Annotated in this window: 45 protein-coding genes, 2 tRNA genes and 1 other RNA gene; 20 read left to right on the top strand and 28 right to left on the bottom strand. The window is 73.5% G+C overall.

Annotation, left to right across the window (positions count from 1 at the left end; genetic code table 11):
• The 3 genes from H6X67_RS10325 to H6X67_RS11920 form a co-directional block, all read right to left on the bottom strand.
• Positions 1–660: helicase-related protein (locus H6X67_RS10325; protein WP_349305319.1), on the bottom strand; the 660-nt coding region annotated here is incomplete at its 3' end.
• A gap of 493 nt (positions 661–1153) precedes the next feature.
• The gene (locus H6X67_RS10320; RefSeq protein WP_249369240.1) at positions 1154–1402 is read right to left on the bottom strand and encodes an AAA family ATPase; all 249 of its coding nucleotides are present in this window, start codon (positions 1400–1402) and stop codon (positions 1154–1156) included.
• A gap of 31 nt (positions 1403–1433) precedes the next feature.
• On the bottom strand, positions 1434–1811 hold the full coding sequence (locus H6X67_RS11920; protein ID WP_249369242.1) for a hypothetical protein: 378 nt from the start codon (positions 1809–1811) through the stop codon (positions 1434–1436).
• A gap of 185 nt (positions 1812–1996) precedes the next feature.
• Here H6X67_RS11920 and H6X67_RS10310 point away from each other — a divergent pair, with 185 nt between their 5' ends.
• From H6X67_RS10310 to H6X67_RS10300, 3 genes are all read left to right on the top strand, one after another.
• Positions 1997–2185 (top strand): helix-turn-helix transcriptional regulator, encoded by a 189-nt coding sequence (locus tag H6X67_RS10310; protein WP_249369268.1) that lies wholly within the window; start codon positions 1997–1999, stop codon positions 2183–2185.
• Positions 2178–2414, top strand: coding sequence for a hypothetical protein (locus H6X67_RS10305; RefSeq protein ID WP_249369244.1), 237 nt, complete (start codon positions 2178–2180; stop codon positions 2412–2414). Before H6X67_RS10310 ends, H6X67_RS10305 begins: the two co-directional genes overlap by 8 nt.
• Before the next feature lie 114 nt (positions 2415–2528).
• On the top strand, positions 2529–3353 hold the full coding sequence (locus tag H6X67_RS10300) for a phosphorylase family protein (RefSeq protein ID WP_249369246.1): 825 nt from the start codon (positions 2529–2531) through the stop codon (positions 3351–3353).
• A 49-nt stretch (positions 3354–3402) separates the two neighbouring features.
• On the opposite strand, the gene H6X67_RS10295 is transcribed toward H6X67_RS10300, so the two are convergent.
• Both H6X67_RS10295 and H6X67_RS10290 read right to left on the bottom strand, forming a co-directional pair.
• Positions 3403–4143: a glutamine amidotransferase-related protein gene (locus tag H6X67_RS10295; RefSeq protein WP_249369248.1), complete on the bottom strand. Its 741-nt coding sequence runs from the start codon at positions 4141–4143 to the stop codon at positions 3403–3405.
• A 44-nt stretch (positions 4144–4187) separates the two neighbouring features.
• On the bottom strand, positions 4188–4571 hold the full coding sequence (locus tag H6X67_RS10290) for a DUF4190 domain-containing protein (RefSeq protein WP_249369250.1): 384 nt from the start codon (positions 4569–4571) through the stop codon (positions 4188–4190).
• A gap of 205 nt (positions 4572–4776) precedes the next feature.
• Between H6X67_RS10290 and H6X67_RS10285 the strand changes: the two genes are divergently transcribed.
• Positions 4777–6171, top strand: a complete 1395-nt coding sequence (locus H6X67_RS10285; RefSeq protein WP_249369252.1) for a uracil-xanthine permease family protein — start codon at positions 4777–4779, stop codon at positions 6169–6171.
• Between the two features lie 89 nt (positions 6172–6260).
• On the opposite strand, the gene H6X67_RS10280 is transcribed toward H6X67_RS10285, so the two are convergent.
• From H6X67_RS10280 to H6X67_RS10255, 6 genes are all read right to left on the bottom strand, one after another.
• Entirely contained in the window at positions 6261–6890 is a 630-nt protein-coding gene (locus tag H6X67_RS10280; protein WP_249369254.1) for a LytR C-terminal domain-containing protein, read from the bottom strand.
• A 43-nt stretch (positions 6891–6933) separates the two neighbouring features.
• On the bottom strand, positions 6934–7272 hold the full coding sequence (locus H6X67_RS10275; RefSeq protein WP_249369257.1) for a type II toxin-antitoxin system VapB family antitoxin: 339 nt from the start codon (positions 7270–7272) through the stop codon (positions 6934–6936).
• Between the two features lie 167 nt (positions 7273–7439).
• On the bottom strand, positions 7440–7973 hold the full coding sequence (locus H6X67_RS10270) for a septum formation family protein (protein ID WP_249369259.1): 534 nt from the start codon (positions 7971–7973) through the stop codon (positions 7440–7442).
• A gap of 93 nt (positions 7974–8066) precedes the next feature.
• Complete coding sequence (locus H6X67_RS10265) at positions 8067–8438, bottom strand: GntR family transcriptional regulator (RefSeq protein WP_249369263.1); 372 nt, start codon at positions 8436–8438, stop codon at positions 8067–8069.
• Positions 8435–9526, bottom strand: a complete 1092-nt coding sequence (locus H6X67_RS10260; protein WP_249435522.1) for a hypothetical protein — start codon at positions 9524–9526, stop codon at positions 8435–8437. Before H6X67_RS10260 ends, H6X67_RS10265 begins: the two co-directional genes overlap by 4 nt.
• Positions 9527–9711: 185 nt before the next feature.
• Positions 9712–9799, bottom strand: a tRNA-Ser gene (locus tag H6X67_RS10255).
• Positions 9800–9966: 167 nt separating this feature from the next.
• Between H6X67_RS10255 and ffs the strand changes: the two genes are divergently transcribed.
• The 8 genes from ffs to H6X67_RS10215 all read left to right on the top strand — a co-directional run bounded on the left by ffs (position 9967) and on the right by H6X67_RS10215 (position 20345).
• Positions 9967–10062: signal recognition particle sRNA small type (gene ffs / locus H6X67_RS10250), an RNA gene on the top strand.
• Between the two features lie 101 nt (positions 10063–10163).
• Positions 10164–13160 (top strand): DNA polymerase III subunit gamma and tau, encoded by a 2997-nt coding sequence (locus H6X67_RS10245; protein ID WP_249435521.1) that lies wholly within the window; start codon positions 10164–10166, stop codon positions 13158–13160.
• A 3-nt stretch (positions 13161–13163) separates the two neighbouring features.
• Complete coding sequence (gene recR, locus H6X67_RS10240) at positions 13164–13769, top strand: recombination mediator RecR (protein WP_249369011.1); 606 nt, start codon at positions 13164–13166, stop codon at positions 13767–13769.
• A 111-nt stretch (positions 13770–13880) separates the two neighbouring features.
• Positions 13881–15770: a glycoside hydrolase family 2 TIM barrel-domain containing protein gene (locus tag H6X67_RS10235; RefSeq protein ID WP_249369012.1), complete on the top strand. Its 1890-nt coding sequence runs from the start codon at positions 13881–13883 to the stop codon at positions 15768–15770.
• 8 nt (positions 15771–15778) lie between these two features.
• Positions 15779–16858: a carbohydrate ABC transporter permease gene (locus H6X67_RS10230; protein WP_249369013.1), complete on the top strand. Its 1080-nt coding sequence runs from the start codon at positions 15779–15781 to the stop codon at positions 16856–16858.
• Position 16859: 1 nt separating this feature from the next.
• Positions 16860–17744, top strand: coding sequence for a carbohydrate ABC transporter permease (locus tag H6X67_RS10225; protein WP_249369014.1), 885 nt, complete (start codon positions 16860–16862; stop codon positions 17742–17744).
• A 60-nt stretch (positions 17745–17804) separates the two neighbouring features.
• Entirely contained in the window at positions 17805–19199 is a 1395-nt protein-coding gene (locus tag H6X67_RS10220) for an extracellular solute-binding protein (RefSeq protein ID WP_249369015.1), read from the top strand.
• A gap of 99 nt (positions 19200–19298) precedes the next feature.
• Positions 19299–20345: a LacI family DNA-binding transcriptional regulator gene (locus tag H6X67_RS10215; protein ID WP_249369016.1), complete on the top strand. Its 1047-nt coding sequence runs from the start codon at positions 19299–19301 to the stop codon at positions 20343–20345.
• 92 nt (positions 20346–20437) lie between these two features.
• On the opposite strand, the gene H6X67_RS10210 is transcribed toward H6X67_RS10215, so the two are convergent.
• Entirely contained in the window at positions 20438–20962 is a 525-nt protein-coding gene (locus H6X67_RS10210; protein WP_249369017.1) for a hypothetical protein, read from the bottom strand.
• Between the two features lie 608 nt (positions 20963–21570).
• On the opposite strand from H6X67_RS10210, the gene H6X67_RS10205 reads away from it, so the two are divergent.
• From H6X67_RS10205 to H6X67_RS10190, 4 genes are all read left to right on the top strand, one after another.
• Complete coding sequence (locus H6X67_RS10205) at positions 21571–23097, top strand: aspartate kinase (RefSeq protein ID WP_249369018.1); 1527 nt, start codon at positions 21571–21573, stop codon at positions 23095–23097.
• A 43-nt stretch (positions 23098–23140) separates the two neighbouring features.
• Positions 23141–24223: an aspartate-semialdehyde dehydrogenase gene (locus H6X67_RS10200; protein ID WP_249369019.1), complete on the top strand. Its 1083-nt coding sequence runs from the start codon at positions 23141–23143 to the stop codon at positions 24221–24223.
• A gap of 110 nt (positions 24224–24333) precedes the next feature.
• Positions 24334–24705, top strand: a complete 372-nt coding sequence (trxA, locus tag H6X67_RS10195) for a thioredoxin (RefSeq protein WP_249369020.1) — start codon at positions 24334–24336, stop codon at positions 24703–24705.
• A gap of 63 nt (positions 24706–24768) precedes the next feature.
• The gene (locus H6X67_RS10190; RefSeq protein WP_249369023.1) at positions 24769–25251 is read left to right on the top strand and encodes a Dps family protein; all 483 of its coding nucleotides are present in this window, start codon (positions 24769–24771) and stop codon (positions 25249–25251) included.
• A gap of 86 nt (positions 25252–25337) precedes the next feature.
• On the opposite strand, the gene H6X67_RS10185 is transcribed toward H6X67_RS10190, so the two are convergent.
• The gene (locus H6X67_RS10185) at positions 25338–25571 is read right to left on the bottom strand and encodes a PspC domain-containing protein (protein WP_249369021.1); all 234 of its coding nucleotides are present in this window, start codon (positions 25569–25571) and stop codon (positions 25338–25340) included.
• A gap of 190 nt (positions 25572–25761) precedes the next feature.
• Between H6X67_RS10185 and H6X67_RS10180 the strand changes: the two genes are divergently transcribed.
• A complete protein-coding gene (locus tag H6X67_RS10180) occupies positions 25762–26319 on the top strand; it encodes a chlorite dismutase family protein (RefSeq protein ID WP_249376306.1) in 558 nt (185 codons plus the stop codon).
• Positions 26320–26386: 67 nt separating this feature from the next.
• Here H6X67_RS10180 and H6X67_RS10175 read toward each other — a convergent pair whose 3' ends face one another.
• The 9 genes from H6X67_RS10175 to H6X67_RS10135 form a co-directional block, all read right to left on the bottom strand.
• Positions 26387–26881 (bottom strand): NUDIX hydrolase, encoded by a 495-nt coding sequence (locus H6X67_RS10175; RefSeq protein ID WP_249368463.1) that lies wholly within the window; start codon positions 26879–26881, stop codon positions 26387–26389.
• Between the two features lie 28 nt (positions 26882–26909).
• Positions 26910–27674, bottom strand: a complete 765-nt coding sequence (locus H6X67_RS10170) for a type 1 glutamine amidotransferase (RefSeq protein ID WP_249368462.1) — start codon at positions 27672–27674, stop codon at positions 26910–26912.
• Positions 27671–29032 (bottom strand): Mur ligase family protein, encoded by a 1362-nt coding sequence (locus H6X67_RS10165; protein ID WP_249368461.1) that lies wholly within the window; start codon positions 29030–29032, stop codon positions 27671–27673. The genes H6X67_RS10170 and H6X67_RS10165 overlap by 4 nt, the downstream gene beginning before the upstream one ends.
• An 87-nt stretch (positions 29033–29119) precedes the next feature.
• Positions 29120–30718, bottom strand: coding sequence for a bifunctional phosphatase PAP2/diacylglycerol kinase family protein (locus tag H6X67_RS10160; RefSeq protein ID WP_249368460.1), 1599 nt, complete (start codon positions 30716–30718; stop codon positions 29120–29122).
• A 132-nt stretch (positions 30719–30850) separates the two neighbouring features.
• Entirely contained in the window at positions 30851–31090 is a 240-nt protein-coding gene (locus tag H6X67_RS10155) for a toxin (protein ID WP_249368459.1), read from the bottom strand.
• Entirely contained in the window at positions 31087–31335 is a 249-nt protein-coding gene (locus H6X67_RS10150; RefSeq protein WP_249368458.1) for a ribbon-helix-helix domain-containing protein, read from the bottom strand. The genes H6X67_RS10155 and H6X67_RS10150 overlap by 4 nt, the downstream gene beginning before the upstream one ends.
• A gap of 202 nt (positions 31336–31537) precedes the next feature.
• Positions 31538–31611: transfer RNA gene (locus H6X67_RS10145), tRNA-Pro, on the bottom strand.
• Between the two features lie 97 nt (positions 31612–31708).
• Positions 31709–32704, bottom strand: a complete 996-nt coding sequence (locus H6X67_RS10140) for a metallophosphoesterase (protein WP_249368457.1) — start codon at positions 32702–32704, stop codon at positions 31709–31711.
• A 12-nt stretch (positions 32705–32716) separates the two neighbouring features.
• Complete coding sequence (locus H6X67_RS10135; RefSeq protein ID WP_249368456.1) at positions 32717–34969, bottom strand: transglycosylase domain-containing protein; 2253 nt, start codon at positions 34967–34969, stop codon at positions 32717–32719.
• Positions 34970–35218: 249 nt separating this feature from the next.
• Here H6X67_RS10135 and H6X67_RS10130 point away from each other — a divergent pair, with 249 nt between their 5' ends.
• Together H6X67_RS10130 and sp36 are read left to right on the top strand one after the other, a co-directional pair.
• Positions 35219–35542, top strand: a complete 324-nt coding sequence (locus tag H6X67_RS10130; protein WP_249368455.1) for a WhiB family transcriptional regulator — start codon at positions 35219–35221, stop codon at positions 35540–35542.
• 107 nt (positions 35543–35649) lie between these two features.
• Positions 35650–35811: a Sp36 family protein gene (sp36, locus tag H6X67_RS10125; protein WP_249368454.1), complete on the top strand. Its 162-nt coding sequence runs from the start codon at positions 35650–35652 to the stop codon at positions 35809–35811.
• 115 nt (positions 35812–35926) lie between these two features.
• On the opposite strand, the gene H6X67_RS10120 is transcribed toward sp36, so the two are convergent.
• Positions 35927–36604 carry a Crp/Fnr family transcriptional regulator gene (locus H6X67_RS10120; protein ID WP_166858269.1) on the bottom strand — a complete coding sequence of 226 codons (678 nt, stop codon included), beginning with the start codon at positions 36602–36604 and terminating at the stop codon, positions 35927–35929.
• A 194-nt stretch (positions 36605–36798) separates the two neighbouring features.
• On the opposite strand from H6X67_RS10120, the gene nth reads away from it, so the two are divergent.
• Entirely contained in the window at positions 36799–37464 is a 666-nt protein-coding gene (gene nth / locus H6X67_RS10115; protein ID WP_306468468.1) for an endonuclease III, read from the top strand.
• Between the two features lie 46 nt (positions 37465–37510).
• Here nth and H6X67_RS10110 read toward each other — a convergent pair whose 3' ends face one another.
• The 5 genes from H6X67_RS10110 to H6X67_RS10090 form a co-directional block, all read right to left on the bottom strand.
• Complete coding sequence (locus H6X67_RS10110) at positions 37511–38413, bottom strand: alpha/beta fold hydrolase (protein WP_249368452.1); 903 nt, start codon at positions 38411–38413, stop codon at positions 37511–37513.
• 83 nt (positions 38414–38496) lie between these two features.
• Positions 38497–38817, bottom strand: a complete 321-nt coding sequence (locus tag H6X67_RS10105; protein WP_249368451.1) for a branched-chain amino acid transporter permease — start codon at positions 38815–38817, stop codon at positions 38497–38499.
• Entirely contained in the window at positions 38817–39533 is a 717-nt protein-coding gene (locus tag H6X67_RS10100; protein WP_396121328.1) for an AzlC family ABC transporter permease, read from the bottom strand. The genes H6X67_RS10105 and H6X67_RS10100 overlap by 1 nt, the downstream gene beginning before the upstream one ends.
• Before the next feature lie 133 nt (positions 39534–39666).
• Positions 39667–40827, bottom strand: a complete 1161-nt coding sequence (locus H6X67_RS10095) for a sulfite exporter TauE/SafE family protein (RefSeq protein WP_249368449.1) — start codon at positions 40825–40827, stop codon at positions 39667–39669.
• Positions 40828–40923: 96 nt separating this feature from the next.
• Positions 40924–41892, bottom strand: coding sequence for a hypothetical protein (locus H6X67_RS10090; RefSeq protein ID WP_249368448.1), 969 nt, complete (start codon positions 41890–41892; stop codon positions 40924–40926).
• Positions 41893–42023 lie beyond the last annotated feature (131 nt).

Here is a 42023-nt window from a genome sequence, read left to right as displayed (position 1 = left end):
GAGCAGGGCGGTCGCCTCCGCGGCTCGGCGCGCCCCGAGCCCGGGGGCGGCGGCCAGCAGGGCCCGGGCCTCGCGCACGGGTGCGGGCAGGCCGACGACGGCCCGTCCCAGTGCGGTGACCGCGCCGTCCGGGCCCGTGAGCCCCAGCCGCTCGAGGGTCGCCGTCGCCGCGGCGAGGGCGGGCGCCGGGGGAGGGTCGATCCAGGCGAGGCCGGTGCCGCCGGGCGCGCCCCAGCCGGCGAGCTCGAGCGCGGCGCCGGTGAGGTCCGCGGACAGGATCTCGGGCGTGGGGGCCTGCGGGGCGCGCGCCCAGTCCACGGGCGAGCAGCAGCGCACGACGACGCCGGGCCCCTCGCGCCCGGCCCTGCCGGCCCGCTGCACGCCGCTGGCGCGCGCGGCCCCGACAGTGACGAGCCCGCTCATCCCGGTGGCCACGTCCAGGCGCGGCTCGCGGGTGAGCATGGCGTCGACGACGACGCGCACCCCCGGCACGGTGAGCGAGGACTCGGCGATGTTGGTGGAGACGACGACGCGCCGCCGCCCGGGGGCGCAGGGCGCCAGGGCGGCGTCCTGCGCGGCGGCGCCCAGGCGCCCGTGCAGGGCCAGGACGTCGACGCCACCGGGCACCGAGGCGCGCAGCCGGGTGACGACCTCGTCCACTCCCGGGCTCCCGGAAGGAACACGAGGAGGTCGCCGCTCTCCCGGGCGAGGGCGTCGAGGGCGGTGGCGGTGACGTGGGCGAGGAGGTCTCGCGGGACCCCGCCCGGGGCGAGCCGGGCGACGCCCGGGGGAGGGGGAGCCCACTGCTCCCGGACGGGGTGCAGGGCGGAGGGGATGTCGAGGACGGGGGCGTCGCCGTCGGCTCCCAGGAGGCGGGGCAGGAGGGTGAGGTCGAGGGTGGCGGACATGGCGACGACGACGAGGTCCTCGCGCAGGGCGCGCGCGTCGAGCAGGAGGGTGAGGAGGAGGTCGGAGTCGAGGGAGCGCTCGTGGACCTCGTCGAGGACGACGGCGGCGGTACCGGGCAGGTCCGGCTCGGCCTGGAGGCGCCGCAGGAGGAGCCCGGCGGTGACGACCTCGACGCGGGTGGTGCGGCCGGAGCGCCGCTCGCCGCGCACGGCGTAGCCGACGGTGCCTCCGACCTCCTCGCCGATCAGGCCCGCGAGGCGGCGGCGCGGGCGGCGACGCGGCGCGGCTGGGTGACCACCACGCGTCCCTCGTGGCCCCGCCCGCGCAGGACGTCGGCGACGAGCGGCGGGACGAGGGTGGTCTTGCCGGTGCCGGGCGGGGCGGTGACGACGGCGCAGGTGTGGGTGTCCAGGAGGGCGCGCAGGTCGTCGAGCCCGGCGGCCACCGGCAGGTCGGGCGGGGCGGCGAGCAGGCGCGCGATCGGGTCGGTCATCGCTGCTCGGGGGTCCTGGGGCGACGACGGCTCAGGCGAGGCCGGCCACGACGCCGGCCTCGCGCAGGGCGGTGGTGATCCGCTGGGAGAACTCGTCGTGCAGGCGCATCTCTCGGTCGGCGCCGTAGGGGCCGCCGCGGGTGATGGCGGCGCTGGAGGTGGGGTAGGTGATGGCGGTGGTGGGCCCGCCGTCGTGCTCGCCGGGCTCGAGGGTGAGCGTCTGGCGCAGGTAGAAGTCCTCCCCGGCGGCGCCGCCGAGCAGGAGGGTCTTGCCGCGTGAGCCGCGCTCGACGACGAGGGTGCCGGCGCCCTCGGTGACGCGCCAGCCGCCCTCGGTGAAGACCCGGGCCAGGAGGGCGCGGACCTGCGGCTCGGGGGCGTGGGCGATGAGGGCGGTGATGGTGGGCACGGGTCGAGGCTACGCGGCCGTGGCGCTCGTGCGGGTGACGTGCGGCGCACGGCCTCGTGGGCGCGGCAGCGGGACCCGCCATGGAAAGCGTGCTTGACATCGTCGTAGATGTCAAGCACGCTAGACATGTCGTCGGGGTTCGAAAGGACTCCCGGCGTCACCGTCACCTGACCGAGGAGGAACGGATGGACAACGACGTGCGCGCCCTGCGCGAGGCCCAGGGCCTCACCCAGGCGCAGCTCGGTGAGGCCCTGGGGGTCTCGCGCCAGAGCGTCAACTCCATCGAGAAGGGCAAGTACGACCCCTCTCTCCCGCTCGCCATCGCCATCGCCCGATACTTCGGGACCACAGTGGAGGAGATCTTCCATGCCTGACCGCACCATCCCCAGCCGCCCACGCGTCATCCGCAGCGCAGGCCTCAGCTTCCTGCTCTGCCTCGCGCTCGCCGTCGCCTCCGCCGTCGGCGCCGGCCTCGTCCCCGTCGACAGGCCGGTGCACGACTACCTGCTGGGCCTCGCCGGCTCCTCCGTCCTACCGGTCATCTCGGTGCTCATGACCCTGACCCTCATCGCCGCCAGCGTCTACTACGACCGCACGACCTGAGTGGCGCCGCCCAGCGGGGCGCACACCGGAGGCGCTGAACCCCGGACTCGTTCGGTACGCTCGGTCAGGCAGACCTTAGTCGAGCCGACGACGAGCCGGCAGTGAGGAGGAGCCGTGACCGTGCAGCCCGCAGGCACCTGGGACGAGGACCCCGGCGGCGTCTCCATCCTCCTGTCCACCGGCCGGGCCCGCCACGACCTCCTCGTCGTCGCCGAGCCCGCCCTCCTGACCGAGATCGACCGGGCCTGGGGCGAGCCCGACGTTCGCGTGCGACTGTCCTACCTGCCCGGCGTCAGCGCCCCCGGCGGCACCGGCCAGGAGGACGCCCTGGACTCCTACGACCGCGGCGGCCTCGGCGTCCTCGTCGCCCGCGGCCGCACCGCCGCCTACGAGGGCGGGCCGGCGCACCGCACGACCGCCCTCGCGAGGATCGCCGCGGGCACGGGGGCGCGCGCCGCCCTCCTCGTCACGCGCGCCTGCGCCCTCACCGAGGCCGGGGACCTCCTCGCCGTCGGGGACCACCTCAACCTCACCGGCGGGCCCCTGTTCACCGCCACCGACCCGCTCGACGCCGCCTGGGACCCGGACCTCTTCGTCCGCCTCACCCAGGTCGACGGCGTGAGCGCCGCGGGCGTCGTCGCCCTCGTCCCCGGACCCACCCGGCCCACCCCGGCCGAGTCCTTCATCATGCGCGGGCTCGGCGTGGACGCCGTCGTCATGGACTCCGTCGCCGAGGCCATGGCCCTGTCCTCGCGCGGGGTGCGCGTGGCCGGACTCGCCTGCGTCGACCACACGAGTGCGGGCACCGCCCCCGGCCCCGCGGGCCGCCGCGCGGCCGGGCACCGCGCCGCCGCCAGCCGGGCGGGCACCGGGCCGTCCCGCCCCGCCGCGCAGGTCGTGCACGAGGCCGTCGAGGCCGTTCTGGCCGAGATCGGCTGAGACGGGACCGGCGCGCTCGTGGGCCCTGTTGGCTCTGGGCCGGCCCCGGTCAGTCCTGGGAGAAGTGCTCGACGAAGGAGCGGATGAGGCGCCCCGCCTCGTGGCCGGACTCGCTCGTACGCGCCTGGCTCAGGAGGTCGTCGATGAGGCCCGGGTCCCCGTAGCCGGCGTCCTTGTAGATCGACAGGCGCGACAGGAACAGGTCGACGTCGAGCTCCGGGTTGAACTGCGTGCCGTAGACGCTCGCACCCACCCGGACCATCTGCACCGGGCAGTCCGGGGAGGTGGCCAGCAGGGTCGCCCCCTCGGGCACCTGGCCGACGCCCTCGTGGTGGCCGACGAAGGCCGTGAAGACCTCCGGCATGCCCTCCAGGAGCGGGTCCCGGCGGCCCTCGGCCGTCAGGTAGATCTCCGCGGAGCCCAGCGCCTCGGCGAAGCGCGTCGAGGTCCCGGCGCCCAGGTAGCCGGCCAGCACCTCGAGGCCGAAGCCGGTCGCGAGCACCGGCACGCCCTCCCTGAGGGCGACCGACAGCAGCTCGCGCACCTGCTCCTCCACGCGCAGCTGGGTGCGCGTCTTGGAGGTCTCGGGAGTCGGGGCGTCATAGGGGCTGCCGCCGATGAGGACGCCGGAGACGTCCCCCGCCTGGAAGCCGCTGAGGAAGTCGACCTCCTCCAGGCGCACGTGGTGCAGGTCGCCAGGCTCCAGGCCGCCCTGGACGCGGAAGGACTCGTACTCCTGCTCGGCGGCCTCGATCTCGGGACGCGTCGACACCATGATGAAAGGCTTCACGCCCGGCAGTGTAACGACTCGGCCCGAGCGGGGTCAGGTGAGCCTCAGCCCCTGAGCGCGTCGTAGAGCCACCACGCCCACAGCCACACGACCGTGGTCGCGCAGCCCATGACGACGGCGAACCAGGCCATGCCCAGGCCGCTCGCCCACCGGCCGCGCAGGCGGCGCAGCGCCCAGCCTCCCGCCGCAGCTGCCAGCAGGCCCACGCCCGGCACCACGGACAGCACCCCCAGCACGAGGGCGACGACGGCGACCGGGTCGGTGGCCGAGCGCGGCGCCTGGTAGCCGGGTCCGGAGAAGACCTCCACCGGGCTCAGGTGCTCCGTGCCGGGGAAGGGCGGTCGCTGCGCGGTCCAGGCCCCCTGGTCCTCCCGGTCCTGCCAGGAGGGCGACGTCGGGCCTGAGGGCGGGGTCGGCGGGGAGCTCACGGCCCCATGATGGCGGCGCGTGTGGCGGACGGCATCCTGCGCCAGGAGGATCCCGGACCGACACCCGGGGCCCGGGCTCCTAGACTGGAGACCCGGCAGGGCTCTGCCGGGCCCTGCCGCTCCGGCGCCCCGATGACCCGTTCACTGACTCATTCACTGACTCGTCCGCGGTGCCGGTCCCCGTTCCCACGCGACAGGAGCCCACGTGTCCTCCTCCACCAGCAGCCGCCGCCCGCGCGGCTGGACCCTCCACGGCGACGGCCGCTCGATCGCCCCCGGTGAGGTCGTCGCTCCCCATGAGCGCCTCACCTGGCCCCGCACCATCGGCATCGGCGTGCAGCACGTCGTCGCCATGTTCGGGGCGACCTTCCTCGTGCCGCTGCTCACCGGCTTCGACCCCTCGACGACCCTGTTCTTCACCGGCTTCGGCACGCTCCTGTTCCTCGCCGTCACGAGCGGGCGCCTGCCCTCCTACCTGGGCTCGTCCTTCGCCCTCATCGCCCCCATCGGGGCGGTCACCGGCTACGTGGCCGACGGCGGCGGCCCCATCGACGACGCCAGGGCCTCCCTGGCGCAGGGCGGCGTCATCGCCGCGGGCCTGTCGCTGGCCCTCATCGGCGTCGTCGTCCACTTCGCCGGCACCGCCTGGATCGACCGGCTCATGCCGCCGATCGTCACCGGCGCCATCGTCTCCCTCATCGGCTTCAACCTCGCCCCGAGCGCCTGGAACAACGTCAGGACGGCGCCCGTGACGGCGATGGTCACCATCGTGTCGATCCTGCTCATCACCGTCCTGTTCAAGGGCATCATCGGCCGCCTGAGCATCCTCATCGGCGTCCTCATCGGCTACGCCACCGCCTGCGTGCGCGGCGAGGTCAACTTCGACGCCATCGCCGGCGCGGACTGGGTGGGCGTGCCCGCCTTCCGGGCCCCGTCCTTCGACCTCAGCCTCCTGGGACTGTTCGTCCCCGTCGTCCTCGTGCTCGTGGCCGAGAACATCGGCCACGTGAAGTCCGTGGCCGCCATGACCGGGGAGAACCTCGACGGCGTCACCGGGCGCGCCCTGTTCGCCGACGGCGTCTCGACGGCGCTCGCCGGCGTCGGCGGCGGCTCCGGCACCACCACCTACGCGGAGAACATCGGCGTCATGGCGGCCACGCGCGTGTACTCCACCGCCGCCTACGTCGTCGCGGCCGTCACGGCCCTGGGCCTGTCCATGCTGCCGAAGTTCGGCGAGATCATCGCGACGATCCCCGCGGGAGTCCTCGGCGGCGCCGCCACGATCCTCTACGGCATGATCGGCATGCTCGGCGTGCGCATCTGGGTGCAGAACCGCGTCGACTTCGCCGACCCCGTCAACCTCAACACGGCGGCCGTCGCCATGGTCGTGGCCATCGCCGACTACACCTGGCACTGGGGCGACATGACCTTCACCGGTATCGCCCTGGGCTCCATCGCGGCCATCGCCGTCTACCACACCATGCGCTGGGTCTCGAGGGCGCGCGGCACCAACCTGGAGCAGGCCTCCCCGGCCTCCGCCCCGGCCGGCGCGGACCTCGAGGGCCCGGCCTACTCCAGCCGAGCCCGTCAGCAGCGTTGACGCGCCGGGCGAGCCCGCACGCACGTCCACACGCAGGCGGCCCGCACCCGAGCAGGGTGCGGGCCGCCTCTGCGTGCGTGCGAGGACCCTTACTCCGACGGCGTGGCCCCGCCTGTCCCGGACGCCTCGGTGGGGGCCAGGCACCCCTCGGGCGCGGTGATGGGCTGGTCCGCCTGGATCTGGCCGATCTCCGCGGCGGCCCGCACCCCCTGCTGGTACTGGGAGCCCAGGACGACGTTGACGGTGGTGTCGGCCGGGTCCTGCACCTCGTCCAGGGTGATGGACACGTCCCCGGTGAAGGCCTGCGCGAGGGTGTAGGCGTTGGCCAGGCCGGCCTCGGAGGTGGTGAGCAGGACGTTGCCGCTGTAGGAGCCCAGGTGCCAGTCCGCCACCATGCCGACCGCCAGGCCGGCCTGCGCCAGGGCGTCCGCGACGCCCTTGGCCAGGCCCGGTGTCTCGGTGCCGTTGAAGACGTTGACCGGGACCGCGGTGACCTGCGCGGTGACGGCCTCGGCGGGCGGGCACACCCGGACCAGGGGGGCGGTCTCCTCGGGGGCGGAGGAGAAGCCGGGCTCGTAGGGGGCGGGGACCATCCCGGTCCACACCGCCAGGCACACCGCCGTCGTGAGGACCATGGCGACGATGAGGCCGCCGATGACGGTGGTCTGCCGGTGCTGCAGACGACGACGGTACTCGGACAGGGGGCTCGCGGGGCTCACGCGCTCACAGTAGTGGACTCGCCGTCCGGGCGGGCAGGAGACCTCAGGCGCCGGGCGGCGGCGGGGCCAGCAGCGGGCGGCCGGCGGGGTCGAGCGTGAGGACGCGTGCGTGGATGAGCGTGCGGCCCTGGAGCGCCGCGCGCAGGGCCCGGTGCAGGCCGGTCTCGAGGTACAGCTCACCGTTCCAGGACACGACGTGCGCGAACAGGTCGCCGAAGAAGGTGGAGTCGTCGTCGAGGAGGTTGCGCAGGTCGAGGGTGGCGCGGGTGGTCGTCAGGAGGTCCAGGCGGATCTGCCGGGGGGCGATCGTCGACCAGACGCGCTGCTGCGTCACCCCGTGCTCGGGGTAGGGCGCACGGTCACCGACGGCCTTGAAGATCACCCGCCCATCGTAACGGCAGGTGGTGCGCGACAGGGCCCGTGTGTCGCCGTCGGGGCGCCGCCGGAGCAGCCGGGTGACGCCCCGGGCACGCGGACGCCGCCGGCCCGTGTCCCCCGAGGGGGTGGGCCGACGGCGTCGGTGGGATCAGTGGTGGGGTGCTGGCGCGGTCACTTGCTGGTGCCGCGGGCGGAGCCGACCAGCTCGGTGCCGTCCTGGCTGGTGATGAGGCAGTTGATGGTGCGGTCGCCGTGGGCCCAGGAGGAGACGGTCGGCTGCAGGGACTGGACGTCGTAGGAGGAGTCGGAGAGGGGGATGCCGACGTACATCTCGAAGGCGTCGAAGCAGGCGTTGTAGATCTCCTCGTCCAGGGCGTCACCGACGGGGACGGTGGAGTGGACGGAGTCGTCGATGTCGGAGTTGTTGTAGACCTCGAACTGGTGCGGGTCGTCGCAGGAGACGAAGTCGACCTCGGAGACGGTGGACTCGGAGTCGTCGTAGTTGAAGCAGTCGCCGACCTGGAGCTTCATGACGGAGTCGGTCTCCGACTCCACCTCGCGGTCGGCGGCCGGGGTCTCCTCGGCGGCGGTGGTCACGGCGGTGTCGTCCGAGGACGAGACGGGAACCTGGTCACCACAGGCGGTGAGGCCGACGGCGAGAAGGAGGGCGAAGGGAACAGCAAGAGCGTGGGTGATCTTTCGCATGGTGCAAGAGTCTCAAAGGAACCCGGGATGCGCCATGGGGCGCGGTACCCATGAGATGTGCGGTCCACCATGGGAGATACGGTCACAAGGCGGTCACAGCGCGGTCTCGACGGCGCCGCGCAGCGCCGCGTCGTCGGCCCCCAGGCGGCGGGCGGCCGTGACGTACTGGCGGGCCAGCTCCTCAAGGCGCTCACGGCGCCGCTCCGGCGGCAGCGTCCGTCCGGACGCGACGCAGGTCCCCGCGCCCCGGCGCGTGACGACGAGCCCCGCGGACTCGAGCTCCTTGTAGGCGCGCGCCACCGTGCCTGGGGCGACGCGCAGGTCACCCGCCAGCTGGCGCACCGTCGGCAGGCGCGAGCCCTCCTCCAGCGCTCCGGAGGAGATGAGGGCGGCGACCTGGCGGCGGACCTGCTCGAAGGGCGGGGTCGGGTCCGCCGTGTCCAGGGTGATCGACGTCGGGCTCATGACTGCTCGCCGCCCTCGGGCGCCGTAGCGGCGGGCGCGGAGCTGTGCGGTGCGGTGACGAGCGGTGCGTCGAGGGCCAGGCGCTCGCGGATGACGGCCGGGCGCCGCAGCATGAGGGCGGTCCCGGCTCCCAGGGCGAGCAGCGCCAGGCCGGCGCAGGCCAGGGCCCACACCCCCAGGGCCAGGTACTCGCGGCCGAGCATCGGGTAGGAGCCCAGGGCGTCGCCCGCGATGGGCGCCATGGTCAGACCCGCCGCGATGGTCGGCAGGGACACGGCGATGATGAGGAGCCCGACGACGGCGTCCGCGCTGCGGCGGCGCAGGGCGGCGTCGAGGTCGGTGTCGGGGGCGTCGTCGGCCCAGGAGGTCAGCTGGCCGCGGGCGGCGGTGTCGCGCAGGGCGGTGGTGGCCAGGACGAGCTGGGCAACGGTGAGCAGCAGGATGGGCACGGAGTAGACCCAGCCGGGCCAGGGGGTGCGGGTGCTGGTGGCCTGGACGGGGCCGCTGGCGCTGTGCCACGTCCCCTCCCAGGTGTGGGCCGTGCCGGTGGCGTCGGCCGTGAGGGTGCCGATGACGAGGAGGGAGGTGAGCAGGACCAGGGCGAGGACGGCGACGACGGCGAAGGGGAGCGAGACATAGTCGCGGGGACGTCGAGGTGTCAGTGAGGCGGTGCGCGTCGGCGTCGTCACGAGGGGGCTGCGGCGCTCGCGCAGGAGGAGGACCAGGAGGCCGACGACGCCCATGACGCTGGGGGCGAGGACGAGACCGAGGTCGAGCAGGGGCGGGAGCTGGCCGATGATGAGCTCGCCGTCGTCGGGCCTGGTGGCGGCGTCGGTGATCGTGTGCGCGAGGGCGGTGTACATGTAGGCCCGCTCGGCCAGGGCCCAGACGAGGGCGACGGCGACGGCGGCGCCGAGCCCGGTGAGGACGGCCAGGGCGGTGCTGCGCCGCGAGTAGCGGTCGGCGTCGGCGAGGGCGGGCGGCGTGCTGGGGGCGTGGGCGGCGCGGGCGGCGCGGGTGAGGGCGATGGGCAGGAAGGTGAGCAGGAACAGGACGGTGAGGACGACGGCGAGCATCGGCAGGAACATGGCAACCACCTCTTGTACTGAGTTGATGGTACAAGAGTGGGGGCGATGCGGTCTTGTGTCAAGGGGGCGGTACAAGGGGTGGTGGGGCGCAGCTGGGGCTGGCAGGGTCTTAGGTGGGGTCCAACCCTGGTGACGAAAAAAGAAGACCCGCAGGATTCTGGGGAAAACTGCGGGCCTTGAACCGGTGGCGGAGGATGGGGGATTCGAACCCCCGAGGGCTTGCACCCAACACGCTTTCCAAGCGTGCGCCATAGGCCACTAGGCGAATCCTCCAGGCGCTGACGTGACCGCGACGGATCCCGTGCAACGGGAATGGACTATATGCGACCCGCGCCCCGTGGTGCCAGCCGGTGGGGAGCCGAGGCCGGTGGCATCGGTCACGGCCGCGCCGACCCGCGGGGCCGGGCGCCGGGGCGGGCCGGACGTCGGGTACACTCGCTCGCGGCCCCTCGTGCGGCGTCATCCAGTGAATCCCCCCAGGACCGGAAGGTAGCAAGGGTAAGCGGGCTCTGGCGGGTGCACGGGGGGTCCTCACGTGACCGGGGGGTGCTGGCGAGGGCGCCGCCGCGGGGCCGCTCCCGCCGCGGGCCCGCTTCGGCCGTCGCATCGTGTCGGTGCTCCCGTTTAGAGTCGGACCGTGACCACCGCTCTGTACCGCCGCTACCGCCCGGACACCTTTCAGGACGTCATCGGGCAGGAGCACGTGACCGCCCCCCTCATGGCGGCACTGTGCGGTGACCGCGTCACCCACGCCTACCTCTTCTCCGGCCCGCGCGGCTGCGGCAAGACGACGAGCGCCCGCATCCTCGCCCGCTGCCTCAACTGCGAGCAGTTCCCCACGGACACCCCCTGCGGGGTGTGCCCCTCCTGCCGGGACCTGGCCACCGGCGGCCCCGGCAGCCTCGACGTCGTCGAGATCGACGCCGCCAGCCACAACGGCGTCGACGACGCCCGCGACCTGCGCGAGCGCGCGGTCTTCGCCCCCGCCCGGGACCGCTTCAAGATCTTCATCCTCGACGAGGCCCACATGGTCACGCCGCAGGGCTTCAACGCCCTGCTCAAGCTCGTCGAGGAGCCCCCGGCGCACGTGAAGTTCATCTTCGCCACCACCGAGCCGGAGAAGGTCATCGGCACCATCCGCTCGCGCACCCACCACTACCCCTTCCGCCTCGTCCCACCGGACACCCTGGAGACCTACCTCGGCCAGCTCTGCCACTCGGAGGGCGTCGCGGTGGGGCCGGGGGTGTTCCCGCTCGTCACCCGGGCAGGCGGCGGGAGCGTGCGCGACACGCTCTCGGTCATGGACCAGCTCATCGGCGGCGCCGTCGACGGCGAGGTCGACTACCAGAGGGCCGTCGCCCTGCTGGGCTACACGGACACGACGATGCTCGACCAGTGCGTGGACTCCATCGCGGCCGCCTCCGGCGCGGGCGTCTTCCGCGTGGTGGACCGTGTCATCGCCTCCGGGCACGACCCCCGTCGCTTCGTCGAGGACCTTCTCCAGCGGCTGCGGGACCTGCTCGTCATCGCGCTCGCCGGGGCGGAGGCCGGGCCCGCTCTCGGGTCCCTGCCCTCGGACGAGCTCGAGCGCATGGAGGTCCAGGCGCGCACGATCGGCTCCGCCACGCTCTCGCGCTACGCGGACCTCACCGCCCAGGCCCTGACCCAGATGGTGGGGGCCACCTCCCCGCGCCTCCAGCTCGAGCTGCTCATGGCGCGCCTGCTGGTGCCCCAGCGCTCACAGCCGGGGCCCGTGCCCCAGGGCGCTGCCGGTGCCCCGGCGGCGGTGCAGCCCGGGGTCGCGCCGCAGGCCGTGCCTGCGGCGCAGGACCCGCGCGCCCTGGCCGCCGCCATCGCCCGTCGCGCCTCCGGTGGTGACGACGGTGCGGCGACGCAGCCGACGGGCTCCGGCCAACCCGCTCCGGCCGCGTCCCCGGCGCCCTCAGGGCCCGACGCGCCTGTCGCGCCTGAGGCGGCGCCCCCGGCCCAGCCGGGCACGACGGCGCCCTCTGCGCCCTCTGAGTATCCCGACGCCCCCCCGGCGCGCGCCCTGGGCGCGCCCGAGACGGCCGTGCCCCACCCGGCCGGCGAGGCCTCCGCCGCGGCGGCCCCGCCTACCGCGACGCCGCAGTCCGCACCCGGTGCCGACGAGGAGATCCAGCCGGGGACGGCGCAGCAGGCCTCCGGCACCGCCGGAGCCGACGGGGAGATGATCCGCACCCGGTGGGGCGAGGTCCTCGAGGCCATCAAGCGCGAGCGGCGCGCCACCTGGGCCCTCGTCGAGCCGCACGCCCAGCCCGGTGACGTCGAGGCGGGCGTCTTCCGCGTCCTGTTCAGGTCGCCGGGGCTCGTCAACGCCTTCAGCCACGGACACGCCCCCGTCGTCGCCCAGGCGCTCCACCAGGCACTCGGCCTCCAGGTCCAGGTCGAGGCCGTCCTCCTCGGAGGCCCAGGAGGGCCAGGAGGTCCCGGCGGGCCGGATGGTCCCGGCGGGCCGGTCCCCGCGGGAGGCCCCGGCGCCCCCGGGGGGGTGGGAGCCTCACGCGCCCCGCGAGCGCCCGCGGGACCCGCGCCTCAGGTGATCGCGCCCTCCTCCGCGGCGGTCCAGGCGGCTGCGTCCGGGCCGACCCCGACGGCGGCTCCGGCCGCCGCACCCGCGCCCACCCCGACGACGTCCCCCGCCTCCTCCTCGCCGGGGCGGGCGCCCGCCCCCGAGGCGGCACCCTCCTCCGCACCTGAACCTGAGCCCGTCGGCTGGGGCGAGGTCGCCCCCATCGGCCAGGCCCGCAGGCCGCACCCCTCCCCGGTCCCCGACGAGCAGGACCGGGCTGTGGGCGCGCCCTCAGGGGCCCCGCCCCAGGCCGGCCCCGCCCGGCCCGCGCCCGGCGCCGGGGCGCCCGCCGAGGTGGACGACGCTCCCCTGGCCACCGTCCACCGCCTCCACGCCCTGCCGGAGATCCCCGGCAGGGCCTCGTCGTCCGCTCCGCAGCGCCAGACGGCCCCCGGGCCCACCAGCGCCCCCTCGCCCTCGGAGCCGGCCGAACGCGCCCACGGCCCTGTCGGGCCGGCCCCTGGCGAGCCCGACGGCTCCACCCCTGTCGGACCTGCGGGCGCCCTCGGCCCGGACCCCTCGAGCCGTACCCTCACCGGCTCCGCGGGCCCCGGCACCGGCCCGGCAGCCCCTGCCCCCTCGGCCTCGAGCACTGCGGCTCCCGACGCCGTGACCCCCGACGCGGAGACCTCTGGCGCCGTGGAGCCGGCTCCGGCGGCCCCCGGTCCGGCCGGCCCGGTCCCGCAGCGCCCCGCAGCCGACGACGGCTACTTCTCCGACGGCATCCCCCTGCCCGATGAGCCCGCCCCCTTCGAGGCCTCCACCGAGGACTCATGGGCCCCGCCCAGCGCCTCGGTCAGCGCCGCCATGGCCGCCGCCCGCGCCGCCGCCCGGGGCGAGGCACCACCCCCCGGCGCCGCCCAGGTGCGCCCGGTCGTCAGGCTCGAGGACGACGTCATCAGTGAGGACGACGAGGACGCCGAGGAGGCCGGCGTCGTCGGCCTCGAGGTCGTCAAGCGCCTGCTCGGCGCCACCGTCCTGGAGGAGGTCGTCATCACCGACCGCGGACCGGAAGGATCCTGACCCATGCCCGCCGTCTACGAAGGTGCCGTCCAGGACCTCATCGACGAGCTCGGGGAGCTCCCCGGCATCGGCCCCAAGTCCGCCCAGCGGATGGCCTTCCACATCCTCGCCTCCGACACCGCCAGCGTCGAGCGCCTCATCGACGCCCTGCGCGCCGTCAAGGCGCGGGTGCGCTTCTGCACCACCTGCGGCAACATCGCCGAGGCCGAGCAGTGCACCATCTGCGCCGACCCGCGCCGCGACCAGCGCGTCATCTGCGTGGTCGAGGAGCCCAAGGACGTCGTCGCCATCGAGCGCACTCGCGAGTACCGGGGCCTCTACCACGTCCTCGGCGGGGCCATCGACCCCATCAACGGCGTCGGCCCCGACGACCTGCGCGTGCGCGAGCTCTTCGCCCGCCTGGGCGGGGAGGTCGGCGAGGTCATCCTGGCCACGGACCCCGACGTCGTCGGGGAGGCCACGGCCGCCTACCTCACCCGCGTGCTGCGCACCATGGACGTTCCCGTCTCCCGCCTCGCCTCCGGCCTGCCGGTGGGCAGCGACCTCGAGTACGCCGACGAGGTCACCCTCGGCCGCGCCTTCGAGGGACGCCGCCGCGTCGACGAGTAGTGCCGCTCTCGACCCGCCCACCCGGGCCGTCGGGAGTCCGGGATCCCCGGCGATGGCACCACAACGATTGCTACGTTTGCAAAATGTGAGGCAGGTCGCCATACTGTGGGCATGCGAATCAACGGCGACTCCGCAGCGTGGCTCACGGCCGGCTACCCGCGCCCGCTCATCTGCCGCGAGAGCTGGCTCAGCCTCGCCGGTCCCTGGGGCTTCTGCGCTGACCCCCACCGCGTCGGCACACGCGAGTCCTGGCACGCCCCCGGCACCCTCTTCCCCGACACCATCACCGTCCCCTTCCCGCCCGGCACCGAGAGGTCCGGGCTCCCCGGACCCGGCTACGACACCGAGGTCGTCTGGTACCGGCGCACCGTCACCCCCGACGAGCTCGCCTCCCTTCCCGAGGCCGACGGCGAGCGCCTCGTCCTCACCTTCGAGGGCGTGGACCACACCGCCGACGTCTGGGGCAACGGCCAGCACCTCGCCCACCACGTCGGCGGGTACTCCCGCTTCGAGGTCGACGTCACCGAGGCCCTCACCCCCGAGGGGCTGGAGCTCGTCGTCCGTGCCGAGGACCCGCGCAGCGACGTCGAGCAGCCACGTGGCAAGCAGGAGTGGCGCGAGAGCCCCCACGGCATCTGGTACCAGCGCTCCACCGGCATCTGGCGCGAGGTCTGGATGGAGCGCCGCCCGGCCCTCGCCGTCACCGCCCTGACCTGGCAGACCGACCTCGGGCAGGCACAGGTCTCCGCCCGGCTGGCCCTCACCCGCGCCCCCCGTCCCGGCACCAGCGTGACCGTCACCCTCAGTCACGACGGCGAGCCCCTCGGCACCGCCACCACCGCCTGCCTCGCCCAGGAGGCCACCGTCACCATCCACGTCCCGGCGCTGCTCAACCGCATGGAGTGGCCGGGCCTGCTGTGGACCCCCTCCCAGCCCCACCTCGTCGAGGCCCGCATCAGCCTCACCGAGACCGACGGCGACCGTACCCGCAGTGACGAGGTCGTCTCCTACACCGGACTGCGGGAGGTCACCACCTCCAACGGCTACCTCTGCCTCAATCACGAGCCGGTCTACGTGCGGGCGGTCCTCGACCAGGGCTACTGGGAGGACAGCGCCTTCACCCCGCCCAGCAACGAGGCGCTGCGCGAGGACATCGCCCTGGCCAGAAGGCTCGGCCTCAACACCCTGCGCGCCCACCAGCGCACCCCCGACCTGCGCTACCTCGCCTGGGCGGACCGCCTCGGCATGATGGTCTGGGCCGAGTACCCGGCCGCCTACGCCTTCTCCCACCGCGCCGTCGCCATGCTCACCGCCGAGTGGGCCCGCACCGTCGAGGACTGCGCCGGCCACCCCAGCGTCGTCGTGTGGGTCCCCTTCAACGAGAGCTGGGGCGTGCCCCTCATCGCCACCGACCCCGCCCAGCAGGCCTTCGTCGACTCCGTCGTCAGCCTCACCCGCGCCCTCGACCCCACCCGGCCCGTCATCGCCAACGACGGCTGGGAGCAGCGTGGTACCGACATCGTCACCGTCCACGACTACGGCACCCACCCCGAGGAGCTGCGCGCCAACTACGCCGACGACGACTCCCTGGCCCGCACCCTCACCGGCGCCGGGCCCCAGGGCCGGCGGATCCTGCTCGACCAGGACTGGGACGGCCGGCGACCCGTCATGGTCTCGGAGTTCGGAGGCATCTCCCTGGCCACTGCCGACGCCGGGTCCTGGGGCTACGCCGTCGTCTCCACCACCGAGGAGTACGAGGAGGTCGTCGGCAGCCTCCTCGACTCCCTCTACGCCTCCCCGCTGCTGTCCGGCTGGTGCTACACCCAGCTGACCGACACCGCCCAGGAGACCAACGGCCTGTGCCACGCCGACCGCACCCTCAAGCTGGGCGAGGCCCGCACCCGCGACCTCCTCACCCGCGGCGCCCGCGCCTTCCGCACCCACCTCAGGCCCCGGGCGATCACCGAGGTCCCCGCCCTCGACACGGGGCAGCCGCGATGAGCCGCCCGGTGACACGCCGCCGTACCCGGGCCAAGGTCCTGCGGTGGGGGACGAACCTCTCCTTCGTCCTGCCCTTCGCGCTCGTCTACGTGCTCTTCCTCCTCTACCCGGTCCTCCAGGCCGGGCTCATGAGCCTGTTCGACTGGGACCTGCTCGGCAGCGTCCGCGACTACGTGGGCCTGCGCAACTACACGACGATGCTCGGCGGCACCGGCATCATCTGGAGCGCCGGCCACCGCTGGGTCCTGCGCCTGCTGCTCCTGCTCGTCGCCGCGGCCGTGGGCGCCTGGGCCTGGAGGGGCAGGCGGCTGCGGGCGGGCGAGGTCCTCCTCATCACCTCACTGGTCGCCGTCGCCGTGCTCATGGGCTTCCACCCCGGCCCCGGCGGCTCCTGGTACGACACGAGGTTCTGGAACGCGCTGGAGAACACCGTCGTCTTCACGCTCGTCTCGACGCCGCTCATCGCCGGCCTCGGGCTCGTCTTCGCCCTCCTGCTCAACCGTCCCGGGCGGATGACCGGCTTCTACCGGGCCGCGCTCTTCGTGCCCTACGTGCTGCCCGTGTCCATGACGACTCTCGTGTGGGGCTACCTGCTCAACCCCTCGCGCGGCATCGTCAGCCGGCTCACCGAGGCCCTGGGCATGGGCACCATCGAGTGGCTCACCACCCCCGGCCTGGCCATGGGCGCCGTCGTCGTCACCACCGTGTGGTGGACCGTCGGCTTCAACATGATCCTCTTCGGCGCCGGCCTGCAGGACATCGACCCCACCCTCTACGAGGCCGCGGCCCTCGACGGCGCCGGCCCCTGGCAGAAGCTCCTGCACATCACGCTGCCGGGACTGCGTCACGCCACGCTGCTCGTCGTCGTCACCCAGGTGATCGCCTCGTTCCAGATCTTCGGGCAGGTCAACATCATGACCTCCGGCGGCCCCGCAGGCACCACCGATGTGCTCGTGCGCTACATCTACCAGACCGGGTTCCGGGACAAGGACCTGGGGTACGCCTCAGCGGTGTCCCTGTTCCTCTTCGTCCTCATGGTGGGGGTCTCCCTCATCCAGTTCCTCATGTCCCGCCAGAGGAAGGGCTGAGATGACCACTGCCACGACCGCCGAGACCACCAGGACCGTCCGCGCGCCCCGGGGCGCGGGCCGCAGCAGGATCGCGGCCGTCGCCTACCACGGCGGCATGCTCGCCGTCGTCGCCATCTGGGTCCTGCCGCTCATCTGGGTCCTGTCGCTGTCCCTGAGCAGCAACAGCGCCCTCAAGCTCAGGTCCCAGACGCTCCTGCCCCAGGACCTCACCCTCGAGAACTACGTCGGCGTCTTCCGGGTGGGCCTGACCTCGCAGTGGTTCGTCAACTCCGTCGTCGTCACGCTCCTCACCACCCTGGTCACCGTCATCATCTGCGCCTGTGCGGGCTACGCCTTCGCCAAGCTGTCCTTCCCCGGCCGGCTCGCGGTCTACGCCCTCACCCTCGCCGGCATGATGGTGCCCAAGGAGGCCATGTTCATCCCCCTGTTCATGATGTTCGAGGACATGGGCCTGCACAACACCTACGCCGGCCTCATCCTGCCGCGCCTGGCCTTCCCCCTCGGCGTCTTCATCATGACCCAGTTCTTCGGGCAGGTTCCCGATGAGATCGAGGAGGCCGCCCGCGTGGACGGCGCCTCCGCCTGGCGGATCTTCTTCTCGATCATGCTGCCGCTCGCGCGGCCCTCGCTCCTGGCCCTGGCGACCTTCACCTTCGTCCAGTCCTGGAACGACTACCTCTGGCCCCTGGTCTCCGCCACGCGGCCCGAGATGTTCACCATCACCACCGGCCTCGCCTCGCTCCAGGGCAACTTCGCCCAGGCCACCGAGCTCGGCTCACTCATGGCGCGGGGCGTCACCGGCGCCCTGCCCCTGCTCATCCTCTTCGTCGTCTTCCAGAAGCACCTCATCCGCGGCATCTCCATGACCAGCGGGGACAAGTAGCCCCGCCCCCACCGTCCCTCCCCAGCCGACAACGCCGTCGGCCCCACGAAAGGAACCCCCATGAAGCGCACACGCCCCATGACCGTCCTCGCCCTGCTGGGCGCGGCGTCACTCGCCCTCACCGCCTGCGGCTTGTCCGGCGGATCGGGAGGCTCAGGCGGCTCAGGAGGGGCCGCGGTCGACACCGCGGCCCTGGCTGAGCAGATCGCCGCCGTCACCGACGAGCAGCTGCAGGACACCACCATCACGATGTCCCGCTTCTTCGGCGACTGCGAGGAGACCACGGCGGGCGTCACCGACGTGTCCCTGGCGACCACCGAGTGCGAGGCCATCCAGATCCTCACCAACAAGTTCAACGCCGAGAACCAGTGGGGCATCACCGTCGAGCGCCTGGGAGGTGCCGCCTGGCACTCCTACTACGACGGCCTCAACGCCGCCCTCGCCTCGAGCGACCGCCCCGACGTCGCCGTCATGCACGGCTCCAACCTCCCCGACTACGCCTCCCGCGGCATGCTCGTGCCCGTGCCCGAGGGGATGGGCATCGACCTGACGGACGCCACCGACCCGGCCAGCGAGGCCATCACCTACGACGGCGTGGCCTCCGCCATCCCCTTCGACACCCACGCCGTCATCTCCCACCTCAACATGGACCTCCTCGAGCAGGCGGGGCTGACCAACGCGGACGGCACCTACACGATGCCGACCAGCGTCGAGGCCTTCATGGCCGACGCCGAGAAGTTCACCACGGCCACCGGCAAGCCCTACATCGACATCGCGCTGTCCAACGACCCCATGGGTGGACGCCTGTGGATGTCTCTCATCTGGCAGCAGGGCGAGGACTTCATCGACGCCGAGGCCCGGACCGCCTCGATGACCTCCGAGGCCTCGACCAACGCGCTGCAGCTCATCAACGACCTGGTCGACAAGGGCTACACCACGCCCCAGCACGACTACGACGCCTCCGCCCAGGCCTTCCTCAACGGTGAGGCCGGCATCATGTTCAACGGCGTGTGGGCCGTCAACCAGTACACCCTCGAGGCCCCCTTCCACTACGAGGTGACCGACGCCCCGCAGCTCTTCGAGCACCACGCCTCCTGGGCCAACTCCCACGTCTGGGCGGTGCCCGTCCAGGACGACGGCGACCCCGTCCAGTACCGCGCGGCCTTCGAGTTCGCGAGCTTCCTGTACCAGCACACGGGGGACTGGGCGATCGCGACCGGCCACATGGCCTCCAGCGTCTCCGCCATCGAGTCCGAGGCCTACCTGGCCGCGCCGCACCGCGAGCAGTACGTCCTGACCGCCACCACCTACGGCCACATGCAGCCGCGCCTGGTGGAGTGGCCCGCCATCGGTGACCTCGTGCAGGAGAAGCTGGAGGCCTCCTGGCTCACGGGCACCAGCGTCGACGACGCCCTGGCCGAGCTGCAGGCCGCCACGGAGGCCGAGCTCAGGTGACCCGGGTCATCTGACCCCTCGCCGCTGTTCGTCGGGTGCGGTCCCGCGGTCCTGGGTACCGTGGGACCGCACCCGACGTCGTCCCCGGAGGTGGTTCTCGTGGCTGACGAGGCTGTCAAGCCGCCCAACATGTTCGACGTCGCGGCCCGGGCTCATGTCTCCCAGCGCACCGTGTCCAACGTCCTGTCCGGGACGGTGCGGGTCTCGCCCGGGACCCGAGAGAGGGTCGAGCGGGCGATCCGCGAGCTGGGCTACAAGCCGAACCTGGCGGCGCGCAGCCTCAGGCAGGGGCGCACCGACACGATCGGCGTCGTCATGCCCCTGCTCCAGTGGCCCTACTACGCCGAGCTCGCCCACCTCATCCGCTCCGAGGCGGACGCCCTCGGCTACCGGATGCTCGTGCTGGAGACCGGGGCCGACGAGGCCGCCGAGCGCAGGATCCTCCGCGAGCTCAACGCCTCACTGGTCGACGGCGTCATCCTCTCGGCCCTGGCGATCAGCGGTGACGACCTCACCGGGCTCGGCGTCGACCTGCCGATCGTGCTCCTGGGCGAGCGGCTGTCCGGGCTCGACATGCTCCACCTGTCCATCGACAACGCCCAGGCCGCCGCTGAGGTGGCCGCGCACCTGCACGACCAGGGGGCCCGCTCCTTCTGGGTGGTCGGCTCGAGCGCGACGGCGATCACCGCCTCCGCCGGCCACCGCCGCCTCACCGGCTTCGTGGACGGGCTGCGCGAGCGGGGCGTGCCGGAGTCGGCCTGGACCCAGTACGAGGTCTCGCCGTGGACCCTCGAGGGCGGCTACGCCGCCGTGAGGTCGGTGCTGGAGGCGGCCAGGGACGCCGGGCGCCTGCCCGACGCCGTCTACTGCATGAACGACCTCGTGGCCCTGGGGGTCATGCGCGCCTGCTGGGAGCTGGGGGTGCGCGTGCCCGAGGACCTGCTGCTGACCGGCTGGGACGACACCGCGGCCACGAGCTACACCGCGCCGCCGCTGACCGTCATCTCGCCGGACAAGGAGGGCATCGCCCGGGGCGCGGTGAGGGGCCTGGTCTCCCTCGTGCGCGGTGAGGGCGTCGAGAGGACCGAGCAGACCGTCGGGCACCGCCTGGTCGTGCGCGGCTCGACGCAGCGCACGCGCCCGTAGCCGGGCGGCGTCAGACACGCCTCGACCAGGCCACCCGCGCCGCGAGAGAGGGTGCGATGCCTCATCGGGCCAGCACGCGGTCTGTGATGTGCTCAGTGCAGGCCGGTCGCGGTCGTCAGTCCTGATATCGGGCACGAGTCGATCGAGGCATTGAGTGTCGAGTGCGCGGCGACACAGGCGTAGGCGTCTGGGTCGATCAACTCGAACAGCTCCTGCACCTCAACCAGACGATCTTCCAGGCCGGTGCGGGTGGAGAACACCGGCTCATTGTGCGCCAGCCTGTTGCGGAACCTCACCACCCGGGCCACCAGGTCATGCACCTTCGCTCGCCCGGTTCCCTTGGGGAATGCCCGGTGCAGCATCGGGTTCCACAGGGTCGGCGTCCGTTCGCCCACGGTCAGGTTCGACCAGAAACCGAAGGTCAGAGCGGCCACGACCTCAGCGTGCGTCGGTGCCGAGCTCAGCCCGCGTTTGGCATCGGTGATCCGGGCCAGGCTCACCTGATTGCGACGGCGCTGCTGGGTGCGGGCACGCTGAACACCCTGTTCCAGATGGAACAGCGGCGATTGCGAGTCGATGGCCCAGTCCGGGAACCCGTCGTATGAGCTCGCGGTCATAGGCGTTGCGCAGGGCGACTTCCAGATGCCCGACGTCCACGATCCCGGCGGCTGCGACCCGTGAGTTCCACAGGTATGTCTCCATCGCCAGGGCGTGGTCTCCGCTCGCGACGCTGAGGTAGCGACGGTACCTTGGCGTGCTCAGCCACCGCGCTGCTTGAGCAGCGTCGAGTGAGGTCGCGTCTTCAGTCATATCTGCTATTTTAGGAACATCGCCCCGCGGTAACCGTCCTCTGTCTGGCTTCGGCCAGTTAGGCACCGCGGGGCTTTGTCCTGCGAGTGGACGTACTTCCGGAAGGTCCTGGAAAAGGTCCAGGACCCGGGGGCGAGAGGCCTGCATGGAGGAGACATCGTCGCTCTCGACCGGGGCTGCGGCTCATGGGGCCGAGGACTCCCGGCAGGCGCACCTGCCCGCGCGCTAAAGGTCTCTCGCTGGCCTCGCCCGCGCCCGCAGGCGGGCGTCTCAGGATGGGGAAGCCCACAGGTCCGCCCAGCGGACGGGCCGTATGCTGGGGCCAGTAGCCACGCCGTCGTGGGCCGCCCGCCCTCGCGTGCCCGGTCCGCGACGCCGGCCCCGCGGGCCGGACCCAGTGAACGGAGCACTCCACATGGCCCTGGTCGTGCAGAAGTACGGCGGCTCGTCCGTGAGCGACGTCGAGGCGATGCGCCGTGTCGCCAAGCGCGTCGTCGCCACCCGCAAGGCCGGCAACACCGCCGTCGTGGTCGTCTCCGCCATGGGCGACACCACCGACGAGCTGCTCGACATGGCCGACGCCCTGACCTCCGACGCCCCCGGGCGCGAGATGGACATCCTCCTGTCCGCCGGCGAGCGCATCTCCATGAGCCTGCTCGCCATGGCCATCAACGAGCTCGGCGTGCCCGCCCGCGCCTACACCGGCGCCCAGGCCGGCGTCCTCACCGACTCCAAGTACGGCAAGGCCTCCATCGTCGGGGTCCTGCCCGAGCGCGTGGCCCGCGCCATCCAGATGGGGGCCGTCGCCGTCGTCGCCGGCTTCCAGGGCATCAACGAGGTCGAGGACGTCACCACGCTCGGCCGCGGCGGCTCCGACACCACCGCCGTCGCCCTGGCCGCTGCCCTCAACGCGGACGTCTGCGAGATCTACACCGACGTCGACGGCCTGTTCTCCGCCGACCCCCGCATCGTGCCCAGCGCCCACCGCATCGAGTCCCTCACCAGCGAGGAGACCCTCGAGATGGCGGCCAACGGCGCCAAGATCCTGCACCTGCGGGCCGTGGAGTACGCCCGCCGCTTCGGCGTGCCGATCCACGTGCGCTCCTCCTTCTCGGACAAGACCGGCACCTGGATCGTCGACGGCTCCCGCGAGGACCGTCCGGCCATCCCCGCTGTCGCCGCGCACCTCGACAAGGTCCTCGACGACGACCCCGAGGACCACCCGGCCGAGCGCGGGGGCCGCAGGCCCGCACGCAGCCTCTCCGCCCTGGGCGTGGCCACCGTCGACGCCGTCACCGGCACCGTCGTCGCCCCCGAGGGCGCCGAGCAGCCCAGCGCCACCCTCGTGGACGAGGCCCACCAGACCGCCATCGCCACGCGCGCCCAGGCGCGCACCCGCACCTCAGCCAAGGAGAACAACGTGGAAGCCCCTGTCATCTCCGGCATCGCCCACGACCGCAGCCAGGACAAGATCACCCTGGTCGGGGTCCCGGACGTCCCCGGTGCCGCCGCCCGCATCTTCGCCATCGTCGCCGGCGCCGAGACCAACATCGACATGATCGTCCAGGACGTCTCCGCCTCCGGCAGCAACCTGACGAACATCTCCTTCACCTGCCCCGACGGCGACTCCGCCGCCGCCCGCGAGGCCCTGGAGGCGGCGCAGGACGAGCTGGGCTTCGCCGCCCTCGAGTTCAACCCCAACATCGGCAAGCTCTCCCTCGTGGGCGCGGGCATGCGCTCCCACCCGGGGGTCTCGGCCCGGCTCTTCTCCGCCCTGAGTGAGGCGGGGGTCAACATCCAGATGATCTCGACCTCGGAGATCCGCATCTCCGTCGTCGTCGACGACGCCGTCCTGGACGAGGCCGTGCGCGCCGTCCACACGGCCTTCGGGCTGGACGCCTCCACCGCCGAGGCGGTCGTCTACGGCGGCACGGGCCGCTGACCGAACCGCCGTCGGCCCCTCACCCACCACCAAGGAGCCCCATATGAGTGTCAACGAGTACGTCGCCCCCGCTGACGGCGTGAGCCTCGCCGTCATCGGCGCGACCGGGCAGGTCGGCCGTGTCATGCGCGCCATGCTCGCCGAGCGCGGCTTCCCCGCCTCCCGCGTGCGCTTCCTCTCCTCCGCCCGCTCCGCCGGGCAGGTCGTCGAGTTCCGCGGCGCCAAGGTCGAGGTCGAGGACGTGGCCACCGCGGACCTCGCGGGCATCGACGTCGCCATCTTCTCCGCCGGTGGCGCCGCCTCCCGGGAGCACGCCCCCCGCTTCGCCGCCGCGGGCGCCGTCGTGGTGGACAACTCCTCCGCCTGGCGCAAGGACCCCGAGGTCCCGCTGGTGGTCTCCGAGGTCAACCCGCAGGCCATCGCCCACCGCCCCAAGGGCATCATCGCCAACCCCAACTGCACGACCATGGCGATCATGCCGGCCCTCAAGGTCCTGCACGAGGAGGCCGGGCTCGTGCGCCTCATCGCCTCCACCTACCAGGCGGTCTCCGGCTCCGGGCGCGCCGGCGTCGCCGAGCTCGCCGGCCAGGTGCGCGCCGTCGCCGACAAGGACATCGAGGCCCTGGCCCTGGACGGGCGCGCTGTGGACTTCCCCGCCCCGGGCGTCTACGTGGACACCATCGCCTTCAACGCGGTCGCGTGGGCGGGCGCTGACGCCGGCGACGGCTCGGGCGAGACCGACGAGGAGCAGAAGCTGCGCAACGAGTCCCGCAAGATCCTCTCGATCCCGGGCCTCAAGGTCTCCGGCACCTGCGTGCGCATCCCGGTCTTCTCCGGCCACGGCGTGAGCGTGTCGGCCGAGTTCGAGCGGGAGATCAGCGCCGAGCGCGCCGTCGAGCTGCTGCGCACCGCCCCCGGCGTCACCTACGACGACGTGCCCACCCCCCTCAAGGGCGCCGGCCGTGACGGCACCCTCGTGGGACGGGTGCGGGCGGACCAGGCCTACGACGAGGGCCACGGCATCTCCTTCTTCGCCGTCGGCGACAACCTGCGCAAGGGCGCGGCGCTCAACGCGGTCGAGATCGCCGAGCTCGTGGCGGCCGAGCTGCGCTCCGCGCGCGCCTGACGGGCGCTGGGACCGCGGGACCCGTGCTGACGGGTGCGGGCGGGCCGGAATAGCCGGTCCGCCCGCACCGTTGCACCTCGCATCCGACCGACGCCCGAGAAGGGGAACCCATGGCCACCGTCAACATCACCGGCGAGCAGTTCAACGAGACCGTCCGCGGCGAAGGCATCACCCTCGTGGACTTCTGGGCCTCCTGGTGCGGCCCGTGCCGGCGCTTCTCCCCGATCTTCGAGAAGGCCTCCGAGGCCAACCCGGACCTGACCTTCGCGAAGGTGGACACCGAGGCCGAGCAGGGCCTGGCCGCCGCCCTGGGCATCTCCTCCATCCCGACCCTCATGGTCTTCCGCGACGACGTGCTCGTCTACCGCGAGGCGGGCGCCCTGCCGGCGAAGGCCCTCGACGCGCTCATCACCCAGGCGCGCGAGCTGGACATGGACGAGGTGCGCAGGCAGATCGCTGAGCAGCAGGGGGAGCGGGCCTGAGCGGGGCCCGCCCCACATAAGTCAGTGACTCTAATCGGTGAACCTGTTATCATAGGAAACATGATGAACGCTGTCTCCGCTCCTGCCGCCCTGCCCTCCTTCACCGCCACCCCCGAGCTCGCCGACGCCCTCCAGCGCGCCCTCGTGGACGTCACCGCGCTCTCCCTCGTCACCAAGCAGATCCACTGGAACGTCGTCGGCCCCAGCTTCCGCGACATCCACCTGGGCCTCGACGAGGTCGTCGCCATCGCCCGCGAGGCCTCCGACACCATCGCCGAGCGCATGCGCGCCGTCAACGCCGTCCCCGACGGCCGCCCCGACGCCGTCGCCGACTCCACCCTGCCGACGGCCCCCGCCGACCTCACCATCGTCGCCGACGCCGTCACCTACGAGGTCGGCGCCATCAACGCCGTCGTCACCACCCTGCGCGACATCCACAAGGTCGTCGACGAGACCGACACCATGTCCTCCGGCCTCATCGAGGACGTCACCCTCAAGCTCGAGCAGCAGGCCTGGTTCCTCTCCGCCCAGAACTACACCGCCTGAGCCCGGGCCTCTCCTCACGCCACGCGCGACGGCGCCCGCCGCCCCCAAGGGGCCGGCGGGCGCCGCCACACGCGGGTCCTGCGCGGTCAGTCCGCAGCGGGCATGAGGATCCAGGCGACGACGTAGGCGATCCACATCGGGCCGGGCAGGAGCGCGGCCGCGAGGGTCGCCAGACGCACCAGCGTGGGCGACACGCCCCAGTAGTCGGCCAGGCCGCCGCACACGCCCGCGATGAGACGCCGACGCGAGCGGCGAGGAAGCTGGGAGCGGAAGGACTCGGTGCGCTGGGAGTAGGAGCCGGACGGGTACTGCTGTGCCATGGCCCCAGTCTCCACCAGGACCCGGGCCGCCGGTATCCGGTGAGGCCCTGAGACATCCCGGACCCGCCCCGGGCCCAGGGCCCCGGACCGCCCCAGGGCCATGCGGCCCGGCGCCCGCGGCGATACGGGTACGCTCGCGTCACGGCGCCCCGGCACGATCACCGCCCGCGTCACCAACGGAGGAGACCCCATGAGCTACGCCCTGCTCGCCGCCTACACGCTCACCACCCCCCTGCCCCCGCTGGAGGACACCCGGCGCCGGCTCGTCGGCGAGTCGCAGTTCTTCGTCGACCAGTCCGAGGTCACCACCCGCGGCTGGTACGACATCTCCGGGTTCAGCACCGGTGCCGACCTGCTCGTCTGGTGGGCCGACTCCGACCCCGAGCGCCTCCAGGACGCCGCGCACCGCCTGCGCGCCTCCGCACTCGGCCACTACCTCGCCCCCGCCTGGTCCACCATCGCCCGCGGCGACCTGCCGACCACCCCCGCCGGCGACTGGCTCGCCGTCCTGCCCGGCACCCCCGCCCCCGCGCCCGCCGCCGGGGCCACGGTCACCGAGCTCTCCGGCCACGGCCTCAGCGGCCCGCAGGTCCTCACCCTCATCGAGTCGGCCGCCCTCGACGCCGTCGCCACGGCTGCAGAGGGCACCAGCAGCCCGAACGGGCTCGCGCGGGGCGTCGGCGCCACCGGCCTCACGGGCGTGCGCGTGAGCCCCGCCGAGTGGGCCGAGCGCCAGCCGCGCTCCTGACCCCAGTCCCTCACCGCCGTCACGGGCGGCCCCGGAGGACGCTCCCCCGGGGCCGCCCGTGCTGCTGTCAGAAGTGGAAGCGCGCCCCCGAGGCCGGCTCCGCCAGCCAGGCGAGCGCCGACTCAATGCGCCCGAGCGACGAGGGCACCATGGGCGAGGGCAGGCGGTCCGGGTGGAACCAGCCCACCTCGGTGGACTCGTCGTCAGCCACCCGCACCCGCGCGGCCTCGGCGGGGCCCACCCGCCCCACGAAGCTGATGTCCATGAAGGCACAGGCGTCACCGTTGGGGAAGGTCATGGGCTCACCCGCCCCCACGTCCACGACGGCCAGGACCTCGGGGACCACCCCCGTCTCCTCCTCGCACTCGCGCACAGCGGCGGCCGCGGGCTGCTCGCCCGGCTCCGGGATGCCCGAGACGACGGCCCACCGGCCGTTGTCGCTGCGCCGCCCGAGCAGGAGGCGCCCGTCGCCGTCGACGACGACGATGCTCACCCCCGGCAGCCACAGCAGGTCGTGGCCGATCTTCTCGCGCAGGCTGAGGATGAAGTCGGGAGTCGCCATACCGTGAGGCTACGCCTACCGGGCCGGCTCAGCGGGGCCGGGACAGGGCCACCTCGCGCGCCCGCTCGGCCCAGGCCTCGACCGGGTCCTCCACCGGCACCGGGTCCCACCGGCCCCCCGAGCGCTCCACCGCGCGCGCCAGCAGCCAGTCCGCCACCACCGGGTTCTTCGGCAGCAGCGAGCCGTGCAGGTACGTGCCGATGACGTGGTGGCAGCGCGCGCCCTCCGTGCCGTCCTCACCGTTGTTGCCCTCACCGGGCCGCACGCGCCCCAGGGGCCGGGCGTCCGGGCCCAGCCGGGTGAGCCCGGAGTGGTTCTCGTAGCCGACGACGGTCCCGAAGTCCTCCGACTCCACGGCGATGTTGCCGATGAGCCGCCGGCTGCCCGCGACGGTGTGGACGTCCAGCACCCCGATGCCGGGCATCTCCACGCCGCCGGAGGTGACGAAGCGGTGCCCGAAGAGCTGGTAGAGCCCGCAGATGACGAGCATCGGCGTGCCCGCCTCCGCCAGGTCGCACAGGGCCGGGCCCCGGGCCAGCAGGTCCTCCTTGATGCGCTCCTGGCCCGAGTCCTGGCCGCCCCCGCCGACGACGAGGTGCACGTCGCCGGGCAGCTCCTCGCCCCGGTCGTAGGAGAGCATCTCGACGTCATAGCCCTGCCACTGCGCACGGCGGGCCAGGACCAGGGCGTTGCCCCAGTCGCCGTAGATGTTCATGTCGCCCGGGTAGAGCTGGAGCAGGCGGATGCGGCCCCGGGCGGCGCCGTCACTCGTGTGCTCGTACAGGGCGCTCACTTCATGACCTCCTCGACCTCGGTGAGCTCGGCCAGGCGGGCTCGCAGGGCGAGCATCGCCGTGTAGCTGGTGAACACGCGCATCCGGCGCCCCTCGTCCCGGCCCGGGGCCCGGCGCAGCAGGTCGAGGGCCCGGGACAGGTCCGGCTCGACCGCGCCCACCTCGACGCCGTCGTAGCGCAGGCGCAGCGCCATGTCCCAGGCGCGCACCCCGGTGACGACGGCGACCCCGCCGTCGCGCAGCGAGGAGAAGCCCACGTCCCACAGCCAGGACATGTCGCGGCCGTCCGCGTGCTCGTCGTTGACCGCCACCATGACGGTCTCCGCCCCCCGCGCGCGCACCGCCTGCTCGGCGGTGAGCAGGCTCATGCGGAAGCCGGCCGGGTTCTTCACGAGGGAGAGCTCGATCTGGCGCCCGTCGAGGTCGAGGACCTCCCCGCGCCCGAAGGCCGCCTCGACGCGCGAGAGCGTGCCCAGCAGGGAGGGCAGGTCCAGGCGCCGGCCCATGACCTCGACCGCCATCGCCAGTGCCGCGACGGCGTTGAGCTGGTTGTGCACCCCCGGGATGGTGAAGGTGACCGGGTGGTCCTCGCCGTCGACACGGATGACGGCCTCCTGGCCGTCAAGGGACTCCAGGGTCACGCGCGCAGGCGGGCACAGCCGTCCGGAGCCCTCCCGCTCGGGCGACGACGGCGCGGCCCCGCCCGGGCCGCCGCGCAGCTCGTCGTCGGACAGGAACACGCCGCGCAGGCCCTGGCCCACCCCGAAGGCGCTCACCCGCGCCCGGAGCCCCTCGAGGAAGGCGTCACCGGCCAGGCGCGGGTCGTCCGCGTTGGTGACGACGACGCCCGTGGTCGCCTGCGCGACCTGGCGCAGCAGGGAGGCGGTGTAGTCGATCTCCCCGAAGCGGTCGAGCTGGTCGCGCATGACGTTGAGCAGGAGGGCGCCGCGCGGGCGCACCTTCTCGACGAAGCGCACCGCGTGGGCCTCGTCCAGCTCGAGGACGGCCACGTCGGCGTGAGCGCGCCCGGTCCAAGAGACCTCGGTGAGCAGGGAGGCGAGCACCCCGCGCACGAAGTTCGAGCCCGTGCGGTTGGTGAGGACCCTCAGGCCCTGCTCCTCGAGGAGCTGGACGAGCATCTTCGTCGTCGTCGTCTTGCCGTTCGTCCCGGAGACGACGACGACGCCCAGCGGCAGCTGGTCGAGGGTGCGGCGCAGGAACCCGGGGTCGGTCCTCTCGACGACGAGCCCCGGCAGGGCCGTGCCTCCGGTGCCGCCGCCGCGCAGTCGTGCCGCCGTGCGGGCAGTGCGTCCGAGGGCCACCGTGGCCGTCGAGCGCAGGGAGGTCAGCAGGCTCATCGTGTGCGGCTCCTCAGGGGGTATCGGGCGGTGTGTGCGAGTGCGACGCAAGTGTAGGGCGCCCCGGTCGGGGACGGGCCGGCACGCTCAGCGCGGCACGACGACGGTGAGCGCCCCCGGCTCCACCACGGCCTCCACCCGGCGCGTCGAGCCCACCGGGTCACCGTCGAGCTCGAAGGGGACCGGCTCGTCGGTCTCGATGAGCACCCGCGCGGCCGAGGTCGTGCGGAAGCCCTCCGTGTCCCGGCCGGTGAGGATCTGCGTGCCCAGGCGGGCCCAGTCGATGACGCGGTCGGGGGAGGCGGTCATGAGGTCGAGGGCGCCGTCGTCGGGCTGCGCGTCCGGGAAGATCGTCATGCCGCCGGTGATGGTGCCGACGTTGCCCATGAGCGCCATGACGGTCGAGCGCTCCTCGCTGTCCTCCTCGCCCAGGGTCACGGTCACGGGGAAGGGGTCCGGCACGGCGTTCTGCACGGCGGCGACGGCGTAGGCGCCCGAGCGGATGACCTTCTTGAGGTCGTCGTTCGTGTCCTCCATGATCTGGGCGTCCAGGCCCAGGCCCGCCATGACGACGAAGCGCTCGCTGCGCTCGGCCCCCTCCTCGGGGTCCAGCCAGGTGACGCCCACGACGTCGATGGCGCGCTCGCGGCCCCGGAAGGCCAGGTCGAGGGCGGAGTCGACGTCGAGGGGCACCCCCAGGTTGCGGGCCAGGAGGTTGCCGGTGCCCGAGGGCAGCAGCGCCATGGGCACGCCGGTGCCGGCGAGCTCGGCGCTCACCGCGCGCACGGTGCCGTCGCCCCCGGCGACGAGGACGAGGTCGGCGCCGTCGGCCAGTGCCCGGCGGGCGGCCTCGTGTCCGGGGTCGTCCGTGCTCGTCTCCAGCCAGGTGGTGGGCCGCCAGCCGCGCTCGAGGACGGTGGCCTCGACCCGTCGGCGCAGAAGGGACAGGTCATCGAACTTCGTGGGGTTGAGGACGACGGCGGCGTGGGCGTCGACCCGCTCCGTCGGCAGGCCCTGGCGCGCCCAGTCCACGAGGATGGGGCGCACGCCTCCGGCCATGAGGGCGAGGTTGGCGACGGCGACACCGAGCAGGGCCCCGCCGACGATATCGGACACGTGAGCCAGGCCCGTGGCCCACTGCGCCACCGCCGTGAGCAGGGCGAGGCAGCCGGCCAGGAACGACCAGGCGAGCACGGAGGAGCCCGGACGGCGGTGGGCGCGCACGAGGGTGACCGTCACCCAGGCGCCGATGGTGACGGCCGCGACGTGGGTGGAGGGGTAGGCGCCGCCCAGGTGCGACACGGAGTCCGCGAAGGCGGTGGGCGGGCGCTCCACGCCGAGCCAGGTGCTCAGCGCCAGGGCGGCCGGGACGCCGGCGGCCGCCACCGCCAGGGCGATGGCCAGGCGCCGCATGCGCCTCTTGTAGGAGAAGACGGCGACGCCGAGGACCGCCAGGAGCACGAGGAGGGGGTGCGTGAGCAGGGAGAATGCCTCGGCGAGCTGGCCTCGCACCGAGCGCAGGGGCAGCGCGGGCGCGTCGAGGCGGGCGTCGAGGCCGGCGGTGCGTCCGGTGAGGACGAACCAGGTCCAGGCGGCCAGTGCCAGCAGGGACAGGGCCGCGGCGCTGAGCTCGAGGGTGAGCAGGCGCGGACGGTGCGGGGCGGTGCGGCGGGTGCTTCGGGCCATGGGCTCTCCTCGGGGATCGGGCCGGTCCTGGGCGCCGGGGCGCGGTGGCGGGTCACGTTGACAGGTCGTGGTGACGGCGGGTCCTGCCAGTGCGAGCCTACGGCAGGGGCCCGGACGGATGAACCGCCGGCCTCAGTCGAGCAGGCCCAGGAGGTGGCGGCGAGCCCTCATGGCGTGGATGACCAACTGGTTGCCGCTGTCGAAGGTGAGGACGACGAGCTCTAGGAGCCGGCCTTGGCGGTCGAAGCCCATGATGAATTGCTTGGCGGGCACATCGTCATCCGGCCGGCTCTCGTACACCCGGTGCTGTGCGGCGTGAATGGAGTCCTGGGCGTCCACACCGTGCTTGAGCGCGGACTGGTGGACCCTCATGCGACGAAGGCGCGCACAGCTGAGCGGATGACCTCGGATCGGCTGGTTCCCTCCTGCTGGGCGCGCTGGTCCACAGCCGCGACGAGATCGTCCTCCATGCGGACCGGGACCACACGGGCAGCGGTGTCACCCATGGGGCGGCGACCTCTCTTGCGCAGGACCTTGATGTCGTAACCACGCTCAGCCTCGTCGGCCCACTCCTGGATCATCTCGTCCGTGACAATGACGCCGTCGATAGTCTCCATGAATAAAGTGTAATACGAAAAGGTGGTCTGGGGGCCCGGGGTGGGGCAGTGTCAGCGGGCATCTGACTGTCCGCGCCAGGTCAACAGAAAGGACGTCCGCAAGCCTGCGGACGTCCTCGTCGTCGGGGTGCTTGGACCTGGCGGCCCATCGGCCCCTTCCTCCTCGGACGCCTCATGAGCAAGCTCATGGGCGCCCTCGTCGTCGGGGTGGCGGGATTTGAACCCACGACCTCTTCGTCCCGAACGAAGCGCGCTACCAAACTGCGCCACACCCCGTGTGCAGAGGGAACTATAGCCACTCGCGGGGGACCGTGGGAAATCACCGGCCTGAGTCCTGAGTCACGTGCCCGCCCGCAGCCGCCCGGCCACCGCCTCAGGCGGCGGGCAGCAGCGTGAGCAGCGTCGCCTCCGGGCGGCACGCCAGGCGCACCGGCGTGAAGGGGCTCGTGCCCAGGCCGGCCGACACGTGCAGGTACATGTGGTCTGCCGCCTGGGGCTCACCGATCCGACCCGGGTACTGCGACAGCCGCCGGGTGACGCGCTCGCGGTCCAGGTCGCAGTTGGTCACCAGCGCCCCGTAGCCCGGCAGGCACAGCTGCCCGCCGTGCGTGTGGCCGGCCAGGGCGAGGTCGACGTCGTCGGCGCTCATCGCGGCCAGCACCCGCCGGTAGGGGGCGTGCACCAGCCCCAGGTGCAGCGCAGCGCCCTCTCGGCCCCGCACCCAGGTGCCCTCCGACTCCGACGCCACGGCCCGCTCCGGGTACACGTCCCGGTCCGCGTGAGGGTCATCCACCCCCACGAGCCTCACCCGGCGCCCGCGCACGCACAGCTCGCCGCGCGTGTTCGTCAGGTCCACCCAGCCACCCGAGCGCTGCAGGTCGCGCACCTCGCGCCACGGCAGGGCCGCGGCCTCCCTCTGCGGGTCGTCCGCGTCGCGCGGGTCGCGGCGCAGGTAGCGCGTCGGCAGGCTGAAGATGGTGGTGCGGTAGTCGTGGTCGCCCATGACGAAGGCGCCCGGCAGGTGCAGGAAGGGCTCCAGCGCGCGGCTCAGCGGCTCCAGGCCGCTGGCGAAGGACAGGTTGTCGCCGGTGTTGACGACGACGTCCGGGTGCAGACGCGACAGCGAGCGCACCCAGGCCACGCGCGCCTCGGTGCGGTCCGTCAGGTGCAGGTCCGCCAGGTGCAGGAGCGTGAGAGGCTCCTCGCCCGGGGCGAGCACCGGGACCGCCAGACGCCGCAGCACCGGCATCCTGGCCTCGAGCAGGGCATAGCCCAGCACTCCGGCGCCGACGACGGTCACCGCCCTCGCTGTGAGCGCCGCCCTGCGAGCGGCAGCCCCCGAGGCCGTTCCTGCGCCCCGGACGCACATGCCTCCCACGGCTCAGCCCCCGCTCAAGGCGGTGGCCGGAGCCTCGCCCGACTGGCCGGTGGAGGAGGCGTTGGAGGCATTCGACTCCTCGGACTCCTCCTGCTCGTCCTCCTCGGCCTCGGGGGTCGGCGTGGGGGTGGGCCTCGCCGTCGGCATGGGCTGGACGCCCAGGCTCACCTGAGTGAAGTACTCATGGGGCGTGTCCGCCAGGGCGGCGTCCATGTACATCTTCCACAGGGGCGCGGGCGCGTCCGAGCCGTACATCGTCGAGTACCAGCGTCCGCCGATGTACTGGTTGTTCATGGCCGAGTAGCCCTCGGAGTGGCCGAGCCAGACGGCGGCGGACAGACTCGGGGTGAAGCCCACGAACCAGGCGTTGTCCATCAGCTCGGTGGTACCGGTCTTGCCGGCCGAGGGGCGCCCTCCCGCCAGGGCAGCGGTGTCCCCGGTACCGGGCGAGCGCATGACGTAGGTGAGGGTGAGGGCCGTCTGGTCCGCCGCCTCGGCCTCCATCACCTGCGTGCACTCCGAGGAGGGCACGGCCAGCGAGGTGCCGTCGGAGTCGGTGATCGAGTCGATGGCGATGGGCTTGCAGTACACGCCGTGCGCCGCGAAGGTGGCGTAGGCGTTGGCCATCTGCAGGGACGTGACCTCCTGCGAGCCCAGGGCGATGGAGGGCTGCGCCGCCAGGGGCTCCCCGGCGTTCGTCGTCACTCCCATCTTGGCCGCCAGGTCCGTGACGGAGCAGATGTCCATCGCCGCGGTCATACGGGCGTAGCCGACGTTGATGGACAGCTGGGTGGAGCGGATGACGTTGTTCGTGCCGCCCTCGAAGGGGTTGGCGTTGTCGACGTTCCAGTCCGCGGCGTGCTCCGGGGCGCAGGAGATGTTCCACGTCGAGGCCGGGAACCTGGTGGGCGAGGTGTTGAAGGTCGTGTAGCCCGAGCGGCCCTCCTGGTACCACTGGGCCAGGACGAAGGTCTTGAAGGTCGATCCGGGCTGGAAGCCGGAGGTCCCGTCACGGTTCTCCAGGCCACCGTGCCGGGCGTCCACGCCCAGCGAGATCTGGGTCGCCGTCGGGTCCTCCTCGGTGGCGTCCCCGTAGTTCGTGTTCTGGGAGATGGCGAGGATGCGGCCCGTGCCCGGCTCCACCGACACGAGTGACGCCTTGACGTTGGACGGGTCCCCCGTGGGCACGTACTCCTGCACCGCGGCGTCCGCTGCGGCCTGCTTGCCCAGGTCCAGTGTCGTCGTGATCGTCAGGCCGCCGCGCAGCAGCAGCTGACGGCGCTCGGCCTCGGTCGCGCCGAACAGCTCGGAGCTCTCGATCTCGCCGACGACGTACTCGCAGAAGTAGGCTGCGGCACCCGCGGCGCCGCAGCCGCCGACCGCGTTGGTCACGTTGAGCATGTCCTCGATCTGGGTGGCGACCGCCTCGTCGTACTGCTCCTGGGTGATGAACTCCTCCTCGTACATCTTGAGCAGCACCCAGTCCATGCGACCCTTGGCTTCCTCCGGGAAGGCGATGGGGTCGTAGGCGCCCGGCGCGTTCGTCAGCCCCGCCAGCAGCGCGGCCTCCGCCACCGTCAGCTCGGCCGCGGAGTGGGAGAAGAAGTGCCGTGAGGAGGCCTCGACGCCGTAGGTCGAGGGCCCGAAGGCCGCGATGTTGAGGTAGCCCTCGAGGATCTGCTGCTTGGTGTAGGTCTGCTCAAGAGTGAGCGCGTACTTGATCTCCCGCAGCTTGCGCGCGGTGCTCCTCTCCGTCGCGGCGGCGATCGCGGCCGGGTCCCCCGTCTGCAGGCCCGCCTCGACGAGGACGTTGCGCACGTACTGCTGGGTGAGCGTCGACGCGCCCTGCGAGCCGCCCGCGGCGTTCGACACGAGCGCGCGCACCATGCCCGTGGGGTCGACGCCCTTGTGCTGGTAGAAGCGCTGGTCCTCCACCGCGACGATGGCGTTCTGCATGTTGACGGAGATCTGGTCGAGGGGGACCACGATGCGGTTCTCCGCGTAGAACTGGGCGATCTCCGTGCCGTCCGCGGCGCGGATGACCGAGACCTCGCTGGGCTCGAGGATGTTGAAGTCCGTGGGCAGCTCGTCGAAGAGCTGGGCGCCCGCGTGGGTCACCGCCGAGGTGGCGCCGACGAAGGGCAACGCGAAGCCGGCCGTGAGGACGCCGCCCACCCCGGAGAGCAGGACGAAGGCGAGGAGCATCGAGACGGCCTTGACGGGCGAGAGGGTCCGGCCGCGGGAGGAGGACGACATGGCGCCCAGACTACGTGCCCCCGCTGCCGGCACGTAGTGGGGGCGGCCGGGTGACCGCCTGGGATCGTCCTGGGACCCGTATGGGGAGCCGCCTCGCAGAGTGGGTGCGCATACACCCTGACAGCCCGATCCGTCAGGGGAATCGAGCCCCGGACCCGGGGTGATTTGGTTGAACTGCTCACTATGGCCTACCGTCAGATGTGACGACGGCGACACAGTGGTCGCCCGTCGCGCAGACGGGAGCGTGAGATGACCATCGACCAGACCTGGGCAGTCCGGGCCTCCTGCGCCAACGTGGAACCGGACCAGCTCTTCGGCAAGGGCGCCGAGCAGCGCGACGCCCGCTCCCTGTGCTTCTCCTGCCCCGTGCGCATGGAGTGCCTGGCCGAGGCGCTCGACTCCGAGTCCTCCTTCGGCGTCTGGGGCGGTCTCACCGAGCGCGAGCGCCGCGCCCTCCTGCGCCGCTTCCCCGAGGTCGACGACTGGGGCGCCTGGCTGCGCCGGGAGGACGACGAGCTCGTCGCCGAGATCCACGCCCACCGGGCCCCGCGCATCCTCGCCCGCGTGCGCTGACAGCAAGCAGCCGGGGCGTGCACATGTACCCCCGGGCTGCACCGGCCGGGCCGTGCGGCTGCGTCTCCGGCTACACCGGCCGGGTCTCGCGCCCGTAGGCTTGGCCCATGACTACATGGGAGTACGCCACCATTCCGCTTCTCACCCACGCCACCAAGCAGATCCTCGACCAGTGGGGCGCTGACGGCTGGGAGCTCGTCCAGGTCGTCCCCGGCCCCACCGGCTCGGACAACCTCGTCGCCTACCTCAAGCGCCCCCGCCAGGCCTGAGCGGCCGGCCGCCGCACAGGCCGGTCGCACAGGACGGTGGCCCGCCTCCCAGCCGGGAGGCGGGCCACCGCCATTCGTGTCTCAGAACCCCATCGGCGGCTCGGCGCCCAGGTGCTCAGCGGGCCCGACGACGCAGACGGTCGACGTCGAGCAGCGTCACCGCACGGCCCTCCAGACGGATCCAGCCACGGGAGACGAACTCCGCCAGCGACTTGTTGACCGTCTCGCGCGAGGCGCCCACGAGCTGGGCCAGCTCCTCCTGGGTGAGGTCGTGCGGCACGTGCACGCCGTCCTCCGTCGTCGAGCCGAAGCGGTCGGCCAGGTCCAGCAGGGCCTTGGCCACACGCCCGGGGACGTCGGAGAAGACGAGGTCGGCCAGCGCGGTGTTCGTGCGGCGCAGGCGCTGGGCCAGCGCGCGCAGCATGTCCTTGGCCAGCTGCGGGTGCGTCTCGATGAAGGTCATGAGCTGGCTGTGCTCGAGCGTGAGCAGGTCCGTGGGGGCCACGGCGGTCGCCGTCGTCGAGCGCGGGCCCGGGTCGAAAAGGGTGAGCTCACCGACGAGCTCGCCGGGACCCAGCACCGCGAGCAGGTTCTCGCGACCGTCCGCGGAGGCGTGACCGAGCTTGATCTTGCCGGACAGGAGGACGTAGAAGCGGTCACCCGGGTCGCCCTCGTTGAAGAGCGTCTCGCCACGGCGCAGAGTCGTCTGCGACATCATGGCGCGCAGCTCCTCCTGCTCCTCCGGTCCCATCCCCTCGAAGAGCGGGATCCTGGAGATGATGCTGTCGTCCACGAAGGTCCTCCTACTGGTCCTCTGAGCCCGAGCCGAGCTCCCACATGTCTATCCTGCCACGGTCTGTGACCTGAGGCACGCCGTCGAGCATTTTAGTCACACTGCGTCACAGTTCAAGTCGGCCGGCGGCCGCGCGCCGTCCCACCGGCCGGAAGCGGCGCGCCACAGGGCCCGAGGACGGCAGGATGGTGCCGATGGCACGCACCCCCTCCCCGGCCCTGGACCCCTCCCTCGTCGAGCGGGCCGCCGCCGTCGACGACGAGCTCCGCCTGCTCTACCCGGACGCCCGCTGCGCCCTCGACCACGACGGCCCCTTCCAGCTCCTCGTCGCCACCGTCCTGTCCGCCCAGACCACGGACGCACGGGTCAACACCGTCACCCCCGGGCTCTTCCACCGCTGGCCCGACGCCGCCGCCCTGGCCGGGGCGGAGCCCGACGCCCTCGAGGAGGTCCTGCGCCCCCTGGGCATGCAGCGCACCCGCGCCGAGCGGCTCGTCGGCCTGGGGCAGGGCCTCGTCGAGCGGCACGACGGCGAGGTCCCCGCCGAGCGCGACGCCCTCACCGCCCTGCCCGGCGTCGGCCGCAAGACCGCCCACGTCGTGCTCGGCAACGCCTTCGGCGTGCCCGCCATCACCGTGGACACGCACGTCGGGCGCCTGAGCCGCCGTCTGGGCTGGACCACCCACACGGACCCCCTCAAGGCCGAGCGGGACATCGCCGCGCTGTGGGCCCCGGAGCGCTGGACCGACGGCTGCCACCGCCTCATCGAGCACGGCCGCGCCGTGTGCCGGGCGCGCTCACCGCGCTGCGGGGACTGCGCCCTGCTCGACGCGGGGCTGTGCCCCCAGGTGGGCCTCTGACCGCCCGGACTGCCGGCACCCGGGGCGCCGCCCACCGGCACCGGCCTCAGGACATCTCCTCCAGGAAGGGCAGGACGGCCTCCAGCAGCCGCCCCGGCGCCTCACGGTGCGGGAAGTGACCCACCGCGTGCACCGTCACCTGCTGCAGCGGCCCGGCCACGTGGTGCGTGTCGCGCGCGTAGGCCTGCGCGGGCTGCACCGGGTCCAGCTGGCCCTGCACGCTCAGCACCGGCACCCGCACCGGGTGCTCCAGCACCGCCAGCTCGCGGCGGCTGAGCAGGGAGTCACGCACCGTCGCCAGCGCCGAGCGTGCCGCTCCCGGGCGCGCCAGCAGCGCCGCGTAGTACGAGGCCGGCCGCGCCGCCGCCTCCCGCGTGCCGGGCGCCGCCCACGAGCGCAGCAGGCGCTCCATGCCCGCCGTCGTCGACAGGCTCCGCTCCGGCAGCACCGGCGTCTTGAAGGTGAGGTACTGCAGGGACGAGCCGGACAGCCGCCGGCCGCGCAGCGAGCGCACGGCCACCGGGTGCGGGGCGCCCACCGGCACGATCGCGCGCACCGTGCCCGGATCCCGTGCGGCCAGCAGCCACGCCACCTGGCCCCCTAGCCCCGCGCCGACGACGAGGGCCGACTCATGGCCCAGGCAGCGGATGACCCCCAGCACGTCGTCCGCCAGGGTCAGCAGCGAGTAGCCCGACGGCGGACGGTCCGAGCCGCCGAAGCCCCGCAGGTCCAGGGCCGCGACCCGGTGGCCCGCCCGCGCGAGGGACGGCATGACCTCCGACCAGGCCCACCAGCACTCCGGGAAGCCGTGCAGCAGCAGCACCAGCGGGGGCTGCGGACCCTCGCCCGGCAGAGGCTCCGGGCCGGACAGGGAGACGTGGAAGCGCGTGCCCCCGGCCGTGAGGCTGCGGTGGGCCCAGGGGCCGGGGAGGTTGACGGTGACGGGCACGTCGGGAAGGGTACCGGTGCCGCGCCCGCCACGGGCCGGGTCGGCGGAGCCGGCCCGCGAGGAGCGCACCCGTTGCGCCCGCGTCAGCCGAGCAGCAGGGAGGCGAGCACGTACACCCCCGTGCCCCCGACGAGCGACAGCCCGATCTGGCGGCGCCACAGGTGCAAGCCCGCCGTCGCCGCGATGCCCGCCAGCGCAGGCACCCACCCCGCCGGGTCCGCGCCCACGCCGTCGAGCGTGTAGGCGATGAGGACGACCATGACGCCCAGCGGCATCGTCCGCGACAGGAAGTCCACCAGGTCGCTGCGCCGGCCCCGCAGCAGCACGAAGGGGGCGAGGCGGCAGGCGAAGGTGAGGGCCGCGACCACGACGACGGCGAGGGCCAGCTCCGCGGTGGACAGCATCAGGCCCCCACCGCCTCGGGGGCGGCCCCGCCGTCGGGAGCGCCGCCTGCCCGCCGCCACAGGAACAGAGCGGTCAGGCCGACGGCGAGCACCCCCAGGGCGCTGAGCAGGGCGGCCCGCCCGCCGACGGCGAGCCCCACCGCACCGGCGACGACGCCCAGGCCCAGCACCGCCAGGTCCGGGTGCGTGCGCCAGCTCTCGATGGCCAGGACGACGAACAGGGCCGTGAGCACGAAGCCCAGCAGCTGGACGTCGGGGCCGACCACCACCGCCAGCCACGTGCCCGCCAGCGCCCCCGCCGTCGTGCCCAGGACCCAGGACAGGTGGCTCAGGACCTCCACCCCCAGCAGGTAGGCCCCGCTCATGCGCGTGCGGTCCTTGGAGGCGAGCAGGGCGTAGACCTCGTCCGTGATGGCGTGCACCGCGTAGAGGCGGCGCAGTGCCCCGCCGCGGATCCTGCCCAGCGGGAAGCCGAGCCCGTAGAAGACGTGCCGGCCGGAGACGAAGACCGTGGACGCGGCGACCACCGCCAGGGGCTCGCCGGCCGCCGCGAGGGGGACGAGCAGCATCTGCATCGTGCCCGAGTAGATGACCAGCGACCACAGCGGCGCCCACCACCAGGCCAGCCCGGCCGCGGCCAGCAGCGTCCCGGCGGCCAGGCCCAGGGTGAGGTAGCCGATGACGACGGGCACCGCGTCGCGCGCGGCGTCGCGCAGCGTCTGCGTCGCAAGGGCGTCGGGGGCGGGCACCGCCTCAGGGTAGGGGCGCAGACGGCGAGGCCGGCGCCCCGGCCTCATGGTGAGACCGGGGCGCGTGAGGGGCCGCTGGGGCCGGTGGGCGCGAGCGGGGTCAGCCGAGGGTCTTGCGCACCCGGTCGACGACCTCCTGCTCGCGCCGTCCCGCGCGGCGGGCCGAGTGGGAGACGACGCCGACCATGATGAGCAGCAGGCCGGCCCAGGCGAAGCGCCCGGTGGCGGCGTCGGCCCACACGTAGGAGGCGAGGTCCGCGCCCAGGCTCGACTGCTGGGCGAGGCGGTCGAGCACCGGCGTCACGTGCAGGCCCATGACGGCGGGAACGACGAGTCCCGGCAGGCCGATGAGCAGGGTGAGGGCGCCCACGAGGAAGGAGCCGACCGAGGAGCGGCGGGCCGTCCACAGGGCCAGGACCAGGGCCAGGGCCCCGATGACGAGCTCGACGAGGCCCGCGACGCTGAGGACGAACCGGTGGGGCTCGGTCGCCGTCATCACCTGCGCGGCGGAGTCGTGCAGGAAGAACCAGGCGATGGGCAGCAGGACGAGGGAGAGCAGGACGCCCGCCCAGTGCGCGGCGGTGCGCGGCGCCGGCTTGCCGACGACGGTCGAGCCCTCGAGGAGGATGTCGTCCTCCGTGCGCGGGGCCGTGCGCTGGGGGCGGCGCTCCTTCCAGGCCGGGGCGATGGCCTCGTCCTCCTCGTCGGGCTGCGCTGCGGGGTCGGGTCCCTCGCCGCGGGTGGCCGCCGGCTCGGCGGTCGTCGCGGCGTCAACGGGCTCGGCCGGGGCCTGCTCCTCGAGGTCGGAGACGGTCGTGGGGGCGGTGGTGACGGTGGTCTGGTCCTGCTCCGCGGTGACGGGCTCGGCGTCGGCGAAGATCGAGCGGCGGCGCACGGCCGGGGAGTCGGCGGTGTCCCCGCCGTCGGCGGAGGTGGTGGCCAGGACGTCCACGTCCTGGGCGGGCCTGCCCACCGGGAAGACCCCGGCCTCGGGGATGCCTCCCTCCTCACCGGGGTCCGTGCCGGTCTCAGCGGTGGGCCCGGGCTCGACGACGACGGTCTCGGGCCCGGTGGTGACGGGCCCGGCCGGTGCGTCGAGGACGACGGGCTGCTCGCCGTCGTCACTCATCCCCTCAGCGGGGTCGTCGCCCAGGACCGGTGCCGGGACCGGGACCTCCAGGTCGTCGTCGAGCACCACGGCCTCAGTGGTGGTGGGGTCGGACGACTCGTCCTCGAAACGGGTGGGGTTCTCGGTGCTCACAGGCCCTCCTTCATGCCCGCCCACCGTAACGGCCCCGCGGCCCGGCGCGCGGGAGGCGTGCCGCTCGCACCCCTCACGGGCGCCGCACGGGCCTCCTCAGGAAGCCGGCGACCCGCCCCGCAGCAGACGGGCCTCACTCAGGCGCCCCTCACGGCGGGCCAGGTGCACGCCCCAGCCGATGGTCGCCAGGACCGCGCCCGCGCCCACGAGGCTGATCCCCGACGCGTCCGCAGGCGCCAGCGCCCCCGCCAGGCCACGACCCGGCAGGCGGCCCAGCCCCGACAGCAGCAGCGGCAGCCCCGCCACCGCCAGCAGCGGCCCCACGACGCGCGCCCCGAGCGTCGAGCGCCCCGCCCAGGCCGCCCCGGCCACCAGCAGCACCAGGGCGCACAGCAGGACCCCCAGGCCCTGGGCGGTGGGCAGGTCGGAGGTGCCGGTGACGACGCGGCCGTGCTCCTCGCGCAGGAGGTACAGGGCGCCGACGACGCCCGCCGCCACCGCCGGGAAGGACAGGACGTGGTCTCGGCGCCGGGCCGGGGGCGGCACCGGCGTCACCCCGAGCGCGCGGTCCGCCTGGGCCTGGGCCTGGGCGTGACGCGCCTGCTCCCGGCCCGCCCGGCGCGCCACGCGCATCGCCCACGACCCGCCCAGCATCAGTCCCGCCAGGACGAGCACCATGCCGGTGGGGATGAGGGTGCGCGCCCACGCGAAGGGCGCGTCGGCCGCGCCGCCCGGGCTCGCGAGGACGACGCCCTCGGCCCCCAGGGCGACAAGGCCCGTGACGAGGCCGCCCAGCGAGGAGCGGACGGCGAAGAGCGCCTGCGCGGCGCCCGAGACGATGACGAGCACGACGACGGCCCCCAGGGACGCCGGCCAGCGCCCCTCCAGCGACCACGAGGCCGCCAGGCCCGCCACCGCCAGCAGCGCCGGTGCCAGCAGCGCGCCGACGACGGCGACCAGCACGTGGTCGCGCCTGCGCCCGCGCGGGGCGAGGGGGACGCCGCCACTGGGCGTCGGGACCGCGCCGGCGGTGGAGCCTGGCTCACGGGGCTGTGTCGTGCTCACGGCGCCGAGGATAGCGGCGGGCCGGGGGACGCGACGCCGGATGACGGGACGAGCCGGCGCCGCCTCCCACCGGCGGCCGCCTAAGGTGGCCCGGTGAGCACCGACCCCGCCGTCGCCGCGCTGCGCGCCGT

Source organism: Actinomyces sp. AC-20-1 (genome assembly GCF_023369555.1).
Taxonomy (GTDB): domain Bacteria; phylum Actinomycetota; class Actinomycetes; order Actinomycetales; family Actinomycetaceae; genus Actinomyces.
This window is presented reverse-complemented; position numbering and strand designations above follow the sequence as displayed.

Bases quoted from the DNA above. Each gene is read 5' to 3' on its own strand.
- H6X67_RS10320 (WP_249369240.1), bottom strand. From the start codon at position 1,402: ATGACCGACCCGATCGCGCGCCTGCTCGCCGCCCCGCCCGACCTGCCG.
- H6X67_RS10310 (WP_249369268.1), top strand. From the start codon at position 1,997: ATGGACAACGACGTGCGCGCCCTGCGCGAGGCCCAGGGCCTCACCCAG.
- H6X67_RS10305 (WP_249369244.1), top strand. From the start codon at position 2,178: ATGCCTGACCGCACCATCCCCAGCCGCCCACGCGTCATCCGCAGCGCA.
- H6X67_RS10270 (WP_249369259.1), bottom strand. From the start codon at position 7,973: ATGCGAAAGATCACCCACGCTCTTGCTGTTCCCTTCGCCCTCCTTCTC.
- H6X67_RS10265 (WP_249369263.1), bottom strand. From the start codon at position 8,438: ATGAGCCCGACGTCGATCACCCTGGACACGGCGGACCCGACCCCGCCC.
- H6X67_RS10260 (WP_249435522.1), bottom strand. From the start codon at position 9,526: ATGTTCCTGCCGATGCTCGCCGTCGTCCTCACCGTCCTGTTCCTGCTC.
- recR (WP_249369011.1), top strand. From the start codon at position 13,164: ATGCCCGCCGTCTACGAAGGTGCCGTCCAGGACCTCATCGACGAGCTC.
- H6X67_RS10235 (WP_249369012.1), top strand. From the start codon at position 13,881: ATGCGAATCAACGGCGACTCCGCAGCGTGGCTCACGGCCGGCTACCCG.
- H6X67_RS10225 (WP_249369014.1), top strand. From the start codon at position 16,860: ATGACCACTGCCACGACCGCCGAGACCACCAGGACCGTCCGCGCGCCC.
- H6X67_RS10220 (WP_249369015.1), top strand. From the start codon at position 17,805: ATGAAGCGCACACGCCCCATGACCGTCCTCGCCCTGCTGGGCGCGGCG.
- H6X67_RS10210 (WP_249369017.1), bottom strand. From the start codon at position 20,962: ATGACCGCGAGCTCATACGACGGGTTCCCGGACTGGGCCATCGACTCG.
- H6X67_RS10205 (WP_249369018.1), top strand. From the start codon at position 21,571: ATGGCCCTGGTCGTGCAGAAGTACGGCGGCTCGTCCGTGAGCGACGTC.
- H6X67_RS10200 (WP_249369019.1), top strand. From the start codon at position 23,141: ATGAGTGTCAACGAGTACGTCGCCCCCGCTGACGGCGTGAGCCTCGCC.
- trxA (WP_249369020.1), top strand. From the start codon at position 24,334: ATGGCCACCGTCAACATCACCGGCGAGCAGTTCAACGAGACCGTCCGC.
- H6X67_RS10190 (WP_249369023.1), top strand. From the start codon at position 24,769: ATGAACGCTGTCTCCGCTCCTGCCGCCCTGCCCTCCTTCACCGCCACC.
- H6X67_RS10185 (WP_249369021.1), bottom strand. From the start codon at position 25,571: ATGGCACAGCAGTACCCGTCCGGCTCCTACTCCCAGCGCACCGAGTCC.
- H6X67_RS10180 (WP_249376306.1), top strand. From the start codon at position 25,762: ATGAGCTACGCCCTGCTCGCCGCCTACACGCTCACCACCCCCCTGCCC.
- H6X67_RS10175 (WP_249368463.1), bottom strand. From the start codon at position 26,881: ATGGCGACTCCCGACTTCATCCTCAGCCTGCGCGAGAAGATCGGCCAC.
- H6X67_RS10165 (WP_249368461.1), bottom strand. From the start codon at position 29,032: ATGAGCCTGCTGACCTCCCTGCGCTCGACGGCCACGGTGGCCCTCGGA.
- H6X67_RS10160 (WP_249368460.1), bottom strand. From the start codon at position 30,718: ATGGCCCGAAGCACCCGCCGCACCGCCCCGCACCGTCCGCGCCTGCTC.
- H6X67_RS10155 (WP_249368459.1), bottom strand. From the start codon at position 31,090: ATGAGGGTCCACCAGTCCGCGCTCAAGCACGGTGTGGACGCCCAGGAC.
- H6X67_RS10150 (WP_249368458.1), bottom strand. From the start codon at position 31,335: ATGGAGACTATCGACGGCGTCATTGTCACGGACGAGATGATCCAGGAG.
- H6X67_RS10140 (WP_249368457.1), bottom strand. From the start codon at position 32,704: ATGTGCGTCCGGGGCGCAGGAACGGCCTCGGGGGCTGCCGCTCGCAGG.
- H6X67_RS10135 (WP_249368456.1), bottom strand. From the start codon at position 34,969: ATGTCGTCCTCCTCCCGCGGCCGGACCCTCTCGCCCGTCAAGGCCGTC.
- H6X67_RS10130 (WP_249368455.1), top strand. From the start codon at position 35,219: ATGACCATCGACCAGACCTGGGCAGTCCGGGCCTCCTGCGCCAACGTG.
- sp36 (WP_249368454.1), top strand. From the start codon at position 35,650: ATGACTACATGGGAGTACGCCACCATTCCGCTTCTCACCCACGCCACC.
- nth (WP_306468468.1), top strand. From the start codon at position 36,799: ATGGCACGCACCCCCTCCCCGGCCCTGGACCCCTCCCTCGTCGAGCGG.
- H6X67_RS10105 (WP_249368451.1), bottom strand. From the start codon at position 38,817: ATGCTGTCCACCGCGGAGCTGGCCCTCGCCGTCGTCGTGGTCGCGGCC.